The organism is Fructobacillus ficulneus (assembly GCF_001047075.2).
Classification (GTDB): domain Bacteria; phylum Bacillota; class Bacilli; order Lactobacillales; family Lactobacillaceae; genus Fructobacillus; species Fructobacillus ficulneus.
On sequence record NZ_DF967986.1, the window covers coordinates 49976 to 99393 of the forward strand.

The window sequence follows — 49418 nt, forward strand, 5'->3', positions numbered from 1 at the left end:
ATTTAGTTGACAGGTTCAAAAAGCACTTTGCGAACATTGTTTAATTCAGCAGGAATCATTTCACAACACCCGCTAATCCAACTTGCCCCATGCGCATGCCAGCTAGCAGCTTTTTCTGAGAAGATTTTTTCATTGGGTTCACCCCAAGTCTTGGTGATTGGGTCGTAGTCAGCACCGGCATTAGGAGCAACTGCCAAGGCCTTATCAGACTTAGCGTTAGCTGAAACGTAATCAAGGGCATCTTCCGTTAATTCGGGTTTAAAACAGTTAAAGCCATAAGCAATTACGTTTTTTTGTGCTTCTAAGACTGCTTGAACTTCGCGTAAATCAGTACCATCACTGATGTGATGGCTGTCTCGCAAAGAACAGGTGAAGAGAACATCAATATCAGGATAATCATTTAAGAGATCACAGAGGACTTTAATTTCCATAAAACTTGGTACAGTTTGAATGGCCAATAAGTCGGAACCAGCCTCAACCAACCACCGCAATCGGTCAGTATGAAAGTCACGGAGCTGGTCGGCATTAATATCGTAATCCCCAGTATATTCCGCTCCGTTGGCCAAATAAGCTCCATATGGGCCGATATTACCAGCTACCCATTTTTCTTGGCTCCCCTGACTATCTTTGGCTGCTTGTTGAGCCAAAGCGACCGAGGACTTAATTAACCGTTCAGCCTCGGCCTTATCATAGCCTTGGTTGGCAAAGCCAGCCGAGCTGGCCTGGTAACTGTCGGTCGTGGTAACGTTCGAACCAGCATCAAAGAAGTCACGATGAACTTGATAAACCTTATCTGGGTCGGTAATCAAGGCTTTGGCTGTCCAAAGAGCATTATTAGTATCAAAGCCTTGATTATTTAAGCCAAGGCCCATTGAAGAATCAAATAAAATAATTGATTGTTGCGTTGCCCATTCGTGAAATATCATGTGTTCGCAGTCCTTTTTTGATAGTTTGGTTTAAAAATAGCATAGAAACAGTAGAGGAGCAATGAAAATGGAACGCCAATAATTAGGGCAATCCGTTGGTTAGGGTCAAAGCCGATTCCGATAATTGAAGCGAGACAAATTACAATGACAAGGATTGGTGTGAGTGGGTAAAGGGGTGCCTTATACTTTAAGCTGGCCAATGAATTTTCTTTCAAGTATTGACGACGGAAATTAAGCTGGGCCCAAGCAATGATAATCCAGACTGCAACAACCGCAAAGGCTGATAAGGCATTCAGAGCGAGGTAAACAGTTTGCGCAGCGTAAATACTTGAGAGTAGTGATAATGCCCCACCAGCCATGGTCAACAAGAGTCCGTAGACTGGTAATCCATGTTTGGAAAGCTTACCCAACTTTGGCGATATCTCACCCTTATCAGCAAGGGACCAAATCATTCGTGAGGCGGCATAAACTCCGGCATTGGAAGCCGAGAAGAGGGTAATGATTAAGACGGCATTCATGATATCAGCCGCACCTGGTATTCCAGCTTGGTTGAGAATTGCCACAAAGGGACTAGTTGCTAATGACTTATCACTTGGAGCTAAGAGTGCTCCCATAACCAGAATAGCACCAATAAAGAGGGTAATCAAAATGAAGAGAGTTCTTCGTGTCGCAACAGGAATGGTCTTAGCTGGATTCTTAGTTTCGCCAGCAGCTACGCCAATCATTTCTGCACCAGAATAGGCAAAGTTTGCTGTTAAAACGGTTGCTAGGATTGGGCCAATTCCATGAGGAAACCAACCGCGAGAGGTTAACTCACCAAAACCTGCGGGTAAGTGGTGCGCATGGACTGGAATAATTCGGAAAATAATTAATAGACCAATCACAACAAAGGCTAAGAGAGCGATAGTTTTAATCCATGATGTTAAGGATTCACTTTTGTTAAACCATGAGAGTTGACCAAGGTTTAAGAAGAAAATGATGGCACCGAATAGTAGGCACCAGATCCAAATTGGCTGGTTGGGGAACCAGCGCTGCATCAGGAGTCCGATTGTTAAGAGGTTTGATCCAAGTGCAATGGTCCAAGTGAGCCAATAGAGCCAGGCAACAACAAAACCAACCCCCGGGTTGATAAACTTGTTGGCATAGTCGTGGAAAGACCCGGTTGTTGGCATGTATACTGATAATTCACTTAAACATTGCATCACTAGACAAACTAAGATTGCGCCAATTAAGTAGGCGATAATCGTACCAATGGCTCCAGCACTTTGAATAAAGTAGCCCGGACTCATGAAAATTCCGGTTCCAATCACACCGCCTAAAGATAAAGCGATTAACTGGTTGGTGCTCATGGCTTGGTTTTGTTCTGCAGTTTTGATGATGTTTCTCCTAAAAATTATTTGATATTATCCCTTGGTGTTTTTAAAGTTACTTTCAGCATTAGGTAGGCTGAAAGTGTCTTCCCCTAACCATTTCTTAGAAAGGGAATCGAGGTAACCGCTAGCCTTAAGCTTTTTCAATTCAGCATTGATTGCCTTAACAAGGGCCTTATTCTTAGTATTACGACTAGCAATCATGTAATCATTCTTAACACCAATTGAGTCAGAGACGGTTAAGCCTTTGGCACCACCAGCATTTTTAACACCGATATATGCTTGATAAGGATAGAAGACAGTGTCAAATTGCTTTTGCTGCAATTGCTTAAGGGCATCGCCGGATGAAACGTCGCCGATAGCTTCCAAATTCAGCTTTTGGTTTGGATGGTTTTTATTATAATCTTGAATAAAGTTATAACGAGCATCATCACTAGAAATTGGGGCTAATTTGAGGCCACTCTTGGCTAAGTCATCCAAATTACTTAGCTTTTGTTCGCCTTGGCGATAAACCAAACGTAAGTCAGCAATAGCAGTGGGGTCAGTGTAAAGATACTTGCTTGCCCGTTGATCAGAATACCAGAATCCTGATGAAGCCAAGTCGTACTTGCCTGAAGAAAGACCTACAAATACAGAGTTTTGAGAAGTTGTTGTGTATTTGAATTTATATTGTGGCAGTTCTTCATCTAATTTTTTGAAGAGCTCACCGTCGTAGCCACTAATACTGTTACCATCAGCATATGTATAGGGACGGTTGTCGGCAACACCAGCAACATTAATTGTTTGGACATGACTTTTTGATGCAGCCTGGGAATTGTTAGTTAAAGAGTGGGCAACGCCGACTCCAATTAGGACTGCAGCAACTAGTCCAGTATAGATATATCCTTTTTTAACCATGTATATATAATCCTTTCGATTCGACCCATGAATAAACTATGAAAATACTTTTTTTCTAACATCTTTTTCAATAAAGCGAAAAAGATTTGAGAAAAGATAACAAACGACTAGGTAAATTACTAGTGCATCTAAGTAAGCCTCAAGGTAATTAAACCCGAATGAAGCTAAAATATTAGCTTTTCCCATGATTTCAACAATCCCAATGTTATAAACTAATGCAGTGTCTTTTAACAAATCTAGAAAGATATTGGAAAAATTAGGAATCAAATTTGGTAAAAGCTGAGGGATTATCACACGTTTGATGGTCGTGAAAGGGGATAACCCGGTGGCTATGGCTGCTTCGTATTGAGTGCTGTCAACTGAGTGGTAGGCGGATTTAATTGCTTCAGATAAATTGGCAGAAGCATTTAATGCAAAGGCAATGATTCCAATTAAAAACCCTGAGAGAGTGATTGCTTTTGCATGTGCACCATGTTGTGTTAACGAGTACAATAATCGAGGAAGTCCGTAGTAAACAATGTAAATTTGAACAATAATGGGAATCCCTCTAAAAAAGGAAACATAAAAATTAAAAAATGTTGTTAGAAACGGAATATGTTTTTCCCTAATTATTGTGATGACAATCGCTAAAATCAAACCAAAGGCAATACCCAAAAAAGACAGATAAAGAGTAATAGGTAAAACAGAAAGAAGTTTTGGGAATGATTGCGACATGAAGTTTATGTCCATTAGAGCCTCCTATACACGGTATTTTCCAAAATGTAAATGAGAAAATAGGTAACTAAAGAGTATTGTGATTAGCCAATACATTACAGCCAGGACAATGAAAATTTGTAATTGAAAAACTCCCTGACTGGCGTTGGCAAGAATTGTTGCTTTACGGTACATATCGTCAATTCCAATTACATATACAAGAGAACTAGCTTTCAAAAATCCAAGAAACATGTTTTCGATATTTGGTAATGATAAGTGAAACATTTGTGGAAATATAATTTCTCGTAATATTTGTTTTTTCTGCATCCCAACAGAATAGGCAGCATCAAATTGACTTTGGTCCACAGACTGGTAGCCTGATCGGAATATTTCACCCATGTAGCCTCCAAAGCCGAAAGCAAGACCAAAAATTGCAAAAATATACTTATTCCAGTCATTAGCATTGATTCCAATTAATTGGAGTAGCTTTGGAAGCTCATAATACGATAGCAGGAGCATTAGCAGAGGAGGGGTGCCTCGTGAAAAAGCAGTATAGATGTGTACAAGTCGGTTCGCAATTTTATCGTCCTGGATAGTCAACCATAGAATGAAAAGACCAATTAAAGTGGATAATAAGAAAGATGTGATTAAAATAAAGATGGTGCTGGGTAATCCTTCAACCAGGACTTGAATAATAGCAGAAATATTCATAGGATTTTTTCTCCTTATTGATCTCTAGCTACAGCCGACAAAAATTGATTGATTCGCTGGTTATTGGAATTATAAAAAATTTCATCGGGCGTACCTGATGCTAATATTTCACCACCGTCAAAGAAAATAACTTTGTTAGCCACTTGCTGAGCAAAAGACATCAGATGTGTTACAACGACCATTGTTTGCTTTTGGTCAGCTAAGCGTTTCATGTCGTCAATAACGGTACCGACTAATTCGGGGTCTAAGGCTGAAGTTGGCTCATCAAAAAGAATGATTTCGGGATTTAAAGCAGTTGCTCGAGCAATCCCAATTCTTTGTTGCTGTCCACCAGAAAGTTCATGGGGGTATGAATCTTTCTTTTCTAAAAGATTTACGGATTGAAGTTCTTTAATGGCAACAGTGTGGGCAGTTTTTTCATCAACACCCCGACCGTAAATTAACCCTTCTGTGATATTTTCCAAAGCAGTTTTATTTTTAAATAAGGCATAGTTCTGGAAAACCATGGCAATCTGTCGTCGTAACCACAATTTGTCTTTTGAGTTCAGGCTATTTAAATTTAATTCCCTATCTTTTAAGGTTAAAGAACCGGAATCGGAACTCTCAAGTTGGATAATATTTTTCAAGAAAGTAGTTTTACCAGAGCCACTAGGCCCGATGATAGCAATAACATCGCCTTCGTTTATTTCGAAATTAATATTGTTTAAAATTGTGTGGTCGTTAATTTTTTTGGTTAAATTTTTGATATTAAGGAGTGTCATGCACGTTTTTCCTTTCGAGATAGATAGGAATGTGCCGCATCACGAGCCCAAAGAATGTGCTCAACTGGAGTATCCCGAGGGACCGTGCAATCCGCGCCAATTAATACATTTTCTGTTCCAACTTCATCTAAAATTCGGTCAATTTCTGTTTCAATTTCGATTTGGCTGCCGTTATATAGAATGTCATTTGTCGTGTTACCTAGTCCGCCAAAAATTGTCTTATCTTTGAACAACTTTTGTCCTTCTCGGAATGATAAGCCATCAAATTTAGTGGCCCAATTAATAATCGGCAGATTATAATCAGTGAACCAAGTGAGGCGGTTTTTTGCTCCGGCAAAACCACAGATATGAAGAATTCCAGTCTTGAAATTTTCGTTAATGTCTTCGATTAACTCACTATCTAAACGTTTTTGGACATTTAGAAAGAATTCTTTATCAAGTCGGCTATCTTGGATTTCTTGTGTACTGAAAAAGATACCATCAACTCCAGCGTCGGAACTGATTTTAATTTGTTTCTTGATATCTTGATTAATAATTTCGAGGGCATGGGTTACTACTGCCGGGTTTTCTAAATACAAATCAGTAAAGATTTTATCGCCAAGTGGGAGGCTTTCTGCCCCAAGATCAGAAACGAGGGCCCACTTAAATAAGGTTATGGCTGAAAAGACGTTTGAGAAGATTGTTTTTTCAGAATTTATACCATCTAATTGCCCTTGAATTAACTTCCTTTGATTAACTAGCCAGGGATCGTCTTGATTTAATTCTTGGATATTTTTTAAATCATTGATGTTTTTAGGGTTTGAAACATTGTTGAACTTATAAGTGAAAAATCCGTCGTTCATCAGTTTGATAAAATCTGAGTCAACTTCTTGAACGTAAAGTGGCTCTTCACGAATATCAGTAGCAAGAATTGTTTCGTCGTTTTCCGCAACAATGTGCTCATTAGGGATAAAATGGTGCCAAACTGAAAAAGGAGTAAAATCTTGGAAAGTATGAGCGCTCTTTTGTAATAAGTTATTCGACATAATAATCTCCATTCTTAAACATGAGTCACGGCTTTAATTATTAAATTAATGCCAAATTTTTTCGGCTGTATCAACAACAAGCTTAATCTTGGCCCATTGTTCGTCTTCAGTTAAGTTATTTCCTTCTTCGGTGGAAGCAAAACCACATTGAGTGCTCAAGGCTAAGTGATCCAATGGGACGTATTGGCTGGCTTCCTTAACTCGGTTAATCAAGACCTGAGGGTCTTCTAGTTCGGCCTTTTTTGAAGTTACGAGACCTAGAACGACGTTCTTTCCTGCTGGAACCTTGGCCAATGGGCTAAAGTCGCCTGAACGATCGTCATCAAATTCTAAGTAGAATGATTCAACATCTTCCTCACCAAACAATTTATCGGCAACAGGAGCATATCCACCGGTTGCGGCCCAAGTTGAAGCATAGTTTCCGCGGCAGATATGGGTTGTGATGTGAAGATCTTCAGGTAAGTCTTGAATGGCAAGGTTATTTAATTCAAGGTATTCAGCTTGTAGTTCATCCGTACCTTTTTGGTCGATGTTTTGGTCTTTCCAGAAATCAACATCTGAAAGCATTCCCCAAGTACAATCATCTAGTTTGATATCGCGACAACCAGCTTCGTAGAGTGCTAAGAACAAATCATGGTAGGCCGTTGTCAAATCTTTAATCAAGTCGTCGTGGTTAGGATAGAACTTATTTAAGGCAGCAATGTTTGCTTCACCTCGGACAAGTTCTGAATAACATTGAGCAGGGGATGGGACACTTTGTCGACCCTGAACATCACGATCTTTAATCAGGCTTTGCAGGTACTTAAAGGCAGCTAAGTCGGGGTTGTCATCAGTAAAGTGAATCTTACCATCGACTTGGGCAGAATCTTTTCGAGTTTCAATATCGTGGAAGAGGTAACCGTGTTCCCCAAATGTTTTTTTGATACCGCCAAAACCCCAGAAGGTATCAAGGTGCCACCAGTTCCGACGGAATTCTCCGTCACTGACATAACGAAGACCGGCATCAATTTCACGGTCGACTAGTTTTTTGATTTCATCGTTTTGAATGTTAGTTAATTCGGCTTGGGTGATTTCACCGTTATCGAATTCGGCTTGGGCTTTTTTCAAGCGGTCAGGTCGTAAAAATGAACCAACGATATCAAAGTGAACGGGAATCTGTGTCTTTGCTGCAGTTGCTGTTGTCATAATTTTCTCCTTCTTCTCCAAAACACTAAAAAACGCCCCCAGGCCAGACAAATGTCTGAACCTAGAGGCGCTCTGTATGTAAGCACGGTACCACTCTAATTCACTGGCCTAATGGCCAGCCTTAATCGATACACCAAATGGGGGCTATATCGTAACGGGATAACGGTCGTTTGCCGTAGTTGGCTAATCAAAAGTGACTCACCAGACTAAGAACTACTCCTGGACCATTTTCGTTAGTAGCCAATGTCCTGCTTCTCATCGTTCGCAGTTTTCTGTAGCATTGCTTGCTAACTACTCATCCAATCTTCGTAGTTGTTTCGTTGGTTATGAGTATAGCATTAAAATAGAATGAGTCAATACCTAATTTTATTTTTTCTCGAAAAGTTTATAATTGAGTTTAGTTAGAAAACCACGAGAGTTCTTCTAAACTAGGCCTGTAGATCTCGTTTAGTGGGTTTAAACCTATAGGAAAAATCATGAAAAAAATTGGAATTATTGTTGGTAGTAATCGAACTAAGAGTGTCACGAAGCGATTGGCTGAATGGGTAAGTTCACAACTTTCTCGTGGGGATGTCCAGGCTGAGATAGTTGATTTAGTTGAAGTTGACTTACCTTGGTTAGATGAACCAGAATTACCATCTGCTAGAAACTATCAGTATGAAAGCACCAAGCAATGGTCACAACAAATTCAAGGTTATGATGGGATTGTTTTTATTTCTCCACAATATAACTGGGGTTATCCGGCAGTATTAAAAAATGCGGTTGATACCTTATATGAAGAATGGCAGAATAAGCCGGTTGCAACAATCTTTTTTGGTGGCCACGGAGGATTTCAAGCCGAATTGGCCTTTAGCCTCGTTTTGCAGGGGTTGAAAGTAAAACGGTTGCCAACAAATTTGTCCTGGCAATTACCACTTGGTCAAATTGATGCAGAAATGACTGATAAACAAGTCGCGATAATTATGGCGAAATTTCAATCAGAGGTTGACCTCCTATGGTCTACTTTGTCGTAAATTTTGAGATAACTTAAGAAATCTGGTTACACCCTGTAAACCGAGACGTTGAAGCCCTTAGTTGTTATTTTAGAACTAAGTGGTTTTTTCTTTTTGTCTTGATAAAAGCTAGATAGTTAGGACTATTCTTAAATGGTACAGCTGATAAAGTTTGATTTTGATGAATTTAAGGTTAAATTTATCTAATAAATCCGTTGACAGTAACTGCCAAGTTCAGTATGATAATTGCATTGGTAATTTACTTGTTCCGTAGTTCAGTGGTAGAACACCGCACTGTTAATGCGTAGGTCGTTGGTTCGAATCCAACCGAGACAGTAAAAAAGCTTTAGATGCAAATCTAAGGCTTTTTTGTTTGTTTAATAACATAATGATTAAAAACATTAAAATTAATTAATAAAAGTTTGACCATTTGCCATTGAATCGGTATGATTATAAAAAAGCTCAAGGAGAAGATCTATGCGTAAAATTGGAATTATTGGTCTCGGACATGTTGGTTCAACGGTGGCGCACGGTCTAATTGTAGAGGGCGTTGCTGATGAATATGTTTTTATTGATTTGAATGAAAAGAAAGTCAATTCGGATGCTCTAGATTTTGAAGATGCTAAGACAAATTTGACGAATAGTTTTAAAATTACCGTTAACGATTATTCAGCTTTAGATGATGCTGATGTTGTCATTTCTGCCTTGGGTAAAATTGAGTTGCAGTATAACAATACGACCCATGACCGATTTGTTGAATTAGCACACAATGTTGACCAGGTTAAGAGCGTTTCTGCCAAATTAAGGGCAACTGATTTTTCAGGAGTTTTGGTGGTTATTACCAATCCTTGTGATGCAATTGCAGCCCTTTATCAGGCTGAAACCGGCTATCCACAAGAAAAGGTCTTGGGAACAGGAACCTTGTTGGATACAGCTCGGATGCACCGTGCTGTTGGAGCGGCCTTTGATATTGATCCACGGTCAGTTGAAGGGTACAACCTCGGGGAGCATGGTAATTCTCAGTTTACAGCTTGGTCGACAGTTCGTGTCATGAGCCGACCAATCGTTGAATTGGCAGAAGAACAGGGCGTTGATTTGGCAGCAATTGAAAAAGATTCAATTGTTGGTGGCTACACTGTTTTTGATGGTAAGGGCTATACGGCTTATGGAATTGCTACTTCGGCCATTCGTTTGGCTAAGACGGTTGTCCAAGATGCTCGAACTGAAATGCCGGTGTCTCACAAGCGTCCTGAATATGCATCATACCTGTCTTACCCAGCAGTTGTCGGGCGCGAGGGTGTTGTTGCATATACGCAGCTTGATTTGACAGAAGAAGAGTTAGTTAAATTACAGGCTTCGGCTGATTCCATTCAAAGCCATTTTGAGGCCGTTGTTGGTAAAAACGTTCGTTGATCAGATTTTTTAAGTATTTATAAGTAATTAAATGAAGTATATTTTTCAAAATGTCATACGCCATATTCTTTAAATCGTATGGCACTTGCTTTGTAGTTTAGTTGGTAAAACACCGCACTGTTAGTGTGCGTAAATCACTGGTTCGAATCCAGTCAGGGCAGTAAAAAATATTTTAAACTATTATCGTTCTGATTTACAGATAAGACGATAATGTTTTAGTGTGATTTCCGAACGTTTTTATAAAAATCAATACCTCGTTCGGGTTAAATCAATATTAAATTGTCTTTACCCCTGCCCTGAAATTATTGCACATGCTATAATTAGATTGTTTAATTTCATAGCGAATAGCGCTAACAAAAGGGAGTAACGACGTCATGTATTTGATCATTAACATCTTTGGTCTATTGGTCTTTATGGCCTTGGCCGTCTTGTTTTCTAAGGATCGTTCCGCCATTAAATGGCGTTCGGTTGCAGTTATGTCAGTCTTCAACTTGGTTTTGGCCTGGTTCTTGACTGACTTCTCGGTTGGTCGATCAGTTGTTAAGGGAGCCTCAAACGGCTTTAACGAATTGATTTCGGTTGCTAACCAAGGAATTGGTTTTGCATTGAACCCGCAAGATTCTTCAGCATTCCACCCAACCTTTATCACATCAGTGCTTTTGCCAATTTTGTTGGTTGTGCCATTGTTTGATATCTTGACATACATCGGCGTTTTGCCTTTTGTTATCAAGTGGATTGGTCGTGGATTGGCTAAGTTGTCAGGACAACCTAAGTTTGAATCATTCTTCTCAGTTGAAATGATGTTCTTGGGTAACACTGAAGCCTTGGCTGTTTCTGGTCTTCAATTGAAGACTATGAATGCACAGCGAAACTTGACTTTGGCCATGATGTCAATGTCTTGTGTGACTGCTTCAATTATCGGATCATATACACAAATGATGCCAGGTCAATACATTTTGACTGCCGTGCCAATCAACGTTGTTAATGCCTTGATTGTGACAGCAATTTTGAACCCAGTAGATGTAACACCTGAAGAAGATGTTATCGCTACTGTCGGTGGTGAAGGTGTTCCAGCTGCTGAAAATGCTGAATCAGGATCACAAGAATTGGCAGAAGGAGAAGTTGCTAAGGCTGCTAAGCCTGAACGCGAACCATTCTTCTCATTCTTGGGTGATTCAATCCTTGGTTCTGGAAAGTTGATTTTGATCATCGCGGCGAACGTAATTGCCTTCGTTGCTTTGGCCGCAATGGCCGATAAGATTTTGGGCTGGGTTAACCCTTGGCTCTCACTTGAACATATCTTAGGAATTATTATGTTCCCATTCGCCTGGTTAATGGGTGTCGGTGGTCATTCCTTCGATTTGGCTCAATTCATGGGTACGAAGTTGATTACTAACGAATTCGTGGTCATGGGTGAAGTTACTCACAAAATTAAGCACTTTAACGAACATTATGCTGCGGTTTTGACAGTCTTCTTGACTTCATTCGCTAACTTCTCAACAATTGGTATGATTATCGGTTGTTTCAAGGGCTTGGTTGATGATCAAAAGAGCAAGTTGATTGCTAAGAACGTCGGTTACCTATTGTTGTCAGGAATTTTGGTATCATTATTCTCAGCTGCAATGGTTGGATTGTTTGTTTGGTAATAAAACTTCAGTGAAGTGACCGAAAGGTCACTTTTTTTGTTAGCTCTAACAAATTGGCTCTTTGATAAAAAGACTGCTAAAATGAAGAGATAGGAAACAAAAGGCAATAAGTCTGTTAATCATATTTATTACAAAGATGATTTATATGCTGATTTAATCGCCGTATGTTTTGATAAGTATTGTCTGTATAGTTTAAATAAAAAGTTTATAAAACAAAGGAAGGTAATTTTATGCTATCACGTTCACAGCGTCGAAAAGATAAAGGTGGAAAACTTTCATTTTTGAAAAAATGGTGGTTTTGGCTAATCGTGGTTTTGGTCGTTGCTGGTTTTTCATTGTATTTGATTGGATCAGCTTCATCAAAGTCATCGAATGATGATTCTTCAATACCTGATATCTCATATTCTTCATCAAAACATAAGAAGACATATGACTCTGATTCAACTGATTCAGAGTCAACAAGTTCAGCAACTCAAGAAAACGATACAGCGTCTGCCAATGCCCAGGCTGCATCTGCAGCAGCGGCTTCAGCATCCGCCGCTTCTGCTGCCAGTGCAAAGGCTGCTGCGGATTCCGCTTCTCGCTATGCTTACTCACAATCAGTGATTAAGGCTCAACAAGATGCAGCCAACAAGGCCGCATCTTCTCAAGAATCATCAGCACCTACAACACCATCTGCTTCGTCAAGTTCAGCACAAAATTCTAGTTCAGCAGCAAGTCAACACTCATAATTAATGATTTATTTTAGAAAGAGCTTGACTAATACCGTGGTCCTTTGTAAACTAAGAAAAGTTAATGGGGATTAGGCAAAAGCGCTTTGAGAGACCTGACGGGTGGTGCGAGTCAGGAGCAGTTAATGCTGAAGGTTACGTTAACTTTTTAAAAATTTAATTCAGAGTGGCTATCAAAATTGTGATAGCAATTTAGGTGGTACCACGTGTAAGCGTCCTAATCGAAAGATTAGGACGCTTTTTTTCTATCTAAATGGAGAAAAGAGGAGATTTGCCATGCGTGAAGTTGAAATGTCAACGAAGTATGATCCAACAGCCGTTGAGGCTGGTCGTTATCAGGAATGGCTTGATGATAACTTGTTTGCTCCTGAAGCAAACAAAGCAATTCAAGGTCAAGAACCTGAACCATATTCAATTGTTATTCCACCACCAAACGTTACTGGTAAGTTGCACTTAGGCCATGCTTGGGATACGACATTACAAGATATGCTAATCCGCCAAAAGCGGATGCAGGGCTTTGATACCCTTTGGTTACCAGGAATGGACCACGCGGGAATTGCGACACAAGCTAAGGTTGAACAACGACTCCGTGAACAAGGTATTTCTCGCTATGACTTAGGCCGGGAAAAGTTTGTCGAACAGGTCTGGGATTGGAAAAACGAATACGCTTCTACCATTAAAGAACAATGGGGGAAGATGGGACTGGCATTGGATTACAGCCGTGAACGTTTTACCTTGGATGAAGGTTTGAACCAAGCAGTTAACAAGGTCTTTATTGATTTGTACAACAAGGGCTTGATTTACCGCGGTGAATACATCATCAACTGGGATCCTCAGGCACGGACAGCGCTTTCAGATATCGAAGTTATTTACCAAGATGATGAAGGGGCTTTCTACCACGTTAAGTATCCATTTACTGATGGCACAACTTATGAAGGTAAGGACTATATTGAAATTGCAACGACTCGTCCAGAAACCATGTTTGGTGACGTTGCCGTTGCCGTTCACCCAAGCGATGAACGTTACAAGGATTTGATTGGGAAGAAGATTCGAGTGCCGTTGGTCGACCGCGAGATTCCAATTATTGCCGATGAATACGTTACTCAGGACTTCGGAACTGGAATGGTGAAGATTACGCCAGCCCACGACCCTAACGATTTCCAAGTTGGGAACCGTCATGATTTGGAACGCATCAACACGATGACTGAAGATGCGCATTTGAATGAAAATGCTGGTAAGTACGAAGGCTTGGACCGCTTTGAAGGTCGTAAGGCCATGGTTGCTGACTTGCAAGACCAGGGTTATATGTTGCAAATCGATCCATTGACTCACTCGGTTGGTCATTCAGAACGAACTGGTGTTCAAATTGAATCACGCCTTTCAACGCAGTGGTTCGTTAAAATGGAACCATTGGCAGAACAAATTTTGGCCATGCAACAAAACGAAGATGAAAAGGTTAACTTTGTTCCTGGTCGTTTCGAAGACACCTTTACCCACTGGATGGAAAACATCCGTGACTGGGTTATCTCACGTCAACTTTGGTGGGGACACCAAATTCCAGCTTGGTACAAGAACAAGGGAACCGACCAAGAAGAAATCTTTGTTGGTGAAACGGCTCCTGGTGATGATTGGGAACGTGACCAAGATGTCTTGGATACTTGGTTCTCATCAGCTTTGTGGCCATTTTCAACAATGGGTTGGCCAAATGATCTTGAAGGTGATTTTGCCCGCTACTACCCAACGGATACATTGGTTACCGGCTACGACATCATCTTCTTCTGGGTTGCCCGGATGATGTTCCAAGGAAAAGAGTTCACTGATGAACGACCATTTAAGAATGTTTTGATTCACGGTTTGATTCGTGACGGTGAAGGTCGCAAGATGTCAAAGTCATTGGGTAACGGTGTTGACCCAATGGATGTCATCGAAAAGTATGGTGCCGATGCCTTGCGTTGGTTCTTGGCTACTGGTTCAACTCCCGGTCAAGATGTCCGCTTTACTTATGAAAAGATGGATGCTGCTTGGAACTTTATCAACAAGATTTGGAACGCGTCTCGCTACGTTATCATGAACCTTGCTGATGATACCAAGGCTCAAGTTCCGGCCAAGGAAAAGCAAAGCTTGGCCGACCAGTGGATTTTGGACCGTTTGAATCAAACTGTCCAAGAAGTTACAGAAAACTTTGAAAAGTTTGAATTCGGTGAAGCTGGTCGTGACCTTTACAACTTTATCTGGTCCGACTTTGCTGACTGGTATATTGAAATGACTAAGGAATCATTGAACGGTGATGGCGACAAGACTGCCGTTCAAGAAACTTTGGCCTATGTCTTGGACCAAACATTGCGTCTCTTGCAACCAATCATGCCGTTCATGACGGAAGCTATTTGGCAAGAAATGCCAGAACAAAAGGGTAAGGATGAACATTTAAGTGTTCAAGAATATCCAGTGTATCGTGAAGACTTGGCCAATAAGGAAGCAGCAACCGCCTTTAAGTCTTTGCAAGACTTGATTGTGGCTGTTCGAAACATTCGTGCCGAAGCCAAGGCACCGATGTCAAAGCCAATTACAGTGATAATTAAGGTTACGGATCCAAAGCTGAAGGCAGTCTTTGCGGACAATGCCGATTACATCGACCGTTTTGTAAAGCCAGAATCTTTGACAATCGACACTGATGTTAATTTGCCAAAGTTGTCAATGTCGCAAGTTATTACTGGTGCTGAAGTTTATGTGCCATTAGCTGGCTTGATTGATATTGAAGAAGAAGTCGCTCGTTTGCAAGGTGAAGCTGATAAATTCCAAAAGGAAGTTGCTCGTGCCAACGGTAAGTTATCAAATGAAAAGTTTGTTAACTCCGCTCCTGAACAGGTTGTTGCCAGTGAACGCGAAAAGCTTGCCGATTGGGAAGAAAAGCTCCAATCAACTAATAAGCGGATTGCCGACTTGCAAGCGCAAGGTTAAAAAAAGATATTTGTAATAAAAGCCTCGCCATTGGTGGGGTTTTTATGTTAGGTTAATATGAACTGATTAAAATCAATAAATTGTTTAAGAATTATTTGTTAAAATGGTTGAGCTAGCTTAACTTTGTTTAATAATTTAAATAGGTAATAAGACATGATTGGAAGCAAAATATTAGCCAGTGGACACTATGTGCCCGCTGACGTAGTTACAAATAATGATTTGGCACAAGTCATTGATACATCTGATGAATGGATTGTTAGTCATACCGGGATTCAGGAACGCCGAGTGTCTTTACAAGGTGAAAACACATCGGATTTAGCGACACAAGCTGCCCAGAAGGCATTGGATGATGCCAAACTTTCGGCAACTGATTTAGACTTTATCATTGTGACGACGTTTACTCCAGATGGATTGGCCCCATCAACGGCTGCACTAGTGCAGCGAAACTTGGGTGCTCGAAACGCATTTGCTTTTGATCTGTCAACAGCCTGTGCCGGCTTTGTCTTTGGGCTAACAACGGCCGATAACTTTATCAAAACTGGTCAGTATCGTTATGGTTTAGTCGTTGCGGCAGAAGTTAATTCAAAGATGATGGACTTTTCGGACCGAACTAGTACAGTTTTCTTTGGTGATGGAGCTGGAGCGGTAATCTTGGCCCCAAGTGATCAAGGTCAAATCGTGGCAACAGATTTGCATACTCGGGGGGATGCAGAAGTTGTCCACTCTGGTCAAATTAAGCCACTTTCAAGCTTAGATGCGAACTACTATCCTAAGATGGATGCCTTCTTTCAAGAAGGGCGGATGGTCTACCAAGAAGTGACAACCCTAATCCCCAACCATATTAATGATTTTTTGGCTGGTAAAGATCTAACGATTGATCAAGTAGATTACGTTATTCTTCATCAAGCCAATTTGAGAATTATTGAGGCAGTGGCACAATCTTTGAACCAGCCGATGGAAAAATTCGTGACCAACGTTGAGCACTATGGTAATTCATCTTCAGCAGGAATCGCGATGGCATTTGATCAACTTAATCAAGAAGTTGACCTGACTGGTAAAAAGGTTTTGTTAACTGGATTTGGGGCAGGATTCACTTATGGATCAATGTTGCTAAATTTTTAAAGCGAAATTAAAAAGTTTTAATTGTAATATTCAAGTAACATAACGGCAAGAACCTGGAAATAACCATTGTCTAAAATGAATAATATAGATTATGCGTAAGTGAGCACTTACTGAATCAAAAAAAGCAGAAAAATGGAGAGTCTCTCATGAAGAATAATATTACCAAAACTATCTTAGCGACGGTGGCTGGTGCAGCTACTTTTGCAGGTGCTAACGCTGTTGCATCAGCCAATGATATCACTGTTAAAGCTGGTGATACATTGTCACAACTTGCTCAAAACAACAACACAACTGTTGATGATTTGGCAGCCAAGAACAACATCACTGATGTTAACTTGATCTTTGTTGGTGATGTTATCAAGACTGATGGTACTGCAACTACTACCACAGCTACTACACCTGCAGCTACTACTACACAAGAAACTGCACAACCTGCAGCTACTACTACTGCTAACACACAAGCAGCAGCAGCTACAACTACTACTGACACATCTTCATACTCAGCTGGTGCAACTGGCTCAGTTCAAACAATCGTTAACGCAATGAACGCTAAGCGTGCAGCTGCTGGATTAGCACCTGTATCATACGATGCTAACTTGGCCGCAACTGCTGTTGCCCGTGCACAAAACGCCGTTGCTAACGGTGGATTGCCAACTGGTCACTTCCAACAAGTTGCTGGACCTGAAGTTGTTGCTATCGACTGGTCACCAAGCCAAGTTGTTGATGCATGGTACAACGAAACTGGTATGGTTGCAGCACCTGCACACCGTAACTGGTTGATGAATGCTAGCTTTACTCGCGTTGGTTTCGGTATTGTTAACGGAACTATCGTTGGTATCGCCGGTTAATTTTAATTATTAATCTTAATTTAACGTAAAACACCTACAATATTTGTAGGTGTTTTTTATTAAGAAATAATTAAGGTTAGTCCGCTTTATTGAACAAATGCTCTGAATTAATTTTTTTGTGATACCATAAGAAAATATAAGAGTTTCAGTGAATCGTGCTAATATTCAGTTGGAAAGTGGAGTGTCGAAGGTTCTTATGGCAGATCAAAATAATAACGAATTTTCAAGGCGGGAACGTTTTGATGAGGTTCGCCAAATTAAGCATAAAAAAAATCGTGTGAAGCGGTGGATTTTATATATTCTTCTAGCAGTTGTCCTAGGAGTTGTCGGTTGGGGAACGTACCTATATACAGAATATAAGTCGTCCATTGATTCATTGCAGCAATCAGCTAAAATCACCAAGGTTCGTGATGTTTCAAGCCTGATTGCGCAAGGTAAACCATTCTCAATCTTGATTTTGGGAACTGATACTGGTGAGTTAGACCGTGACCGAACTGGTTTGAGTGATTCAATGATGGTTGCTACCATTAACCCAAAGTCGAATAAGGTCACGATGGTTTCAATCCCACGTGATATTATGACTGCCATTCCAGGTGATGAAGGTACATTCCCACAAAAGCTGAATGCTGCTTATAGTTTGGATGGGGTTGGTGCATCAATGAAGGCTGTTCAAAATTATTTGAACGTGCCAATTGATTCATATGCCTTGGTTAATATGAAGGGGCTTGAAACCCTCGTTAAGAAGGTTGGTGGCGTTTCAGTCAAGTCACCATTATCCTTCCAGTATAGTCAAGCAACCGCCCATGATTATGGACCTGACTTGTATCGTTTCCACAAGGGTTCAACGTCTTATGAGTATTCATCAGATAACGGTGCCACTTGGTCTTCAAGTAAGACAGTAATGGATGGCGATGCTGCCCTGGCCTTTAGTCGGATGCGATATGATGATCCGCAGGGAGACTATGGTCGTCAGCAGCGACAACGTCTCGTTTTGGAGGCGATGTTGAAGAAGGCTGTTAATATTAAGACGCTAGTTGATCCTAGCTTTATTAAAGCCATTTCAAAGAATGCTAAAACTGATTTGGACTTTAACGATATTGTTAAAATTGCCCAGAAGTACCGTGGTTCAGTTAATAATCAAGTTTCTGATCACCTTCAGGGACAAGGAATCATGTATGATGGCGTTTCATACCAGATGGTACCAACGACTGAAAAGCAACGGGTTACGAACCTTCTAAGGTCGCAATTAGGCTTGAAGCAAAGGGAGACAGGTTCCCAGTTTGCTAGTGATGTGCCGACAAGTGAGATTTCAACGGCTTCATATATTCTTTCTCAAATTGATGAAAAGTTTGTTCAATAAGTTTTCGAAAAGTCAGTCTTCGACTGGCTTTTTTCATTGCCTGTGGTTGTGTTATACTGATATTTAATTAAGACAATCGAGGCTAATATGGACGCTAAAAAAATTGCGATTATTGATTTGGGCAGTAACTCAACTCGTTTAGTGATTGAAGAATTACATTCTGATCGGAAATATCAGGAAGTTTACCGTGTTAAAGAAGACACGCGCTTATCGCAAAATATGGGCACAGACTTGTTGCTACGACCAGAACCAATCCGCCGAACGATTGCAGTTTTGAAAGATTATCAAAAAATCATCTCTGGTTTTACGGTTGATCAGACTTTTGCTATAACCACGGCAGCTGTTCGAACGGCTAAAAATCAAAAAGAATTTTTAGACCAAGTGCTAGATGAAACGGGGATTCAGTTTAGAGTTTTAACAGGACAAGAAGAAGCACATTATGATTTTTTGGGTGTTCAAGCTGCCCTGCCAGATGTTAAGGCGGGGATTATTCTTGATACTGGTGGTGCCTCAGTTGAAGTGATTCCCTTTGAAAACGGTAAGTCAGCGGCTGAGGTATCGCTTCCGTTTGGTGCGGTTAATCTTTCAGAAAAATACTCCTTGGCTAGTGATATTGATCTGCAAGATGTTCAAAAAGCCAGTCTAGCAATTCAGGCAGATTTTTCAAAACTAGACTTTGTTCAAAACTTTCAAAACCATCCGATTATATTATTGGGTGGTGCCAATCGGTCTTTGGCGAAAATGGCAGAAAAACAAGCACTCGTCCAAAAATCAAAAAAATTGCACGGATTTATGATGCCGGCAAATCAAGTAACGGAAATTTTTAATAAAATCTCAGGAATGTCACGGTCTGACCGTGAACATTTAGCCGGCTTAGAAAAGAGTCGAGCAGACATTATTGTTTCTGGTCTTTTACCAGTTTTGAACCTTATCAAAGTTTTTACAGCCCCACAAGTTATTTTCTCTGAATCTGGTGTTCGGGAAGGCTTGATTGAAAGCTTTTTTGAAACAGAAGAAAAAAAGGAATTATGACGAAAAAATTTTACGAATTAAGTCCGGCCGACCGGGTTAAAGCGTTGTCTCTAAGTCCAGTCTTGGAACAGCGCTTTTTAGACCAGCAAAATCTGTACCACCAAGATTTAGTTGAAAATTATTTGACTGATTTTTCCTTACCAGAAGGAATGGTAAAGGATGCTGTAGTTGACGGTCAAAAATACCAGGTTCCACTAGTGACTGAGGAACCCTCTGTTATTGCGGCTGCGAACAATGGAATGCGGTTGTTCAGGATGAAGGGTGGAGTGAAGAGTGGTGAACCGAGCCACGCTCTTTTAGGCGGGCAAATTATCTTTAATCAAATTAAGTGGGATGAACTTTCTGAATTCGTGGAAAATCATCGTGGTGAAATTGAAGAACAGGCTCAGTTAGCTAAACCTAGTTTGTATGCTAGAGGCGGTGGAATTCGCTCTATTAATTTAAGAAAAGTTCCTGGAAACCGTGCCAGCCTAGATTTGACAGTAGAAACTGGGCTAGCGATGGGGGCGAACGCAGTTAATACAATTTTAGAAGCCGTTAAAACAATTTTTGTTCCATACGCTGAACAGATTTTAGCGGCGATCCTAACAAATGCAGGGCATGATAGCGTTGTAACCGTTAGGGGACAGGTTCCCGTTGACTCACTAGGCGGACTAGATATTGCCAAAAAAATCGTGGCCCTATCAGATTTTGCTAAAGTAGATACTGACCGGGCAGTGACCGAAAACAAAGGCATTTTCAATGGATTGTCCGCTGTTGTTTTAGCACTAGGAAATGACTGGCGAGCAGTTGAAGCTGCTGGTCATGCGTACGCGGCACGACAAGGATTGTACCAATCGCTATCGACCTGGCAGTTATCAGCTGATGAAAAAACGTTACTCGGAGAATTATCTTTACCACTAAATATTGGTTTAGTCGGTGGCGGGTTAGCTGGGTTACAACAGGCCCAAGATAACTTTAAGTTACTGGGACAGCCAACTGTCGACGAGGTTAAAAAAGTTATTTTAGCTATTGGTTTGAGTTCAAATTTGGCGGCTCTTAAAGCAATTACTAGCCAAGGGATTCAGGCCGGACACATGCGAATGCAAGCACGAACTTTAGCTATCCAAGTTGGGGCACGACCGGACGAAGTGCAATGGGTTGCAGAACGACTTGTTGCAGCGGTTCGAATTGATGAACAAACCGCAAAGGAAATATTAGGAGACTTACGTAACCATGAACCAAAAGCTTAACGAGCTGTTAGCACAAGCTAACCAAATTTATCCAGGGACAATCATGACTCGAGTTGGAACTGAAAAGGATGGTCAACTGCGTGTTGATCGAGTTGAACAGTCCGTCTTAGCCGATCGCCTGTTAATTGAAGTTCCTGATCAAACTGAAGCAGATTTTGTATTAGGTAACGAGTTATTAAAGTTGCTCCTATCATTGAATGGGATTGTGCCACAAATCTATTTTGCTCTAACTTTTGAAAAAGAAGAGTTAGACCAACAACTAATTTCGATTGCTACACGAATGCACCGAGTAGTTGTTCATGCCATCGCATACCGTGAACTGGCTAAGCAGGGGCTATTAACTGCTGATACTGCTCAGGCCTATCTAGCTGGTGTCCGAGATGAATTGAGCGACGAAGGGGCTGAGCTAGATGGGGAATTTTTGTGGCGACTGCTCACATTAATGGATGCCCAAATTTTCTTGGCAACGATGAGAGATTATAATCTTAGTGATCAAGCGACTACGATGAAAAAACAGCTTGACCAACTTTATCCTCAGGCTAACCAGGCAGCCACTGATTTAGTGGAACCAGTTTTGACGGCGAACTTGAAGGATTCACGACAAATCCGTAAGCAAATGGTCCGTCTTTTTGCTGGTGTGGATAAGGCCCTTGAATCACGAGACTTACCCACTGTTAATGCAACGCAGTATGTAACGTTGACACCAGTTTTGTCACAACGCCAGCTGGATGGTCCGGTTTCAAACTTCTATGAGATTTTCCATTCGGAAATGGTTGATTTTCAAACACATGAAAAGGCCTATGTTGGTTTGGGAAAGCAAGACCAACAAAATACTTTTGTAGTGACGCCACCAAGTGATGAAGCTGAACGGCCAAAGTTCTTTACTGAGCTGTACCAAACGTCAGTCAAAGAACTATTAACTAAGTTAGCCTTACCTTATATTTTGCGTCAGTAATACTAAGGAGGAATTGGGATGCTAGTGACGAATGACATTCAACAATTATTTGATGATAGTCATCAAATCCTATTTCTAACTGGCGCTGGAGTTTCGACATTGTCTGGAATTCCTGACTACCGGTCGAAACAGGGTGTTTATCAAGGATTAGATTTAGCACCCGAGTATTTATTGTCAATTCAGGCCTTTGATGAAATTCCGGAAATCCAATACCAATTTATGCAGGATAACCTGTATTTTCCAAAAGCCAAGCCTAATATTATCCACCAGAAAATGGCTAACCTTGCTCAAGCAGGGCGGGCCAAAGTCGTGACACAAAATATTGATGATCTGGATGTAAAAGCAGGGTTGTCGGATAATCATTTAATTCGCTTTCATGGATCTTTGTATCATCTTTATACTCCGGTTGATGGTCAAGCAATTTCTTTAGCAGCTTATCAAAAGTCTTTATACCGAGCGAATGATCAAGCTAAAATTCGCCCAGCAATTACTTTTTATGGTGAAGAGCCTTACCGAGTCAGTGAAGCGATTGACTGGGTCCGGCAGGCAGATTTGATTGTCGTTGTTGGCACCTCTTTGCAAGTTTATCCTTTTGCTGGACTATTAGAATATGCCAATAACCAGGCCAAGATTCTAGCTGTTAATTTGACAGCCTTACCAGTGCCGGCTAGAGTTCACCAAGTTGTTGGTGATGCCAGGCAATTTTTTGAAGAATTACAAATTTAGTCCCGCTGGGGCTATTTTTTTATATGAAAAAAGAATAATATATGGGCAGGAGGAAGATATATGACGAATAATCAAGGAGCAGTTCAGCCGAGTGCTGAACATCAGGCACCAAGACCAAGGAGTCAAACCGAAAAACATGCTCATCTGCACCAAGCAACAGGACAATTATCACAGAAACCCTACTTAATTGGTATTTTTGTGAATTTGATTTTTGTCTTATCTGAGTTGGTTTTTGCTAAGATTGCTCATTCGACCGCTCTTTTTGCAGATGCCTTTCACAATTTATCAGATGTCTTGGCACTCGTGATTGCCTGGTTAGCAGTCCTAGTATTTGCAATCCAGGCTACTAAGAAAAAAACTTATGGCTGGCATAATGCCTCGATTTTAGCTTCGATTTTTAATATGGTGCTATTAGTCTTTGCAGTCGTTACGATTTTTTACGAGGCTGTTCGAGATTTAATTAATCCTGGTACAGTCCATACGAATGGCACCATCATCACTGTTGTCGCTGCAGTTGGGATTGTGGTTAACCTGTCGACCGCTTTGCTATTTAAAGTTTCGGGAACACCTGATGAACATGGACACCACCATGGACAGGATTTGAACGCCAAAACCGCTTACTTGCATTTACTTTCGGATGCTGCCGTTTCGATTGGCGTAATTGTTGCTGGTTGGCTAATTTCGATTACGGGTTGGCAAATAATTGATCCAATCGTTTCGTTAGTTATTGGCCTTGTGATTTTAGTATCGGCCTGGCCGGTTATGAAAGAGACAGTCAACTTGGCGATTAATGCTGTTCCGGAAACAGTCGATGAGGAAGCGATTAGCCAATATTTGATAGCCGCTGTTGGCGTGACGGGGCTCCATGATTTGCACATTTGGCCGATTTCAACGACGGAAACGGCTTTAACTGTACACTTGTCAGTGAATGATATGGTCTTTGAAGATGGCCATGGGCAAACTTTTTTAAATCAAATTGAAAGCGATTTAAAAAATAATTATGGTATCCAGCACGTGACGATTCAGTTAGAGAGTGCCGGTAGTCAAGATAACTGTAACGTAATTTAATTTTTAGAAAAGAAAGTTTTGAATGAAAATTCAAAGCTTTTTATTTTTAAAAATCAACAAATTGTTTTTAATTTTAAATAAAAGGGTTGACCCATACTCTAAATAGGGTATGATAAATAAGAACTTAGGAAGATAAAACGGGTTAACTAGCTTTCATAAGACTTCAATCGGGAACGATTGGCGGACGTTATGAAAATTATTTAACGCTTATAAACAAGTAGGACGGCTGTCTGCTTTTTTATAGTGTTTGAACTTAGTAGGTTAAATGGGACAATGCTGCCCAAAATCTAATAAAATTTAATTCGTTGAACTTTTCCTAAGAAATTTAGTATTTCAAAGGAGAATTATTATCATGATGGCATACACATACAATGATAATCAGCCACACGGCACATTGCTCACAAAGGGCGGCACTAAAAGCTTAGCGGAGGTGAACGGCAGTATTGCCGTTCCTAAAACTAATTCCTTTTGGCGCCGCCTCCTCGCATTTTTTGGTCCGGGGGCGTTAATCGCCGTCGGTTATATGGATCCGGGTAATTGGGTGACCTCCGTTCAAGGAGGGGCATCTTACCATTACCTCTTAATGTCGGTCGTCTTAATCTCGGCTGTTATTGGAATGCTCTTGCAGTACTTAGCCGGTAAGCTTGGCATTGTGACCCAACAAGATCTCGCTCAAGCGACAGCACAACGAACTAATCGAGTAACCCGGTATTTTCTCTGGTTTATTACGGAACTAGCTTTAATTGCTACTGACATTGCCGAAGTAGTTGGCGGCGCGATTGCCTTGAACCTGCTCTTCGGTTGGCCGTTAATTTTAACGGTGATGATGACAGCCTTTGATGTGATTTTGCTCTTAGGGTTAATGAAATTTGGCTTTCGAAAAATTGAAGCTTTGGTTATGACGTTGATTTTGACCATTCTCTTTGTCTGTCTGTACTTGGTTATTTTATCTAAGCCGGATTTAGCTGGGGTTTTTGCTGGTAGTATCCCTCAACCAGAAATTTTATCACCACAAGCCTATCACGGCTTGGCTAGTCCACTCTTCTTAACGGCAGGAATTATCGGAGCAACAGTTACCCCCCACAATTTATATTTGCATTCATCAATTGTTCAAACTCGGCAAGTTGACCATTCAAATCGAGCTGAGGTTCGAAGTGCTATTAAGTGTATGGCCTGGGATTCGAATCTGCAATTAAGCTTGGCTTTTGTCGTCAATGCCCTATTATTGATTGTTGGTGCAGCACTCTTTTATGGCCACGCTGATGAGTTGGCATCATTTAAAGCCATGTACCTGGCCTTACAAAATAATAATTTGGCCGGGGCGATTGCTTCACCATTCTTGTCGACTATTTTTGCGGTTGCCTTGCTAGCATCCGGACAAAATTCAACAATTACTGGAACCTTAGCTGGTGAAATCATCATGGAAGGGTTCTTGCACTTTAAAATGCCAATGTGGGTGCGCCGGATTTTGACTCGTGGTCTGGCTTTGGTACCGGTAATTTTGATTACTATGGCCTATGGTGGTCAAGAACACCAGCTTGACCAGCTGATTACTGGAACTCAGGTCTTTCTCTCGGTCGTCTTGCCGTTTTCAATGGCACCGTTGATCTACTTCACGTCATCCAAAAAAATCATGGGTCCCTTTGTTAATCGGAAGGGAATCACGATTGTGGCTTGGATCTGCTTCGTCATTTTGAGTATTTTGAATCTGTGGCTTGTTTGGCAACAGTGCACGCAAGGATTTTAAAATTAATAAAATATCTTCAAAATCCGAATGATGTCCGATAAAATAAAATGAAAATTAAATTAGTTTTAAATCATGAATCTTTTATAAATGCTGGTATACCAGTTTTTAATATTTATAATTATGATTAGTTAAAGTGATGTTACAAAAATATCACTTGACCTATAAAATGTACCATGTAATAGTTAACATAGACTTAGGAAAAGTAATTGAGTTAAGTAGCTTTCATAAGCTTTCAACAACCAAGTTGAATGAAATCCTTTATGAAAATTATTTAGCGCTTGAAGATAAATTGAATCATCGCAAGGCCCTTCATTTGTTGGACCTTAACGATAGTTTTTTTGATTTTGTTTATTTTTAAGTCATAATTCAGTTCGAGTCCCTGAGGATAACCCCCAAAGGAGAAACAATAATGGATAATTCTGAAAAGAAGTCAAGACACTCATTGATTGAGCATACTGGCGAAAAAAGTTTATCTGAAGTAAACGGGTCAATTGAAGTGCCCAAGGGAGCACCATTTTGGCGTAGATTGATGGCTTTTTCTGGGCCTGGAGCCTTAGTGGCAGTTGGTTATATGGATCCCGGTAACTGGGTAACCTCGGTTGCTGGTGGGGCTTCATACCACTATCTTTTGCTATCAGTTATTTTGATTTCCTCATTAATCGCCATGCTCTTGCAGTATATGGCAGGGAAGTTGGGAATTGTTAAGCAAGAAGACTTGGCCCAAGCCACGGGAAACCGGACGAATAAGTTTGGCCGATATTCACTCTGGATTATGACCGAATTAGCCTTGGTTGCCACGGATATTGCCGAAGTTGTTGGTGGAGCGATTGCCTTGAGCTTGCTCTTCGGTTGGCCACTTTTGGTCACGGTCTTTATGACGGCCTTCGATGTGGTCTTGTTGCTTGGTTTGATGAAGTTTGGTTTCCGGAAGATTGAAGCGATTGTCATGACTTTAATTTTGACAATCTTGTTCGTCTTCCTCTACTTAACAATCTTGTCAAAGCCAGATATGGGGGCTTTGTTCGGGGGTTACTTGCCTCGACCAAAGACCCTATCACCATCCGGTTTGCATGGCTTGCAAAGTCCTTTGTTCCTAACTGCTGGGATCATTGGGGCAACGGTTATGCCTCATAACTTGTACCTCCATTCATCAATCTCACAAACTCGTAAGATTGACCATGATAACCCCGAAGAAGTGCGTGATGCCGTTAAGTTAATGACTTGGGATTCTAACATTCAATTGACTTTGGCCTTCGTCGTTAACACGTTGCTTTTGGTTGTTGGAGCCGCTTTGTTCTTTGGGCATGCTAGCGAATTGGATTCATTTAAGGCCATGTATAATGCCTTGGGTGACAGCCATATTGCTGGAGCAATTGCTTCACCATTCTTATCAACACTTTTTGCCTTGGCTTTGTTGGCTTCAGGTCAAAATTCAACCATCACTGGAACATTAACTGGTGAAATCATCATGGAAGGGTTCTTGCACTTGCGCGTGCCAATGTGGCTTCGTCGTGTAATTACCCGTGGAATTGCCTTGGCTCCTGTTTTGGCAATTACCATCATTTACGGTGGTAATGAGTATCAATTGGATAACTTAATTACTGCTACCCAGGTCTTCTTGTCAGTGGCCTTGCCATTCTCAATGGCACCATTGATTTACTTCACCTCTTCAAAGAAGATTATGGGCGAATACGCTAACAGTAAGTGGATTACTTGGACTGGTTGGATTTGTTTTGCTGTTTTGTCAGTGATTAACGTCTGGTTGGTTCTTGACCAATTCTTCCCACAGTACTTCGGCTAAAAAATAAATAAAGACAATTTAGATTTTTAAGATGTTCGAAAGCTAAAAGGAGGCAGTAATGGCTGAATTGAAATTAGAAGTAGAACCAAAACAATTTAAAACTATTTTGGTTGGTGTTGATGAATCGGAGCAGGGCTATAATGCCTTGGCTAATGGCATTCACCAAGCTCGTGAAGACGATGCTAAGTTGGTGATTGCTACCGTTTTGGAAATGGGAGACCTATCTACCATTTCGGCGTTGCACCTGGATTTTATTAAAGAGAAGCGCCAAGAACTGGAAAAAAACTTAGAAAAGTATCGTCAATTTGCCAATGATCGTGGATTGACTAATGTTGAAGTTGTTTTCGATGATGGAATTAAAGCTGGTGAAATCCTAAATGATGAAATTGCTCCCCGTGTTGGGGCTGATTTAATTGTTGTCGGTGCCCATTCACATGAAGGATTCTGGGACTCAATTGGATCACAGGCGGCATATATTGCTCGTAACGCCAAGGTTTCTACTTTAATTGTCAAAGACTAAGTTAATAAAAGTGTAGTTCACTTGTTTGTGAAACAGCTGGAAAAGTCTGGTATTGATATAAAATCAAAACCAGGCTTTTTTTTGCTCTATACATGAAAAAATATTCATGTTATACTAAATGCAATATATGAAAAATAATTCATTTTAAGAGGAAGAAAATGGGAACGCTAATAACAGGACTGGTATCGTATTTAGGTACTTCATCGGATTACTTCATTATTTTGGTATTAATTTTCGCGACCTTCCGTCAAAAAAATCAGGTTCGACCAATTATAATAGGTGCTTATTTAGGTAATGCTTTGCTAGTGCTGATTGCCTTTTTAGTTGGTTTGACCCTTAAGCAAGTACCAGCTGAGTGGTTGCTAGGATTATTAGGATTAATCCCAATTATTTTAGGGGTTAAGAACTTTTTAACTGAGGAAGAAGAGGAAGAGGGGGAAGTCTTTGTTGAAAAGCTGAGTCAGACAGCCAGTCATAAAATTGTGATGACGGTAGTTGTGATGACCATCGCATCATGTGGAGCCGATAATTTAGCTTTGTATATTCCGTATTTTTCATTAGCTGGATTAGATTTGTTGCCAATTATCTTTGCGATGTTTTTCTTGATTTTGACACTTAGTATGGTTGCTGCCTATCACTTAGCCCAGGTTAAGCAGATTCAAGAGGTGTTTGAAAAGTTTGGTGATGGAATTCAATCATTGGTGTATTTAATCTTAGGAATTTATATTTTATTTGAAGCTGGGACCGTGACACATTTAATTTCCTTGCTATAATGAGGATATGAAAAAAGACGTGCAAAAAGAATTGAGTTTGATTTTTAAGCTGTTAGGGTCAGAAAAGCGGTTAGCTATTTTGACGTTATTGCGTGAAAAGCCATATTCAGTATCAGAATTGGTGGATCAGCTTCAAATGGAACAGTCTGCCGTTTCACACCAGTTGCAAATGCTCCGAGACGCTCAGGTTGTAACTGTTGAAAAACGCGGCCGTTTAGCTTATTATCAATTAAACGACTCCCACATTTTAACTTTACTAAATAATGCCGAGGGTCATGTTCAGCATGTCTTGAATCACCAAACGCACGCTGAAGCTGAACAGGATAAAAATAATCAAAATTAATTTTTATTTTCGTTGACAAGTTATGGCCAAGTTGATATACTAATATAGTTGTGAAATACAGCAATGCCGTTGTGGCGGAATTGGCAGACGCGCTGGACTCAAAATCCAGTGGTGGCAACACCGTGTGGGTTCGACTCCCACCAACGGCATTCATGAGAGAGAACAGCTAACTTCGGTTGGCTGTTTTTTATTGCAGTGAAACACAAAAAGGCCTCCTACTCATAATCGGGTAGGAGGCCTTTTGATGTTAATTAATTTGGCTGGCACCGGTTTGATAATTAATAGTAATGCCAGGTTGAACGTTGAAAATCCAGTAGTTCAAATTAAGACTCTGACCATTGTCCTCAACGGACTTAGCCATGTAATGGACGCCCCGAGGAATACGTTCGGTTCCAATATAAAGTGGAGTTACTTGTCCGCGAATTGCAATGTTAGGGTGGGCTTTTAAAGCTGCTCGGATATCATCTTCGGGCACCAGCTGACCGGGATAAGCGTTTTCCACCCGTGTTCCAGTGGTCATGTTTTCAGTCATCATGGTTGCCATTCCAAAGAATTGGTAACCAACGATGTGAGACTTATTCCAAAGGGATTGGGTTGAACCACCGAGTTTAACTTTTGGATTATAGTGGTAGCCACCAACCCAGGCAGTACCATTGAATTGATCATTAATGTACCAGCCGGATGGTCGGACGGAATCAGGAATTCGAGCTGGTCGTTTGGTAACGTTATCCATACTAGCCATTGTCGCGACGAAGTTAGCTTGTCCAGACCGTCCAAGGGAATCAAGGGCTGAAAGGGATAACCCATCGATTGGACGGAGCTTATCCCCAAGAACTCCTGGAAACTTCTGGTTAAGTTCTTGGCTGGTAAAGCTAGCTTGGTTGTTGTTGATGTGGACGATATCACCGTCTAAGGTGCCATCCCACTGGATTTTTAATAGGTCAGCATTGGTCGCTGCTTGGGCGTGACCAGGGTTGGTATCTTTTTTGACCCCGCCATTGATTTGTTTGCTAGTAGTCGTGCCAAAATTATGTTTTGTTTGCTTGGTATCGGTTGGCCAGAGAGAAAAAGCCGCCACAACCAAAACGAGGGCTGTGACGGCTGTTTTAAAGTATTTTGGCCGACCAAGCTGTTGCTTTGATCGTTTTTTTGCCATTAGAAAGACATCGCTCCTAAGAATTGCTTGATTCGTGAATCAGTTGAGTGGAAGAATCCATCAGTTGGTCCATCATAGCCAACGGCTCCGTTATCGATAAAGACAATCTTATCGGCCACTTGCTCGGCAAAGGCCATGTTGTGGGTAACGATAATCATTGATGTATCTTTTTGAGCCAGTTCCTTCAAAACTCGTAGAACTTGAGCTTCTAGTTCAGGATCGAGTGCAGAAGTGGGTTCATCCAATAATAGGTACTTGGGTTCCATCGCTAGGGCTCGTAAGATGGCGACACGTTGCTGTTGTCCACCTGATAATTGATAGGGGTAGCGGTCAGCTAGCTCCTCCATCTTAAATTGAGCTAGGAGGCGGTGAGCCCGGTTGAGGGCTTCCTCCTTGCTAACCTTTTTAACCTTGATAGGACCTTCGGTTAGGTTCTTCAAAACCGTTAGATGGGTAAAGAGGGCTTTTTCTTGAAAGACCATCCCGAACTGCTTTCTGACCTCCAAAACCTCTGACTTGGCTAAGCTATGGTTCAAATCAAGGCTTAAGCCATCGATTGTTAGTTGACCACCAGTTGGGCGTTCCAACAAATTCAATGAATGTAAGAGGGTTGATTTTCCAGAACCAGAAGGGCCGACAATTGCGGTGGTCTCTTCGGCAGGGAAAGTAACAGAAATATCGTCGAGGGCGACCTTATCGGGGTACTTTTTGCTTAATTTTTCAACTTTAATCATTGGGCAAACCTCGATGTGTACTTTTCTAGATAGTGCTGACCAATTGATAAGATGGAAGTGAAGAAGGCGTATACCATGGCGACCAGGATATACATCGAAAGCACCTTATAGTTGGTGGCAGCGATTTGTTGGGATAGGTAGAACATTTCGACGATGGTAATCACAGATGCCAAAGAAGTATCCTTTAACAAACTAATCAGCGAATTCGAAAGTGGTGGAATCGAAATTCGGGCCGCTTGGGGTAAGACCACGTAAAGGTAAACTTGCGTAGTTGTCATACCTAATGATTCAGCAGCTTGCTTCTGTGCTTCAGAAACGGAAGAGATGGAAGCGCGGATTGATTCGGAGGCATAGGCTCCGGTGTTTAATGAAAAGACGGTGATGGCTGAAACCCAGGCCGATTGAAACAAGGCGATATGGGCGTTTGGCAAGCCGTAGAAAACAATGAAGAGTTGGACCAACATTGGTGTTGATCGGAAAAACCAAACATAGGTGGCAGCGACACCCTTGAGAATCTTTAAGGCGGCGTCAGCCCATTCATTTTGGGGCGCCTTAGCGACGCGGATAATGGCCGTTGTGACGGCGAAAATCAAGCCAAAGAAGAATGAGAGAATCGTCAATGGTAATGTATAGTGGAACGCGGCGGAAAAGAGCCGTGGTAGGTACTTGACCGCTAGGTCAATAAAATCGCTCATTCGTCCATTCCTCCTGCTTACTGTTCGTGGCTCAAATCAACACCAAAGTACTTCTTTGAAAGCTTTGTTAATGTGCCGTCTTTCTTCAATTCCTTGATAGCCTTATTAACATCCTTTTGGAGTTGTTCGTCCTTCTTATTCATCAAAACACCAGTTGGGACTGACTTAATGTCCTTTGAAATGTTAACTGTGGTTACGTCAGCGTTTGGATTAGCTTTCTTCCAAGCAGCGAAGGCACCTTGATCGTTTAGTGACCCATCAGCTCGGTTAGTTGTAATCAAGTTCATGGCTTCGACAATTCCGGCAACAGCCTTAATGTCAGCACCCTTTTGTTGAGCAACTTGACCATAGTTTGAAGTTAATGACTGGGCCATTGTCTTACCCTTGATGTCGTCCAAACTCTTCAAATCAGTTTCGTCAGTTCGCTTGATCAAAACAGAGTTTGAATAGAGGTAAGGAGTAGACATGCGGTAGTTCTTTTCACGATCAGGGCGGATACCGATGTTGTTAATAACGGCGTCATAACGGTTAGAGTTAATACCAGCAATCAAAGAGTCCCACTTCGTCTGGACGAACTTAACTTTTAGTCCTAACTTATCGGCAATATCTTTCGCCATGTCAACTTCGTAACCAACCAATTTACCAGAGTCATCATGGTAAGAAAATGGGGCATAGGTTCCTTCCAAACCGACGGTAAAGGTTCCCTTGGTAATGGTTTCATCCTTGGATTGGTGGTTGCCTGTGAGTTGGGTTACACCAACGACACCAGCAATCACAACAATGATACCGGCGAGTAAAATCAAAACTTTTTTATTCATGAAACTTTTTCTCCTACTACTTACTCTCTGCAATAAAAAACCGCCCTAACAAAGAAAGGGCGGTTTTTGGTCGACGATTAGAAACCCTGCCCTAAAAAAACGGTAATGTACACATTACCGACACCATCATTGGGTTGTTAAAACAATTTCTTGCTAACATTAGGATTCTCCAAATTTTCTTGTTTTCAGTTTAACGGCCACTTTTGTTTTTGTCAACTAAATTTGACCGATTCTTCCTCCGAATTTTGAAATTGGTTTAGGAAAGAGTATTCGGTATTAAGGCCAAGCGACTGGCGTTTGTTGGTTTTAGTGGGAAAATGGTTTATTGCAAAGTCGCGGCTGGGTTCTTTGATTTGGCCTGGTTTGAACTTAGTGCGTTTGCTATAATAAAAAACGAGGTTAAGGCCACCATTGGGCCGGAAAGGACTCATATGTCAGAGCAAAACACATTTTATATCACAACCCCAATTTACTATCCATCAGGGAAGCTTCAATTGGGAAATACTTATACAACGGTGCTGGCCGATGCAGCTGCTCGTTACCACCGCTTGTTGGGGGATGATGTCTTCTTTTTGACTGGAACCGACGAACACGGGGAAAAGATTCAAAAGAAGGCCCAAGCCGCAGGCACAACAGAAATTGCCTACTTGGACGGCATGGCCAAAGAAATCAAGGACTTGTGGTCTTTGATGGGCATTTCTTATGATAAGTTTATTCGAACGACCGAAGAGGGTCACGAAAAGGCTGTTCAAAAGATCTTCCAAAAGTTGTTGGACCAAGGTGACATTTATAAGGGTCAATATGAAGGCTGGTATTCTGTTTCCGATGAAGAATACTTTACTGAATCACAATTGGCTGAAGTTTACCGCGATGCCGATGGCAACATGATCGGTGGAAAGGCTCCTTCTGGCCATGAAGTTGAAAAGATTCAAGAAGAATCATACTTCTTCAAGATGTCAAAGTACGCCGACTGGTTGGTTGCTTACTACAAGGACCATCCTGAATTTGTTCAACCCCACGCCCGGATGAACGAAATGTTGCAAAACTTCATCTTGCCAGGTTTGGAAGATTTAGCCGTGACGCGAACTTCTTCAAACTGGGGAGTCCCCGTTCCCGGTGACGAAAAGCACGTCATCTATGTTTGGATTGACGCCTTGGCCAACTATATTACGGCCTTGGGTTATGGATCAGACGACGAATCTTTGCTAGAAAAGTTCTGGCCAGCCAATGTGCAATTGGTCGGTAAGGAAATCGTTCGTTTCCATATTATTTATTGGCCAATTATGCTCCATGCTTTGGGCTTGGACATGCCAAAAGAAATCATCGGTCATGGCTGGTTGGTCATGAAGGATGGTAAGATGTCAAAGTCAAAGGGAAACGTTGTTTACCCTGAAGACTTGACGAGTCGTTATGGCTTGGATGCTGTTCGTTACTACTTGTTGCGCTCAATGCCATTTGGTAACGATGGGGTCTTCTCACCGGAAGACTTCGTTGACCGCGTGAATTTTGATTTGGCTAATGATTTGGGGAACTTGTTGAACCGGACTGTTGCCATGATTAACAAGTACGAAGGTGGGGTAATTCCAGCCTTTACTGCTGGTAAGACTGAATTCGACACGGACATGGAAGCCACAGTGGCCCAACAGGTTGCTGAATTCCATGGAAACTTGTCAGCTATTCATACGGCCGATGCCCTTGAATCTGTTTGGGGTGTTGTTCGTCGTGCTAACAAGTATATTGATGAAACAGAACCATGGGTTTTGGCTAAAAAAGCCGGCGAAGATGCTCAAGCTAAGGAAAACTTGCAGTCAGTCATGGCTCATTTGGCTGGTGCTTTGCGTGCCGTTGCCGTGATGCTCCAACCAGTGATGACCCAAGCGCCAAAGCAAATCTTTGAGCAATTAGGTTTGTCTTATCCAGAAGGCGGCGTTTCGTTGGCCGATTTGACGATTGACCAAGTGCCAGCTGGTACTCAGGTTGTTGCCAAGGGAGAACCAATCTTCCCACGTTTGGATACGGAACAAGAAGTTGGATATATTGCCTCATTGGTTTCTAAGGACACCAAGGGTAAGGGCCGGGCGGTTAAAGAAGCTGCCAAGAATGCTGGTAAGGAAGCTGAAGCTGTAGAAGAAAGTGCAGAGCCTGCTAAGCCCTTGATTAAGTATGATGACTTTGACAAGGTTGAAATTTTGGCTGCTAAGATTACTGGAGCTGAATTGGTTGAAAAATCAAAGAAGCTTATCAAGTTTACCTTGGATGATGGCTCAGCTAAGCCACGTCAAATCTTATCTGGTATCCGTCAGTGGTATCCAGAACCCGAAGTCTTGCTTGGTAAGACGGTCGCCATCGTGGCTAACATGGCCCCTCGTAAGATGGCCGGTGAAATGTCAGAAGGAATGATTCTTTCAGCTGAAAAGCATGACATCGTTACGGTCACAATCTTGCCGGATTCAATCGAACCTGGTTCAGGAATCGAATAATTTTCAAATAGCATTTCTGGTATTAAGACCAAAAGGAAGCCCCATCAATGTGATGGGGCTTCCATTTTTGTTGATGAATTTTAATTTATTGAACAGGCCAAGCCCATGGGTCTTGGTGCCACTTTGATAGGCGGTCGTGTTCGTCGGCGCTAACGACCTTTTGGTCGGCCAAACGGTTAATTAAAGCAGAATAAGTTAAGAGTGGTGCAAAGGCGAAACCAGCTTCTGCAAAGTTCTTGTCGGCATCTGGGAACCCGTAAGAGAAAATTGAAACGACCCCAGCAACCTGGTGGCCTTCACGGACAACAGCCTTGGCGGTGTCGATGACTGACCCCCCGGTTGAAATCAAGTCATCAATCAAGACAACTTGGTCATTGTCTTGGATAACCCCTTCAACTTGGCGACCAGTTCCGTGGTCCTTGGGCTTTGAACGGACATAGACCATTGGTAGGTTCAATTCAGCAGCAACCAAAGCCGCTTGGGGAATCCCGGCGGTAGCGACCCCGGCAATGACAGTTGCTTGAGGATACTTTTCTTGAATCAAGGCTGCCAAGGCTAAAGTGATGGCCTTACGAGTCTTAGGGTAAGAAATTGTTTGGCGCAAGTCAGTATAGATGGGTGACTTGATTCCAGAAGCAAAAGTAAAGGTGTCTTCAACCTTTAATTGCACAATCTTGTGGTCGATAAGGTCTTGGAGAATCGTGTCAGTTAAAGCAGTCATGAAAAAATTCCTTTCAAATAGAGGGGGATTAGTAGGGTGAGCAATTGATTGATGGCAATATCAACTTTGCCAAGCAGTCTGGTAACGATTCCAGGCAGCCACCGGGTCAGTGGCCTTGGTAATTGGTCGACCAACAACGATGGCTGAGGCGCCGTCGGTTGCTGCCTTATCAGGCGTTGCCACGCGGACCTGGTCACCACTTTGGTCTTGGGCCATCCGGATACCGGGAACGACACAGAGAAAGTCAGGGCTGATATCAGAGGACCGTAGAACTGGCAACTCCAAGGCAGAACAGATAACGCCGTCGCAGCCAGACTTTTCAGCCATTTGCGCCAGGGCCAAGACTTGGTCGGCCATTGGCAAAGCAGCGTGTTGTTCATTTTTCAAAACGTCATCAGAGATTGATGTTAGCTCGGTCACGGCCAGCAATTTGGGAGCTGATACTTGAGCTAAAGCCGCCCCGGCATTCAGACCTTCCTTGGCGGCCTTGAGCATTGCTGATCCGCCGAGGGAGTGAACGGTCACGTAGTCGACGCCGAGTCGTCCGATTTGAACCATGGCCTGTTTGACGGTGTTGGGGATGTCAAAGAGTTTGAGGTCCAAAAAAATTTGGCAACCGCGGTTCTTTAAATCAGCGACGATAGCGGGGCCGGCTTGGTAGAAGAGTTCCATGCCGACTTTGACAGTTAGCCGGCTGGGATCGGGGAAGGCAGCTAAAAAGTTGGTGACCGTCTCGAGGTCATCAAAGTCTAAGGCAATCATCAGTGGTTTTTCCATGGTTTAGCTCCTTAATGGCAAATAAAAAAGACTATTCTCCTAAAAAAGTCCAGAGAATAGTCTTGTTGCGTTTAAAATTAATCGTTAGGTGATCATCTGGCTTCTCTGAACCAATTAATGATTACTAAGAGTATAAACCAAAATGGTCAATCCGACAAATTTGTTTTTGAACTTGGTCCAAGCTGGGGTCAAATGACCGTCAAATTAAAGCAAGTCACCAATAGCTGAATAGCCGATTGTTGGGAAGACAGTTACAAGTCGAGCCAATTGGGCCGGAGTGTAGCCAAATTCGATAGCAGGCAACAAAGAGTTGATGATGTCTTCGGCATGATCAGATAATTCGATAGCACCAACCAAACGATGGTCCTTGTCATAAATCAATGACAATTGGCCTTCCGTTTCATAATCAACCAAACGGTACCAGTCATCCATGACCTTCTTTTCGACAACGTCGAATTGGTCGGGATGAGCAGCAGCTTCATCAAGGGTCACACCAGCTTGTGCCAAGCGAGGACTAGTGAAGACATTAGTTGCGATGGCTGGGTAGTTAACTGGCTTAGTATCATTTCCTAGGAGGTAGTTGGCCACATACTGTGATTCAAAGGTTGCCGTGGGTGTTAATTTGGGCTGAGTCTTTGAAACCACGTCACCAGTGGCGTAGACGTTTGGCAAGGCTGTTTGCAAGTATTCGTTGACCTTAATGCCGGTCTGGTCGAAGTCGATACCGACTTTTTCAAGGCCAAGACCAGCAGTATTAGGAACCCGACCAGTGGCGTCAAGAATGTAATCAGCATCGTAAGTACCAGTACTGGTTTTGACAGCAAAGCCATGACTGAGTTTTTCAACTTCGGTCGTTTCGCTGTTGCGAACAAAGGTCAACCCTTGCTTTTCAAGAGAGGCCAAGAGGGCATCAGTATAGGTCTTGTTGAATCCGTTCAGAGCCTTGTCGGAGTGCATAATCACTGTGACATCGACTCCGGCAGCGTTCATCATGGCTGCCGATTCCAGACCGATGTAACCGGCTCCGATGACAACCATCTTTTCAGGGGCTTCATCTAATGAAAGGAAGTCCTTTGAATCATGAAGGTATTCAGCGCCAGGAATATCCAAGCGGTGAGAGTGCATTCCGGTGGCAATCACGATGTTTTCGGCAGTAACCTGGCGGTCGCCAACTTGAATCGTGTGGGCATCCAAGAATTCGCCATTACCAAAGATAAAGTCGATTCCCAGACCTTCCATGCCGGATTGAATTGCGTTAGGGAAGATTGAAATGATTTCCTTTTTACGAGCCATGTTCTTGGTCCAGTCAATCTTACCAGATCCCTCAACAATTCCATCTGAAGCGACTAATTGTCGTTGCAAAGCAGCGGCGTTTTCCAAAATCACCTTGGCGTTACAACCCCAGTTTGGGCAAGTTCCACCAACTTTTTCGCGTTCAACAAAGGCGACTTTCTTACCGGCACTGGCCAGCAAGGGGGCACCATCAAAGGCACCGTGGCCGGCACCGAGGTACAAAACGTCATAATCATAAGCTGTCATCGATTCAATTCCTCCTAATAGTTAAATTCGAGATAATTGTCTCACACAATGGCAGCAAATAAAATACCAACTATACCAAATTAATTTATTGGATTAAAAAAAGTCCGACCGTAGTCGGACTGATTAGAAAATTAGTTGAGTGTCACGCGGTTGGCCAAAGCTGGACGAACAACCAAGGCAATGATCAAACCAAAGACACATTGGGCGATGTTCCCAATGATTGAGGCCCAACCGGTTGCCCAACTCTTTGACAAGAGGGCTGTCGCAAAGAAATAGCCAACGACCATGACGAGTGAAGCCAGGATAACGGCCACGGTTTGAGCGGCAACAGATTTTTTTGCACCAATCAAGCCGGCAATGTAGCCTTCCAAGCCATGGATGATTAGGGAGAAAGGCGCCCAGGCGGCGTAGCCAGCTAAGAGGTCAAGTAACATACCGGAAAGTCCACCGACAATCATTCCTGACCGGGCACTACCCAAAAGAGCGACCAAGAAAATACCGGCTTCCACCAGGTTGACGTAGCCACCCGGTGTAGGGATGTGAACAACGTAAGACAAGGCTAAGTTCAAAGCAGTAATGACTGCTAAGGTTGTGATGGTTTTGGTTGTAAAATACTTATTCATAAAACTCTCCAATATTAATGTAGGGATACTAACAATTCTTATTATAATCATTTTTGATGACTTAGAAAGGGCAGATTTTATTTCAATTATCCAACAAATTTAAAAAATGGTATGGTTAACTTTGTTAACAAAATAGCTGGAGGAGGACGCCAGTTTTTAGGCTTTGTGTTATAATATCAATGTTGACTTAAGTCAAAAAATTTATTGGAGGTCTACACACATGACTGTGAAGATTGGTATTAATGGATTCGGTCGGATTGGTCGTTTGGCATTCCGTCGTATTTTGGAATTGGGCGACTCAGCAGCTGATGTTGAAGTTGTTGCTATTAACGACTTGACTAGTCCATCAATGTTGGCATACTTGTTGAAGTATGACTCAACACATGGAACTTTGAAGGCTGAAGTTACAGCTGACGAAACAGGTATCTTCGTTGATGGTAAGCACTACCCTGTTTACGCTGAACGCGATGCCCGCGATATTCCTTGGGTAAAGAACGACGGTGTTGAATATGTTTTGGAAGCCACTGGTTTCTACACTTCAGCCGAAAAGTCACAAGCTCACTTGGATGCAGGTGTTAAGAAGGTTTTGATTTCTGCTCCAGCCGGTGACGTGCCTACAGTTGTTTATGGTGTTAACCAAGACATCTTGTCACATGATGACAAGATCGTTTCAGCTGGTTCATGTACTACACAGTCATTGGCTCCAATGGCTCGTGTATTGCAAGACCAATACGGTGTTGAACTTGCCACTATGACAACTATTCACGCCTTTACATCAACTCAAATGATTTTGGACGGACCTAAGTCAAAGAAGTTCCGTTCAAACCGTACTGCTTCAGTTAACACAATTCCTCATTCAACTGGTGCCGCTAAGGCTATCGGTTTGGTTGTCCCTGAATTGAAGGGTAAGGTTGATGGTCACGCCCAACGTGTTGGTGTTGTTGACGGTTCAGTTACTGAATTGACTTCAGTTTTGTCAAAGAAGGTTACTGCAGACGAAATCAACGCAGCAATGAAGGCAGCCTCATCTGAATCATTCGGTTACAACGAAGACGAAATCGTTTCATCTGACATCATTGGTGACACTCACGGTGCTACTTTCGATGCCACTCAAACACAAATCGTTGAAGTTGGCGACAAGCAATTGGTTAAGACTGTTTCATGGTACGACAACGAATACGGTTTCACTTCAAACATGATCCGTACATTGTTGCACTTTGCTAACTTGAAGTAAAACAAATTTGGAAGAACACTTCGGTGTTCTTTTTTTTTGCCTTTTTTCAAATGTAATTGTTTTGTTTTGATTTGGAATCATTTGTATTCTAAATGAAACAGTGATACAATCGACGATAGTTATCAATTTGATGAGCAAGGGAGGGTAAAATGAACAAAAATAATTTAAGCTTCAATCAGATTAAAGTACATAAGGCCTTGAAAAAGGTTAAGAAGAATTGGGTTGTTGTCTCATTGTCGACAGTGGCCCTATTTGGTGGCGGCCTAGCAATGGCTTCAACGACGGCTCAACCAGCATTTGCCGCCGACAAAGTACAAACCCAAGGAACATCATATAATTACGGAGACTTAGTAAAAAATGGAGCCGTAACCACAAATAGTATTTCATGGTCGGCCCCCGATAATGCTCAGTTGCCAACGGGTACTTTTGATTTGTTGCGGGGCAACGGGGGCAATACTTCCTCTGTTTCATTCACGATTAATGCGAATTCGAACCTGAAAAAAGGGGATACAATTGTCATCCCACTCTCGACTAATATTCAAAACCAGCCGGGAGCCCAAACTTTTTTGGTTAGCAACTTCAACACGAAAGTTGTTGAAAATACAACGGGTGCAGTGATTTCGAACAGTGTTAGCTATAACGAGGCTAGCCAAACAATTAATATGCCGCTTGATGGTGATGACTTTGATGCAAGTCGGGCTCACCAAATCACCTTGAACTTTCAAACTAATGGTGGGAATATTTTCCCGAAGTCTGCTAGTAATGGGAGTGATTTGAGTATTTCGGAAACTGTTGCTGATCAAACCCATACCTATAGTTGGGCACCAAAGCCAACGGAACCAGACTACAAAGATAATAATAATGTTAATCCAATGACGGATACCGTCTCTGACGTTAACCCGGGCGGGGTTTCTGTTCGAACCAAAGTCACGAATACAGATGGCTTGGCCTTTACTCAACCGGTCCAGTTAAATAATGGCCAAGACTATATTCAAACAATTGATATTACGGCCACTGGTTCTAATAATGGGAAAGTAACTCCCATTTACATCCAAGATGGTGGCTATTTCTGGAACTATATTTCGGTCGCCAGTGCCTATGGACCAGCAACTCAGGCTGTCGGTTGGACAGACCAAGCGGCTAATAACCAAGGCGGAATGTCCAATGCCACTGGTAAAAAGATCACACCATTCCTCTCAGAAGAAACGGACAGTACTACGCCAGGTTAAGACCAATACACGGTTATCCGTTTAGCAGATAATAAACTGCGAATTGTCATGAACCTCGGTAAGAGCCAATATCTCAAATTTACGAAAGCCGATTTTGAGACAGTGATTAAGTCACAGTATGCTACAGTTTCTGATGCCGTTATTCAAGGGATGGAGTCAACCTATGGTGATGGTCAGGGCAATGTTAATATTCCCTTTACGGTTTTGGCAAACTTTAAAGTCACAAATCCAAATAATTTGAACCAACAGGTCCGTTATGATATTACTTTCTCGGACAACAAAGGGTTCTATGACCAGAAGACACCAGTCTACACAGATAGCATCTTGCACAACGTTGCTAACGGACAAACGATGGTTACGACAAAGTATGTTGATGAAAATGGTGATCAAATTGCCCCTGAAGATTCACAATTGGGTTTTGCTGACAAGGATTCATTTTCTTCAGATAGTTTAAGTTTAGATGGTTACACATTAGATGATAGTAAGCTTCCAAGTGGTGCCGCGGAAAGTAGTACCGGTACCTACAGTGTAAGTGGTAAATATCCAACGCAAGATACTGTCTATACCTACGTCTATAAGGTAGCTAATACCCCGGCCAAGACGCCAAGCGATAACACGACGCCAAGTACACCGGCTAAGACACCAAGCGACAACACGACACCAAGTACACCGGAAAAGACACCAAGCGACAACACGACGCCAAGTACACCGGAAAAGACGCCAAGTGATAACACAACGCCAAGTACACCGGCTAAGACACCAAGCGATACTACAACATCTAACACACCGACAAAGGAACAAACTCCTGTCACGACACCGACTGAAACAACAAATGCACCAGCAGTAGTTGTTAATGATGGAACACGGACAGAAAAGTATGCTTTGCCAAATACAGCAAAGACGGTCGTTAGTTATACTGGTGCTCTAGTGGCAGCTGTTCTAGGAATAGTAGCTTTGTTATCTTCATTGGTAACTAAGCAAAAGAAGTAATGATTAATATGAGAAGGAACGTTATATAGAATGACGGTCCTTTTTCATTTGAAAGAATTGTCTGAGGTAGCACGTGGTAAACTAAGAATAATAGTATTCGTTTCAGATATATAGAAAGTAGTAACCGCTATGAAAGTTGCCATCTCCTCAGATAACCATTTAGATTTAAATAAAGTTGATTGGCAATGGGCCTTGGAACAACAAGGAGAGTACTTGTTGGACAACAAAATTTCCGTTTACATCATTGCCGGTGATTTGTTTAATCGCTTTGATAAAACTCTAGAATTTTCCCGCCAACTACAAGAGTTTGTCGATGAAAAGGTCCAAATTCGATTTTTGGCCGGTAACCATGAGATGGGAACTGCCGTAACTTATGACGAGTTGGAGTCATCAGTCGATGACCTTTATTTCCATAATAAGGTTTTGGACGTTGGTGGAACACGACTAGTTGGAAATAACGGCTGGTATGATTATTCATTTGACCAAGGCCGACATACAATCAAGGAAACGCAACGGTTTAAACGAGAGTTCTGGTATGACCGGCGGATTCAACAGCCTTTAACCGACCCTGAACGGCTGGCTGTCAATTTAGAGCAAATGAAAGCCGCAGTTGAGGCTGGCCACCAAGCTGGTCAAAAAGTTATTTTGGTTAACCATTTTAGTCCAGAAGAAACCTTTATCAATCAGATACCCTTTAAGGAACCGCGCTTAGACATTTTAAAGTCCTTTTTGGGTAGTCAGGCAGTTAGCGATATGATTGTTGGCGAAAAAGTGCAGGCGTCAGTTTCTGGACACCTGCACCTCCATGTGCCACCCTATCAAAAAAATGAAACGACCTTTTATAATGCCTCGGTTGGATATCGGACCCGGCGGGTCAAGGAATGGTTTAGTCATGACTTTATGACGGAGTGGAAGAGCCGCCTGGTTGTCTTTGATGTATAAGGTATGATTGCGTTAAAAAATATAAGTAAATTTTCTTTGTCCAAATTGACATTATATAGGAAGAAAGTTTAAAAAATAAACGATAGAAACGATTAAAAATAGTTTTAACGAGGGATAGTTTGACTATCGAAGTATTTCCTGCTAAACTATTTTTATTGTGAATTAGATTAGTTAAGGTCGGTTTTTCCGGCCAGTTAAGAAAGGAAACCTAATGCCAGTACTTACAACGACTGAAATTATGGACCTCATCCCAAACCGTTATCCAATCCTCTATATGGATTACGTTGAAGAAATGGTTCCAGACGAATCAATTGTTGCGGTTAAAAACGTGACAATCAACGAACAGTTTTTCCAAGGACACTTTCCTGGTAACCCTGTGATGCCTGGAGTTTTGATTATTGAATCATTGGCCCAAGCAGCTTCAATCTTGATTTTGTCTTCACCACAGTTCAAGGGTAAGACAGCCTACATGACTGGGATTAACGACGCTAAGTTCAAGAAGATGGTCGTACCCGGTGACGTTTTGAAGCTCCACGTTACCTTTGGTAAAGTACGAGAAAACATGGGGACCGTTGAGGTCACGGCTAAGGTCAATGATAAGGTCGCAACCAGCGCGGAATTAATGTTCGTGGTGGCACCTGATGAGCACAAATAAGCTGGGTAGCCAGCTGGTGGACATGAAACAAGTCAACCAAGACTTGATGGATTTGTTCACCAACGTTGTTTGGGTCGAAGAATATGAACTCAAGCAAAGCCCCTTTCATGCCTTAACGGTTAAAGAGGTGCACACGATTTACGTTATTTCGATGTACGAGGAAAAAACAGCCTCGCAGGTCGCCAAGGCCGTCCATCTCAGTCCGAGTGCGATGACTACGGCTATCGACCGGTTGGTCGATAAAGGTTATGTAGAACGGCGTCGGTCCAAAGAAGATCGCCGAGTGGTTAAACTCGGTTTGACACACCAGGGTCGGGTCTTATACCGGGCGCACCAGCAGTTTCATTATAAGGTTGCTAAAGCTTTGATTGACGATATGTCGGGAGAAGAAGCCTTAGCCATGGAACGTGCGGTGCATAACTTACAAACTTATTTAAAAGCCTTGATTGAAAGTTAAGGCCTGAAGGATTGTGAGAAATTATGGAAAACATTAAGATTGTCACGTCGGCCATGCACGTGCCAGACAAGGTCGTTACCAATGATGACCTAGCTGAAATCATGGAAACGAGTGATGAATGGATTTATCCACGGACTGGGATTCACCAACGCCACGTGGTAACCGATGAGAATACGTCTGACCTAGCCACGGCAGTGGCGAAAAAGTTGTTGGACCAGGCCGGTTGGTCTGCTAATGACTTGGACTTCATCATTGTTGGGACGATGTCACCGGATGCCTTGTCACCGCATACTGCAGCGATTGTCCAAGGTAACATCGAGGCGCAAAATGCTTTTGCCTTTGATTTGAATGCTGCTTGTTCTGGTTTTGTTTACGGAATGTCAGTTGCTTCATCTTTCTTGTCTGCTGGGCGGTACAAGAAGGGAATGTTCATCGGGGCAGAAGTTTTGTCGAAGTTGGTCGATTGGAAAGATCGAACAGTTTCAGTTTTGTTCGGTGACGGTGCCGGTGGGGTCTTGTTAGAAAAGACAGACGCCCAAGTTGGTTTGATTGCAGAAGAATTGCAGTCATTCGGTGACCGTGGTGATGCCATCATCACAGGTCGCTTTGCTAACAAGAACGCCTTTACCGGAGAAATTTCAGAACTGGACCCATACTTCCACCAAGACGGTCGCAGCGTTTATGGCTTTGCCACTCGCGAAGTGCCTAAGGTCTTGGATAAGGCTTTGAAGAAGGCTGGTCTTGAGGCTGACGATGTTGATTTTTATTTAGCCCACCAGGCAAATAAACGGATTGTTGAATCAATGGCCAAGAACTTTGGCCAACCAATGGATAAGTTCCCAACCAACATGGAATTTTATGGTAATACTTCAGCCGGATCAACGGCGATTTTGCTTGCTGAGCTCCAAGCCAGCGGACAAATCAAGCCCGGTATGAAAATTGCCTTTGTCGGCTTTGGCGGTGGCTTGGCCATCGGTGTTCAAATCTGGCAAGTTTAAATTAAATAGTAATTGCGGTGTAGTAGACTGCACCGTAAAAATCAAACGTATTGCAATACGATATACCCTATAGGAGAGCATGCTCATGACTAACGAAGAAATTTTTGACAAGGTTAAGGAAATTTTGATCGACCAATTCGATTTGGAAGATTCAGAAGTTTCATTGACTACTAACATGACTGATGACATCGATGCCGATTCATTGGACTTGTTCGAAGTTTTGAACCGTGTCGAAGACGACTTTGACATCAAGTTGGAAGAAACTGAAGAAGTTAAGACTGTCCAAGACTTGGTTAACAAGATCAAGGATCAACTTGACAAGAAGTAAGCATCAAGCGGTTTTTTAACCGCATACATACTGGAAAACAAAATTAAGAGGCGGAATAAGATGACAGTTAGAATTGAAAATCCTATTTTTGACAAACTAGGAATGAAGTACCCCATTGTTGAAGGTGGGATGACATGGGCCGGAACCGGAGCCTTGGCTGCCGCTGTTTCTGAAGCTGGTGGACTTGGTTTTATCGGAACTGGGTACTGGCATGGTGATGAAGTTCGTCGCGAAGTTCGTCGGGCCAAGGAATTAACTGACAAGCCTTTCGGGGTTAACGTGATGTTGATGAGTCGTCACATCCGTGAAGTCTTCGACGTCATCTTGGAAGAAGGCGTGAAGGTTGTGGCCACTGGTGCCGGTGACCCCTCACCTTTCTTGGATGAATTACACGCCGCTGGTGTAACTGTTATGCCGGTTGTTCCTTCTCTCTCAATGGCTAAGATGATGCAACGTAAGGGTGTTGACGCAGTTGTTGCTGAAGGAATGGAATCAGGGGGCCACATCGGTCAAATGACAACCATGGCCTTGGTACCACAAGTTGTTGATGCCGTTTCAATTCCGGTGATTGCCGCCGGTGGAATTGCTGATGGCCGTGGTGTTGCCGCTGCCTTCGCCCTCGGTGCATCTGGGGTCCAAATGGGTACTCGTTTCTTGACTGCCCTTGAATCAGAAGTTCATCCAAACTACAAGGCCAAGGTCTTAAAGGCTCGCGATATCGATACCATTATTACTGGTAACATCGTTGGTTCACGTGTCCGGGTCTTGAAGAATAAGATGGCCAAGGAATACGTTAAGCGCGAAGTTGAAGAAATTGGTAAGCCAGAACCTGATTACGAAACAGTTGAAAAATTGGAATCAGGAACATTGCGTGCCGCCGTTATCGACGGAGACAAGAATGGTGGAGCCTTCATGGCCGGTCAAGTTTCAGGGATGGTGAACGACGAAAAGCCAGTTGCTGAAATTTTGGCTGAAATCTGGGCCCAAGCAACTGATATCATGGGCATCGAAAATACGACTAAATAATTGAGGTTTTCAAATGAAAGTTGGACTATTATTTAATGGCCAGGGTTCACAACAAGCTGGCATGGGGACTGATCTCTATGACAACTTACCTGGCTACCGCGCTTACATCGACCGCGCTTCTGAAATCTTGGGTTATGACTTAAACCAAGTCGACCAAGACGAAGAAAAAATTTGGCAAACGCAATACGCACAACCAGCCATTGTTGCCATGGACGCTGCTTTGGCAGCCGTCTTGAAGGATGCTGGACTAACAGACATCGTTGCCGGTTTGGGACTATCGTTGGGGGAATACCCAGCCCTAGTTGCCAATGGAATTTTGACTTTTGACCAGGCGATTGCCTTGGTCAAAGACCGCGGTGCTTATATGCAGGCCGTTGGTGATCAAAACCCTGGTAAGATGGTTGCGGTTTTGGATGACAACCAGGAAATGATTGTCTCTGTCGTGACTGACTTGCAAAAGCAAGGCTTAAAGGTCTATCCGGCCAACTTCAACACCTTTTCACAACTAGTGATTGGTGGGGTTGAAGCGGATGTTGACCAAGCTGTTGCCGCTTTGACTGATGCTGGTGTTAAGCGTCAGGTTGAATTGCCAGTCGCTGGGGCTTTCCATACGCCACTCTTGCAAGATGCCGCTGACCAAATGGCTGACCGCTTAGCTGGTGAAGACTTCGGTCAACCAGCCTTCCCGGTTTATTCCAACACAACCAAGACGGCCTTTGAGCCAGCAATGGTTGAGCAAACGTTGACGGACCAAATCGTTTCGCCAACTTACTTTGCCGATTGCTTGCAACAAATGGTCGATGCTGGTGTCGATACCCTCGTGGAAATCGGCCCAGCCGCAACATTAGTTAAATTTGCTAAGAAAATTGCTCCTAAGGAAGTTGCCCGTTATACGGTCACTGACTTAGCCTCTTATCAAAAAGTCGTTGAGGCACTCAACGAAGAGAAAGGATAAGGACTCATGGATTTTTCAAATCAAACAGTGTTCGTCACTGGATCATCACGGGGAATCGGCCTAGCCGTTGCCCACGCCTTCGATGACGCGGGCGCTCAATTAATTTTGCATGGTCGTTCACCAATCAGGGAAGAAGTTTTGAACTCTTTCAAGCAAAAGCCAATCGTCGTTCAATTCGACATTGCTGATGCTGAAACTGTTGAAGAAACTTTGAAGGACTTATACAAGCAGGAAGGTTTTGCCGGGATTGATATCTTGGTGAACAACGCCGGAATTACCAAGGACCAATTGGTAATGGGAATGACTGCTGCTGATTTTGCTCAAGTCGTTAATACGAACTTGAACGGAACCTTCAACGTTACTCAACCAGTCTTCAAGAAGATGATTCGTCAAAAGCACGGTGTTATCATCAACATGGCCTCAGTTGTTGGCCAAATGGGTAACATGGGTCAAGCCAACTATGCTGCTTCAAAGGCAGGAATGATTGGCTTGACAAAGACTTTGGCTAAAGAAGGGGCGCGTCGTAACATTCGCGTCAACGCCATCGCCCCAGGAATGATTGTTTCAGACATGACTGATGAACTTTCAGATAAGGCGCGCGAAGCGATCTTAAATGAAATTCCATTGTCTCGTTTTGGAACTGTTGATGACGTTGCCGATGTTGCCTTGTTCTTGGCAGGTAACGATTACATGACTGGACAAACCATCACCGTTGATGGCGGTTTACACATTTAATTAATTTGAGTACCACAGAAAGGAAACAGCAATGACACGAGTAGTAATTACAGGAATGGGTGCTGTGACCCCATTAGGAAACGATACAAATGCTTTCTTGGACGGCCTTTTCGCCGGGAAATTGGGAATTAAGCCAATTACCAAGTTTGATGCTTCAGAAACAGGAATCTCTGTTGCCGGACAAGTTGATGGATTTGATCCAGCAGCGCGTGTTGGTAAGCGTGATGCCCGTAAGTTGGACTTGTTCTCACAATATGCAATTGATGCAGCTTACCAAGCCTTGGACCAAGCTGATTTGTTGCCTGAAGAAGGTTCAGAAGAAAAGTCAAAGGTTGCTAACCCAGAACGCTTTGGTGTTATCTTGGGAAACGGTATTGGTGGTTTGACGACTATCCAAGAACAAGTTATCAAGATGCATGAAAAGGGACCACAACGAGTTTCACCATTGTTCGTTCCTGAATCAATTCCGAACATGGTTTCTGGAAACGTTTCATTGCGCTTCGGTGCCCGTGGTGTCAACTTCACTGTTGTCACTGCCTGTGCCTCAGCTACTAACGCCGTTGGTGAAGCCTTCTGGCGCATCCAATCAGGTCGTGAAGACGTGATGTTGACTGGTGGTTCAGAAGCAACTGTTAACGAAATTGGAATTGCTGGTTTCGCCGCTTTGACTGCTTTGTCAAAGGAAGAAGACCCTAAGCAAGCTTCAAAGCCTTTCGATAAGAACCGTCATGGTTTCGTCTTGGGTGAAGGTTCTGGTGTCTTAGTGATGGAATCATTGGAACACGCTGAAGCACGTGGTGCTAAGATTTTGGCCGAAGTTGTTGGTTACGGTGCTTCTTCTGATGCCTACCACATGACTTCACCAGCCCCTGATGGGGAAGGTGCAGCTCGTGCCATGAAGGCTGCCTTGGCTGATGCCGGCATCAAGCCTGAAGATGTTACTTACATCAACGCCCACGGTACTGCTACTGGTGCCAACGATTCAGGTGAAGCCGAAGCAATTGCTTCTGTCTTCGGTCCTAACTCTGTCTTGGTTTCATCAACTAAGGGAATGACTGGCCACCTCTTGGGTGCTGCTGGTGCCATTGAAGCCGTTGCTTCTGTTGGTGCTATTGACCGCGGTCAATTGCCAGTTAACGTTGGTTTCGACGAACCTGACGAACACACAAAGTTGGTTAACTTGGTTAACGACTCAAGCAAGAACACAGCCCCTGAATATGTTTTGTCAGCCAACTACGGTTTCGGTGGACATAACGCCGCTGTTGTCTTTAAGAAGTGGTAAGGGGAAGACCAACCATGAACTTAAATGTAAAAGAAATTCGCGAATTGATGGCGGACTTGGAAAAGTCTACTTTGCGTGATGTTTTGATCCAAGACGGTGACTTTTCATTGCACTTGTCAAAGAATGAAGAAGTACAAGCACCGGTTGCCCCAGTGGCTCAGGCGCCTGTTGCGGCTTCAACACCGGCGGTTGCTCCAGTTGCTCCAGCC

47 protein-coding genes, 3 tRNA genes and 1 pseudogene are annotated in these 49418 nt (G+C 42.5%); 35 read left to right on the forward strand and 16 right to left on the reverse strand.

The genetic code is table 11. The annotated features are described in order from the left end of the window. Positions 1-2 precede the first annotated feature (2 nt). From mmuM to AOQ29_RS00840, 8 genes are read right to left on the reverse strand one after another with little or no spacing between them, the layout of a single operon-like run. Positions 3-926 carry a homocysteine S-methyltransferase gene (mmuM, locus tag AOQ29_RS00805; RefSeq protein ID WP_061992661.1) on the reverse strand — a complete coding sequence of 308 codons (924 nt, stop codon included), beginning with the start codon at positions 924-926 and terminating at the stop codon, positions 3-5. Further along, on the reverse strand, positions 923-2275 hold the full coding sequence (locus AOQ29_RS00810; RefSeq protein WP_061992662.1) for an amino acid permease: 1353 nt from the start codon (positions 2273-2275) through the stop codon (positions 923-925). The genes mmuM and AOQ29_RS00810 overlap by 4 nt, the downstream gene beginning before the upstream one ends. Positions 2276-2329: 54 nt before the next feature. After that, positions 2330-3193: a transporter substrate-binding domain-containing protein gene (locus tag AOQ29_RS00815; RefSeq protein ID WP_061992663.1), complete on the reverse strand. Its 864-nt coding sequence runs from the start codon at positions 3191-3193 to the stop codon at positions 2330-2332. Positions 3194-3229: 36 nt separating this feature from the next. Beyond that, positions 3230-3922 carry an amino acid ABC transporter permease gene (locus AOQ29_RS00820; protein WP_061992664.1) on the reverse strand — a complete coding sequence of 231 codons (693 nt, stop codon included), beginning with the start codon at positions 3920-3922 and terminating at the stop codon, positions 3230-3232. 9 nt (positions 3923-3931) lie between these two features. Beyond that, positions 3932-4597: an amino acid ABC transporter permease gene (locus AOQ29_RS00825; protein ID WP_083989192.1), complete on the reverse strand. Its 666-nt coding sequence runs from the start codon at positions 4595-4597 to the stop codon at positions 3932-3934. 14 nt (positions 4598-4611) lie between these two features. Next, on the reverse strand, positions 4612-5358 hold the full coding sequence (locus AOQ29_RS00830; RefSeq protein WP_061992665.1) for an amino acid ABC transporter ATP-binding protein: 747 nt from the start codon (positions 5356-5358) through the stop codon (positions 4612-4614). Then, a complete protein-coding gene (locus tag AOQ29_RS00835) occupies positions 5355-6383 on the reverse strand; it encodes a uroporphyrinogen decarboxylase family protein (RefSeq protein ID WP_061992666.1) in 1029 nt (342 codons plus the stop codon). Before AOQ29_RS00835 ends, AOQ29_RS00830 begins: the two co-directional genes overlap by 4 nt. Before the next feature lie 45 nt (positions 6384-6428). Then, positions 6429-7568 (reverse strand): 5-methyltetrahydropteroyltriglutamate--homocysteine S-methyltransferase, encoded by a 1140-nt coding sequence (locus tag AOQ29_RS00840; protein WP_061992667.1) that lies wholly within the window; start codon positions 7566-7568, stop codon positions 6429-6431. Between the two features lie 476 nt (positions 7569-8044). On the opposite strand from AOQ29_RS00840, the gene AOQ29_RS00845 reads away from it, so the two are divergent. From AOQ29_RS00845 to AOQ29_RS00945, 21 genes are all read left to right on the forward strand, one after another. Further along, positions 8045-8581: an NADPH-dependent FMN reductase gene (locus AOQ29_RS00845; protein WP_061992668.1), complete on the forward strand. Its 537-nt coding sequence runs from the start codon at positions 8045-8047 to the stop codon at positions 8579-8581. A gap of 243 nt (positions 8582-8824) precedes the next feature. Continuing rightward, positions 8825-8896 (forward strand) — tRNA-Asn (locus AOQ29_RS00850). Between the two features lie 141 nt (positions 8897-9037). Then, on the forward strand, positions 9038-9973 hold the full coding sequence (locus AOQ29_RS00855; protein ID WP_061992669.1) for an L-lactate dehydrogenase: 936 nt from the start codon (positions 9038-9040) through the stop codon (positions 9971-9973). A gap of 86 nt (positions 9974-10059) precedes the next feature. Then, positions 10060-10134 (forward strand) — tRNA-Asn (locus AOQ29_RS00860). A gap of 213 nt (positions 10135-10347) precedes the next feature. Beyond that, positions 10348-11619 carry a NupC/NupG family nucleoside CNT transporter gene (locus AOQ29_RS00865; protein ID WP_061992670.1) on the forward strand — a complete coding sequence of 424 codons (1272 nt, stop codon included), beginning with the start codon at positions 10348-10350 and terminating at the stop codon, positions 11617-11619. A gap of 230 nt (positions 11620-11849) precedes the next feature. After that, positions 11850-12350 (forward strand): hypothetical protein, encoded by a 501-nt coding sequence (locus AOQ29_RS00870; protein WP_061992671.1) that lies wholly within the window; start codon positions 11850-11852, stop codon positions 12348-12350. Positions 12351-12626: 276 nt separating this feature from the next. Then, positions 12627-15308, forward strand: coding sequence for a valine--tRNA ligase (locus AOQ29_RS00875; RefSeq protein WP_061992672.1), 2682 nt, complete (start codon positions 12627-12629; stop codon positions 15306-15308). Between the two features lie 153 nt (positions 15309-15461). Further along, complete coding sequence (locus tag AOQ29_RS00880) at positions 15462-16430, forward strand: beta-ketoacyl-ACP synthase III (RefSeq protein ID WP_061992673.1); 969 nt, start codon at positions 15462-15464, stop codon at positions 16428-16430. A 146-nt stretch (positions 16431-16576) separates the two neighbouring features. Continuing rightward, on the forward strand, positions 16577-17278 hold the full coding sequence (locus AOQ29_RS00885) for a CAP domain-containing protein (RefSeq protein WP_061992674.1): 702 nt from the start codon (positions 16577-16579) through the stop codon (positions 17276-17278). Positions 17279-17474: 196 nt separating this feature from the next. Continuing rightward, positions 17475-18638 carry an LCP family glycopolymer transferase gene (locus tag AOQ29_RS00890; RefSeq protein WP_061992675.1) on the forward strand — a complete coding sequence of 388 codons (1164 nt, stop codon included), beginning with the start codon at positions 17475-17477 and terminating at the stop codon, positions 18636-18638. An 87-nt stretch (positions 18639-18725) separates the two neighbouring features. Further along, positions 18726-19670: a Ppx/GppA phosphatase family protein gene (locus AOQ29_RS00895; RefSeq protein ID WP_061992676.1), complete on the forward strand. Its 945-nt coding sequence runs from the start codon at positions 18726-18728 to the stop codon at positions 19668-19670. Then, positions 19667-20902 (forward strand): hypothetical protein, encoded by a 1236-nt coding sequence (locus tag AOQ29_RS00900; protein WP_061992677.1) that lies wholly within the window; start codon positions 19667-19669, stop codon positions 20900-20902. Before AOQ29_RS00895 ends, AOQ29_RS00900 begins: the two co-directional genes overlap by 4 nt. After that, positions 20886-21857, forward strand: a complete 972-nt coding sequence (locus AOQ29_RS00905) for a hypothetical protein (protein WP_061992678.1) — start codon at positions 20886-20888, stop codon at positions 21855-21857. Before AOQ29_RS00900 ends, AOQ29_RS00905 begins: the two co-directional genes overlap by 17 nt. A gap of 18 nt (positions 21858-21875) precedes the next feature. Beyond that, entirely contained in the window at positions 21876-22583 is a 708-nt protein-coding gene (locus tag AOQ29_RS00910; RefSeq protein WP_061992679.1) for an NAD-dependent protein deacylase, read from the forward strand. A gap of 60 nt (positions 22584-22643) precedes the next feature. After that, positions 22644-23651 (forward strand): cation diffusion facilitator family transporter, encoded by a 1008-nt coding sequence (locus AOQ29_RS00915; protein WP_083989196.1) that lies wholly within the window; start codon positions 22644-22646, stop codon positions 23649-23651. A 352-nt stretch (positions 23652-24003) separates the two neighbouring features. Next, positions 24004-25398: an Nramp family divalent metal transporter gene (locus AOQ29_RS00920; RefSeq protein ID WP_407645460.1), complete on the forward strand. Its 1395-nt coding sequence runs from the start codon at positions 24004-24006 to the stop codon at positions 25396-25398. 409 nt (positions 25399-25807) lie between these two features. Then, the gene (locus tag AOQ29_RS00925; protein ID WP_061992680.1) at positions 25808-27199 is read left to right on the forward strand and encodes an Nramp family divalent metal transporter; all 1392 of its coding nucleotides are present in this window, start codon (positions 25808-25810) and stop codon (positions 27197-27199) included. A gap of 58 nt (positions 27200-27257) precedes the next feature. Next, positions 27258-27719, forward strand: coding sequence for a universal stress protein (locus AOQ29_RS00930; RefSeq protein ID WP_061992681.1), 462 nt, complete (start codon positions 27258-27260; stop codon positions 27717-27719). Positions 27720-27877: 158 nt separating this feature from the next. Then, positions 27878-28492 (forward strand): cadmium resistance transporter, encoded by a 615-nt coding sequence (locus AOQ29_RS00935; protein WP_061992682.1) that lies wholly within the window; start codon positions 27878-27880, stop codon positions 28490-28492. Positions 28493-28499: 7 nt separating this feature from the next. Beyond that, positions 28500-28835 carry an ArsR/SmtB family transcription factor gene (locus tag AOQ29_RS00940; RefSeq protein ID WP_061992683.1) on the forward strand — a complete coding sequence of 112 codons (336 nt, stop codon included), beginning with the start codon at positions 28500-28502 and terminating at the stop codon, positions 28833-28835. Between the two features lie 65 nt (positions 28836-28900). Then, positions 28901-28984 (forward strand) — tRNA-Leu (locus AOQ29_RS00945). Positions 28985-29082: 98 nt separating this feature from the next. Here AOQ29_RS00945 and AOQ29_RS00950 read toward each other — a convergent pair. The 4 genes from AOQ29_RS00950 to AOQ29_RS00965 are packed head-to-tail and all read right to left on the reverse strand — an operon-like array spanning position 29083 to position 32238. Beyond that, complete coding sequence (locus AOQ29_RS00950) at positions 29083-29991, reverse strand: DNA/RNA non-specific endonuclease (RefSeq protein WP_061992684.1); 909 nt, start codon at positions 29989-29991, stop codon at positions 29083-29085. Further along, positions 29991-30725 (reverse strand): amino acid ABC transporter ATP-binding protein, encoded by a 735-nt coding sequence (locus AOQ29_RS00955; protein WP_061992685.1) that lies wholly within the window; start codon positions 30723-30725, stop codon positions 29991-29993. The genes AOQ29_RS00950 and AOQ29_RS00955 overlap by 1 nt, the downstream gene beginning before the upstream one ends. Further along, positions 30722-31420: an amino acid ABC transporter permease gene (locus AOQ29_RS00960; protein WP_061992686.1), complete on the reverse strand. Its 699-nt coding sequence runs from the start codon at positions 31418-31420 to the stop codon at positions 30722-30724. Before AOQ29_RS00960 ends, AOQ29_RS00955 begins: the two co-directional genes overlap by 4 nt. A gap of 17 nt (positions 31421-31437) precedes the next feature. Beyond that, positions 31438-32238: a transporter substrate-binding domain-containing protein gene (locus AOQ29_RS00965; RefSeq protein ID WP_061992687.1), complete on the reverse strand. Its 801-nt coding sequence runs from the start codon at positions 32236-32238 to the stop codon at positions 31438-31440. Between the two features lie 431 nt (positions 32239-32669). Between AOQ29_RS00965 and metG the strand changes: the two genes are divergently transcribed. Next, positions 32670-34718, forward strand: coding sequence for a methionine--tRNA ligase (metG, locus tag AOQ29_RS00970; protein WP_083989198.1), 2049 nt, complete (start codon positions 32670-32672; stop codon positions 34716-34718). 85 nt (positions 34719-34803) lie between these two features. Here the strand turns inward: metG and pyrE are convergent, their stop codons facing one another. From pyrE to AOQ29_RS00990, 4 genes are all read right to left on the reverse strand, one after another. Continuing rightward, positions 34804-35439, reverse strand: coding sequence for an orotate phosphoribosyltransferase (gene pyrE, locus AOQ29_RS00975; protein ID WP_061992689.1), 636 nt, complete (start codon positions 35437-35439; stop codon positions 34804-34806). 60 nt (positions 35440-35499) lie between these two features. Beyond that, positions 35500-36216: an orotidine-5'-phosphate decarboxylase gene (gene pyrF, locus AOQ29_RS00980; protein ID WP_061992690.1), complete on the reverse strand. Its 717-nt coding sequence runs from the start codon at positions 36214-36216 to the stop codon at positions 35500-35502. Between the two features lie 204 nt (positions 36217-36420). Further along, on the reverse strand, positions 36421-37755 hold the full coding sequence (locus tag AOQ29_RS00985; protein ID WP_061992691.1) for a dihydrolipoyl dehydrogenase family protein: 1335 nt from the start codon (positions 37753-37755) through the stop codon (positions 36421-36423). Between the two features lie 131 nt (positions 37756-37886). Beyond that, on the reverse strand, positions 37887-38378 hold the full coding sequence (locus AOQ29_RS00990; protein ID WP_061992692.1) for an ECF transporter S component: 492 nt from the start codon (positions 38376-38378) through the stop codon (positions 37887-37889). Between the two features lie 220 nt (positions 38379-38598). On the opposite strand from AOQ29_RS00990, the gene gap reads away from it, so the two are divergent. The 13 genes and pseudogenes from gap to AOQ29_RS07830 all read left to right on the forward strand — a co-directional run. Further along, the gene (gene gap / locus AOQ29_RS00995) at positions 38599-39612 is read left to right on the forward strand and encodes a type I glyceraldehyde-3-phosphate dehydrogenase (RefSeq protein WP_061992693.1); all 1014 of its coding nucleotides are present in this window, start codon (positions 38599-38601) and stop codon (positions 39610-39612) included. Positions 39613-39761: 149 nt separating this feature from the next. Next, entirely contained in the window at positions 39762-40841 is a 1080-nt protein-coding gene (locus AOQ29_RS01000) for a hypothetical protein (RefSeq protein ID WP_061992694.1), read from the forward strand. A 48-nt stretch (positions 40842-40889) separates the two neighbouring features. After that, a complete protein-coding gene (locus AOQ29_RS01005) occupies positions 40890-41831 on the forward strand; it encodes a MucBP domain-containing protein (protein ID WP_061992695.1) in 942 nt (313 codons plus the stop codon). Positions 41832-41960: 129 nt separating this feature from the next. After that, positions 41961-42773, forward strand: a complete 813-nt coding sequence (locus AOQ29_RS01010; RefSeq protein ID WP_061992696.1) for a metallophosphoesterase — start codon at positions 41961-41963, stop codon at positions 42771-42773. A 211-nt stretch (positions 42774-42984) separates the two neighbouring features. Further along, positions 42985-43428, forward strand: a complete 444-nt coding sequence (gene fabZ, locus AOQ29_RS01015; protein ID WP_061992697.1) for a 3-hydroxyacyl-ACP dehydratase FabZ — start codon at positions 42985-42987, stop codon at positions 43426-43428. Further along, positions 43415-43885, forward strand: coding sequence for a MarR family winged helix-turn-helix transcriptional regulator (locus tag AOQ29_RS01020; RefSeq protein ID WP_061992698.1), 471 nt, complete (start codon positions 43415-43417; stop codon positions 43883-43885). The genes fabZ and AOQ29_RS01020 overlap by 14 nt, the downstream gene beginning before the upstream one ends. Before the next feature lie 23 nt (positions 43886-43908). Continuing rightward, complete coding sequence (locus AOQ29_RS01025; RefSeq protein ID WP_061992699.1) at positions 43909-44883, forward strand: beta-ketoacyl-ACP synthase III; 975 nt, start codon at positions 43909-43911, stop codon at positions 44881-44883. A gap of 85 nt (positions 44884-44968) precedes the next feature. Continuing rightward, positions 44969-45211 carry an acyl carrier protein gene (locus tag AOQ29_RS01030; protein ID WP_047974605.1) on the forward strand — a complete coding sequence of 81 codons (243 nt, stop codon included), beginning with the start codon at positions 44969-44971 and terminating at the stop codon, positions 45209-45211. A gap of 60 nt (positions 45212-45271) precedes the next feature. Next, on the forward strand, positions 45272-46237 hold the full coding sequence (locus AOQ29_RS01035) for a DUF561 domain-containing protein (RefSeq protein WP_061992700.1): 966 nt from the start codon (positions 45272-45274) through the stop codon (positions 46235-46237). A gap of 13 nt (positions 46238-46250) precedes the next feature. Continuing rightward, positions 46251-47192 (forward strand): ACP S-malonyltransferase, encoded by a 942-nt coding sequence (locus AOQ29_RS01040; protein ID WP_061992701.1) that lies wholly within the window; start codon positions 46251-46253, stop codon positions 47190-47192. 6 nt (positions 47193-47198) lie between these two features. Further along, positions 47199-47927, forward strand: a complete 729-nt coding sequence (fabG, locus tag AOQ29_RS01045) for a 3-oxoacyl-ACP reductase FabG (RefSeq protein ID WP_061992702.1) — start codon at positions 47199-47201, stop codon at positions 47925-47927. 31 nt (positions 47928-47958) lie between these two features. Further along, a complete protein-coding gene (fabF, locus tag AOQ29_RS01050) occupies positions 47959-49209 on the forward strand; it encodes a beta-ketoacyl-ACP synthase II (RefSeq protein WP_061992703.1) in 1251 nt (416 codons plus the stop codon). Between the two features lie 14 nt (positions 49210-49223). Then, positions 49224-49418 (forward strand): annotated as a pseudogene (locus AOQ29_RS07830) (acetyl-CoA carboxylase biotin carboxyl carrier protein); the annotation flags it as partial.

Coding starts and splice junctions, on each gene's coding strand:
- AOQ29_RS00815 (WP_061992663.1), bottom strand. CDS start 3,193: ATGGTTAAAAAAGGATATATCTATACTGGACTAGTTGCTGCAGTCCTA.
- AOQ29_RS00870 (WP_061992671.1), top strand. CDS start 11,850: ATGCTATCACGTTCACAGCGTCGAAAAGATAAAGGTGGAAAACTTTCA.
- AOQ29_RS00885 (WP_061992674.1), top strand. CDS start 16,577: ATGAAGAATAATATTACCAAAACTATCTTAGCGACGGTGGCTGGTGCA.
- fabG (WP_061992702.1), top strand. CDS start 47,199: ATGGATTTTTCAAATCAAACAGTGTTCGTCACTGGATCATCACGGGGA.
- AOQ29_RS00950 (WP_061992684.1), bottom strand. CDS start 29,991: ATGGCAAAAAAACGATCAAAGCAACAGCTTGGTCGGCCAAAATACTTT.
- fabF (WP_061992703.1), top strand. CDS start 47,959: ATGACACGAGTAGTAATTACAGGAATGGGTGCTGTGACCCCATTAGGA.
- AOQ29_RS00825 (WP_083989192.1), bottom strand. CDS start 4,597: ATGAATATTTCTGCTATTATTCAAGTCCTGGTTGAAGGATTACCCAGC.
- AOQ29_RS00910 (WP_061992679.1), top strand. CDS start 21,876: ATGCTAGTGACGAATGACATTCAACAATTATTTGATGATAGTCATCAA.
- AOQ29_RS00900 (WP_061992677.1), top strand. CDS start 19,667: ATGACGAAAAAATTTTACGAATTAAGTCCGGCCGACCGGGTTAAAGCG.
- AOQ29_RS00985 (WP_061992691.1), bottom strand. CDS start 37,755: ATGACAGCTTATGATTATGACGTTTTGTACCTCGGTGCCGGCCACGGT.
- AOQ29_RS00810 (WP_061992662.1), bottom strand. CDS start 2,275: ATGAGCACCAACCAGTTAATCGCTTTATCTTTAGGCGGTGTGATTGGA.
- AOQ29_RS01000 (WP_061992694.1), top strand. CDS start 39,762: ATGAACAAAAATAATTTAAGCTTCAATCAGATTAAAGTACATAAGGCC.
- AOQ29_RS00925 (WP_061992680.1), top strand. CDS start 25,808: ATGGATAATTCTGAAAAGAAGTCAAGACACTCATTGATTGAGCATACT.
- AOQ29_RS00955 (WP_061992685.1), bottom strand. CDS start 30,725: ATGATTAAAGTTGAAAAATTAAGCAAAAAGTACCCCGATAAGGTCGCC.
- AOQ29_RS01020 (WP_061992698.1), top strand. CDS start 43,415: ATGAGCACAAATAAGCTGGGTAGCCAGCTGGTGGACATGAAACAAGTC.
- AOQ29_RS00875 (WP_061992672.1), top strand. CDS start 12,627: ATGCGTGAAGTTGAAATGTCAACGAAGTATGATCCAACAGCCGTTGAG.
- AOQ29_RS00930 (WP_061992681.1), top strand. CDS start 27,258: ATGGCTGAATTGAAATTAGAAGTAGAACCAAAACAATTTAAAACTATT.
- AOQ29_RS00915 (WP_083989196.1), top strand. CDS start 22,644: ATGACGAATAATCAAGGAGCAGTTCAGCCGAGTGCTGAACATCAGGCA.
- AOQ29_RS00890 (WP_061992675.1), top strand. CDS start 17,475: ATGGCAGATCAAAATAATAACGAATTTTCAAGGCGGGAACGTTTTGAT.
- AOQ29_RS00820 (WP_061992664.1), bottom strand. CDS start 3,922: ATGGACATAAACTTCATGTCGCAATCATTCCCAAAACTTCTTTCTGTT.
- AOQ29_RS01005 (WP_061992695.1), top strand. CDS start 40,890: ATGAACCTCGGTAAGAGCCAATATCTCAAATTTACGAAAGCCGATTTT.
- AOQ29_RS00835 (WP_061992666.1), bottom strand. CDS start 6,383: ATGTCGAATAACTTATTACAAAAGAGCGCTCATACTTTCCAAGATTTT.
- AOQ29_RS00895 (WP_061992676.1), top strand. CDS start 18,726: ATGGACGCTAAAAAAATTGCGATTATTGATTTGGGCAGTAACTCAACT.
- AOQ29_RS01025 (WP_061992699.1), top strand. CDS start 43,909: ATGGAAAACATTAAGATTGTCACGTCGGCCATGCACGTGCCAGACAAG.
- AOQ29_RS00840 (WP_061992667.1), bottom strand. CDS start 7,568: ATGACAACAGCAACTGCAGCAAAGACACAGATTCCCGTTCACTTTGAT.
- AOQ29_RS00940 (WP_061992683.1), top strand. CDS start 28,500: ATGAAAAAAGACGTGCAAAAAGAATTGAGTTTGATTTTTAAGCTGTTA.
- AOQ29_RS01010 (WP_061992696.1), top strand. CDS start 41,961: ATGAAAGTTGCCATCTCCTCAGATAACCATTTAGATTTAAATAAAGTT.
- AOQ29_RS00920 (WP_407645460.1), top strand. CDS start 24,004: ATGATGGCATACACATACAATGATAATCAGCCACACGGCACATTGCTC.
- fabZ (WP_061992697.1), top strand. CDS start 42,985: ATGCCAGTACTTACAACGACTGAAATTATGGACCTCATCCCAAACCGT.
- AOQ29_RS00965 (WP_061992687.1), bottom strand. CDS start 32,238: ATGAATAAAAAAGTTTTGATTTTACTCGCCGGTATCATTGTTGTGATT.
- AOQ29_RS00935 (WP_061992682.1), top strand. CDS start 27,878: ATGGGAACGCTAATAACAGGACTGGTATCGTATTTAGGTACTTCATCG.
- AOQ29_RS00845 (WP_061992668.1), top strand. CDS start 8,045: ATGAAAAAAATTGGAATTATTGTTGGTAGTAATCGAACTAAGAGTGTC.
- AOQ29_RS00830 (WP_061992665.1), bottom strand. CDS start 5,358: ATGACACTCCTTAATATCAAAAATTTAACCAAAAAAATTAACGACCAC.
- AOQ29_RS00905 (WP_061992678.1), top strand. CDS start 20,886: ATGAACCAAAAGCTTAACGAGCTGTTAGCACAAGCTAACCAAATTTAT.
- mmuM (WP_061992661.1), bottom strand. CDS start 926: ATGATATTTCACGAATGGGCAACGCAACAATCAATTATTTTATTTGAT.
- AOQ29_RS01030 (WP_047974605.1), top strand. CDS start 44,969: ATGACTAACGAAGAAATTTTTGACAAGGTTAAGGAAATTTTGATCGAC.
- AOQ29_RS01035 (WP_061992700.1), top strand. CDS start 45,272: ATGACAGTTAGAATTGAAAATCCTATTTTTGACAAACTAGGAATGAAG.
- AOQ29_RS01040 (WP_061992701.1), top strand. CDS start 46,251: ATGAAAGTTGGACTATTATTTAATGGCCAGGGTTCACAACAAGCTGGC.
- gap (WP_061992693.1), top strand. CDS start 38,599: ATGACTGTGAAGATTGGTATTAATGGATTCGGTCGGATTGGTCGTTTG.
- AOQ29_RS00855 (WP_061992669.1), top strand. CDS start 9,038: ATGCGTAAAATTGGAATTATTGGTCTCGGACATGTTGGTTCAACGGTG.
- metG (WP_083989198.1), top strand. CDS start 32,670: ATGTCAGAGCAAAACACATTTTATATCACAACCCCAATTTACTATCCA.
- pyrF (WP_061992690.1), bottom strand. CDS start 36,216: ATGGAAAAACCACTGATGATTGCCTTAGACTTTGATGACCTCGAGACG.
- AOQ29_RS00865 (WP_061992670.1), top strand. CDS start 10,348: ATGTATTTGATCATTAACATCTTTGGTCTATTGGTCTTTATGGCCTTG.
- AOQ29_RS00880 (WP_061992673.1), top strand. CDS start 15,462: ATGATTGGAAGCAAAATATTAGCCAGTGGACACTATGTGCCCGCTGAC.
- AOQ29_RS00960 (WP_061992686.1), bottom strand. CDS start 31,420: ATGAGCGATTTTATTGACCTAGCGGTCAAGTACCTACCACGGCTCTTT.
- AOQ29_RS00990 (WP_061992692.1), bottom strand. CDS start 38,378: ATGAATAAGTATTTTACAACCAAAACCATCACAACCTTAGCAGTCATT.
- pyrE (WP_061992689.1), bottom strand. CDS start 35,439: ATGACTGCTTTAACTGACACGATTCTCCAAGACCTTATCGACCACAAG.